Origin of the sequence: Sphingomonas sp. (assembly GCF_035944535.1) — a bacterium.
Taxonomy (GTDB): domain Bacteria; phylum Pseudomonadota; class Alphaproteobacteria; order Sphingomonadales; family Sphingomonadaceae; genus Sphingomonas_B.
In genome coordinates this window covers 168105-225199 of the sequence record NZ_DASZBC010000006.1, presented here as the reverse complement: position 1 = coordinate 225199, position 57095 = coordinate 168105, and the positions used below count along the sequence as shown (strand labels likewise).

Sequence of the window (57095 nt, the reverse complement as noted above, 5' to 3'; positions counted from 1 at the left end):
CACCCATTCCGACCTCTATTCGAACATCTGGCTGAACCAGGGCGAGATCCCGTTCGCGATGCGGGGCCTGCTGGTCGATACCGACCAGGATTCGGTCATCACTTTCCGCGACCTGAACTCGGTCGTGAATGGCGGGTTCGTCACCGACCTGAACCTGAACGGCCGCATCGATGGCGGCGACCTGCTGAAGGACGCCCGCTGGGCGAACGGCGTCGACGAAGCGGGCAACGGCTATGTCGACGACCTGATCGGATGGGATTTCGCGAACGAAGACAATGACCCGTATGACGATCAGGGCCATGGCACCCATGTCGCCGGCACGATCGGGGCGCGGGGCGGCGACGGCATCGGGGTGGCGGGCGTCGCCTGGAACACGCAGATCGTGGCTTTGAAGTTCATGGACTCGACGGGCTCCGGCTATTCCGACGCCGCGGCACGCGCGATTGACTATTTCACGACCGCCAAGAGCAGCAACTACGGCATCGATTTCGCCGCCACCAACAACAGCTGGGGCGGCGGCGGCTATACCCAGCAGCTGCAGGACGCGATCAACCGCGCGGCCAAGGCCGACATCCTGTTCGTCGCCTCTGCCGGAAATGGGGGGTCGGATGGGCTCGGCGACAACAACGACGTGATCGGCTATTACCCCGCCAATTACTCAACCCAGGCGGCAGCGGGCTTCGATGCGGTGATCTCGGTCGCTGCGATCGCCTCCAACGGCACGCTCGCGGGCTTCTCCAATTATGGCGCGGCTACGGTCGACATCGGCGCCCCTGGCGTCGGCATCTATTCGACGCTGAAGGGCGGCGGCTGGGGCTATATGAGCGGCACCTCCATGGCCGCGCCCCATGTTGCTGGCGCGATTGCGCTCTTCTCGGCAGCCAATCCGGGCTACAGCGCCGCACAGATCCGCGCCGAGCTGCTCTCGTCCGGTGCCGCCACGGCGTCGCTCGCCGGCAAGACGGTGACAGGCAAGCGGCTGGACGTGGCGGAGTTCGTAGCCGTCAACGCTCCTGCTCCGAGCCCCACTCCGACGCCTGCCCCCACGCCGACACCCTCACCGTCGCCAACGACGCTTTACGGCACAGTCGGCAATGACACGGTGCGCGGCACTTCGGCAAGCGAGACCATCTACGGCATCGCCGCGTCGGACGCGAAGCTGGGCACCGGCGCGCGCGATTATCTCTACGGCGGAGGCGGTGCCGATGTGTTCGTGCTTGGAGACGCGCGCGGCCTCTTCTACGATGATAAGCTTGCCGCTTCGAACGGCCGCGCCGACTGGGTGATGATCAGGGATTTCGGCGCCGACGACCGCATTCAGCTAAGCGGCGCGGCGTCGAACTATATTCTGCGGACAGAAACCCTCAGCGGCATTGCGGGCACAAGCATCTTCCGCGACGACAATGGCAACCAGAAATATGACAGCTACGACGAGTTCGTAGGCCATGTTTCGGGCTCCGCCGTCGCGCAGGCGCTCACCAAGGATTATCTGGTGTTCAGCGGCGCAACGCCCGTACCCACGCCCTCGCCCACGCCCACGATCTACGGCACTTCCTACAATGACGTGCTGAACGGCACCGCGGCCAGCGAGAAGATCCTTGGTATCGCCAGTGCCGACACAGCGTTGGGAACCGGTACGCGCGACACCGTCTATGGCCGTGGTGGAGCGGACCTCTTTGTGTTGGGCGACGCTCGCGGCCTGTTCTACGATGATCATCTCGCCAACTCCGGCGGACGCGGCGACCATCTACTGATCCGCGACTTCGATACGGATGACAGGATTCAGCTGACCGGCGACATTTCCGATTACATCATCCGGACGGAAACCATCAGCGGCATCACCGGCACCAGCATATTTCTCGACAGCAATGCAGATGCCCGGTGGGATGGCTATGACGAGTTTATCGCTCATGTTGCCGGGCCGACTGCGCCAGCCTTGCTGACGCCTGACTATTTCGTCTTTGTCTAACGCGACGCGAGGACGCTATTCGGCGCTTGCCTGGCCGATAGCGTCCTCGAGCGCCTGGCGGATGTCGTCGAGACCATAGGGCTTGGTGACGGTCGGCGACTTAGCAAAGCGGGGTGGATGTTCGCTATCGCCATAGCCGGTGGCGAAGATGAAGGGGATGCCGCGGGCGGCTAGCGCATCGGCGACTGAGTAGCTGCGCTCGCCGGCGATGTTGACGTCGAGAATAGCTGCCTCGCAGGCGTGGCGGTCGAGAAGGTCCAAAGCCTCGGCGACGCGAAAGGCTGTGCCGCACACGCGGCCGCCCATCGTCTCGACCATGTCCTCCAGGGCGAAGCCGATCACCGGCTCGTCCTCCAGGATGAGAACTGAGCGGCCGTCAAGCACCCTCTGCGCCTTTCGGTAGCGGAGCGACCAGTTCGAAGCGCAGCCCCAATTGCTCGAACGAGAGTTTCGCCTCCCCGCCGAGTTCAGCGGCCAGCCCGCGCTCGATCATGCGGCTGCCAAAGCCGCGGCTTTCCGGTTCTCGCACGGGCGGCCCGCCCTGCTCAGTCCAGGTCAGGCGCAGTCGAGGCGGCTCGCCTTCCGTTTCCCAGCACAGGCGGACGCGGCCGCTCTCGACCGATAGGGCACCATATTTGAGCGCATTGGTGCAGAGCTCGTGGATTGCCATGGCAACCGAGACGGCGGTCTGAGGACGCAGATTGACCGAAGGCCCTTCGATCTCCACCCGCGTCGCCTGAGCACCCAGCGCGGCGAGCACCGACGTTTCGACAATGCGGGCCAGATCGGCCTGCTCCCAGCTCTGCCGGGTGAGGAGATTGTGAGCGGCCGCAAGCGCCGCCAGACGAGCTTCGAATGCGGCGCGGCAGATATCCACCGGCCGTCCGTCGCGGAAACTCTGCTGAGCCAGCGCCTGGACGATCGCCAGCGTGTTCTTCACGCGGTGGTTGAGCTCGCCGACGAGCAGTTTCTGATGCTCTTCCGCGCGCTTGCGCTCGGTGATGTCGATGAATGCCCCGACCGCGCCCTGAAGGCTGCCATCAGGTCCGCGCAATGGCACCGCATTGCCGAGCAGATAAATGGAGCGGCCGTCAGCCAGCTCAACGCGCTCCTCGTGCATCCAGAGTTCCTCGCCCCGCGCGGCACGCTGGACCGGCAAGTCGTTCGGCGAGAGCTCGCGGTCTTCGGCATCGAACACGCGGAACGGCAGGCCGGTGGCCGAGGCGCCGCTTTTGGAAAGATTGGCGCCGGGAGCGATCCCCATCAGGCGGTGGGAGGCGGCATTACCCTCGATGCGCTCGCAGCTCGGATCGGTGGCGATCAATATGGCGGCCGGAGCAGCGTCGAGAACGGCAGCGAAGCGATCGCGGCTGGCGCGCAGCTCCGCTTCCACCTTCTTCAACGGCGTGATGTCCTGCACCAGCGCATACATGCCCAGCACTTCGCCGGAGGGGCTGAAATGAGGCAGGTGCATGACGGCGGTGTCGCGGTGGCCCTGCGGATGCGGGAAGGCGACCTCATATTGCACCGTCTCGCCGGCCAACGCTCTTTCTATCCAAGGCAGGCGCCTCTGGTACATCTCAGGGCTCATGAGGTCGGCGAGCGGCCGGTCCAGCAACTCGCTCAGCGGCCTTCCGAACCACTCCTCATAGGTGCGGTTGAGGAATCGGAAGCGCTTGTCCCGGTCCACATAGGAAATGAGCACCGGCATGGCATTTGAAATGTCGCGCAGCCGTTCTTCCGTCGCTTCCCGCTCCCGAAAGGCGCGTTCCAGGGTCTCGCCGACGGCGTCCACTTCCGGAATGCGCGTGCGCCTGAACGCACCCGCGTCCCCCGCGGCGAATCGATTGGCAGCCAGCGCAAGGCTGGTGATCGCATTGGACAGGCGATTGCCGAGAAACAGGGCCAGGCCGACCGCGAGGATGATCAACGCCGCAGCGACCACCAGTCCGGAGCGGAGCAACGGCCCGCGATAGGTTGCGAGCTGTTCGCGGGGTACGGCGACGATGAAGCTGTACCCTGAGGCCGATCGGCTGAATGAGGCGACGGTCGGGATTCCTTCGAGCGAGACGCTGTCCTTCACGCCTTCGCCGCTTCGGGCCAGCGCGGCGCGCAGGTCCGCGGTCGCCGGCTTGCCGACGAACCGCTCCGGCGCGGCGCTGCGCCATACGACTGTGCCGCTGCTGTCGATGATCGTTGCAAAGCGGGAGCGCGGGATGCGCTGCCGATCCAGGATCCTCTGCAGAAAAGAAGGCTTGAACACGACGGAGAGGTGATGGTCGACCCTTCCGCCCCGCCGCACGGGTACGTCGACGCACAGTATCTGTTTGCTGACAATGCCCTGAGTCAGGTCGCAAATATGCGTCCTGCCCCGGTCCAGCGTCTTAAATGCCTTGATCGGGGGCCTCCCCGTAAGCAGCGGCGCGCCGGCGGGAAGGCGGGTATTGACCAGTTGCTTTCCCCGCCGGTCGCCGATGACGATCCAGGCGTCAGGTCCGGCAAGCAAAGCCCTCGCGCGACGGTCGAATGCCGCATAGTCGCCCCGCTGCAACGCCTCGTCGCCGGCCAGCGCCAGCAGCATCGTCTCGAACTGCCGCAACTGGCCCTCGACCACCTGCGACAGGGCGCGAGTGGTGTCGAGCAGCTGGATCTCGGCGCGCTGCCGCGCCAGCAGATTGATCTCGCGGACGACATAGGCGGCAGCCGCCAGGGTGAGGAGCAGCAGCAGCCCGGTCGCGAGCAGAAAGCGTTGTCGTAACCAACCCACCGGAGCGCCCCTTCGCGGCCGTTCCTAAACATGTTTTCGCGTTCGACAATCGGCCAAGTACGCCCGCTTTTGCTCCCTGCGGCCGATTGGCCTAGAGCGCGGCCATGTCCACGACCTATACGCTCGATACGGCGACCAGCCGCGCCCACCCCACGCCTGCGCCGATGAAGCGGCTGACCGTGCCGGCAGTGCGCGCGCGCAAGGGCGGCGAGCCGCTGGTGATGCTGACGGCCTATACCGTCCGCATGGCACAGCTGCTCGACCCGCATTGCGATATCCTGCTGGTCGGCGACAGCCTGGGCCAGGTGATCTACGGCCTGCCCTCCACCCTGCCTGTCAGTCTTGAGATGATGTGCGCGCATGGCGCCGCCGTGGTCCGGGGCAGCTATCACTCGGTCGTCGTCATCGACATGCCGTTCGGATCATACGAAGCGGCGCCCGAGCTGGCGTTCGAAAGCACCGCGAGGGTAATGAAGGAAACAGGCTGCGCGGGCGTCAAGATGGAAGGCGGCCAGGCGATGGCGGAAACGGTCGAGTTCCTCTCCGCCCGCGGCATACCTGTGATGGGCCATGTCGGCCTGACGCCGCAGTCGGTCAACGCGCTGGGCGGCTATGGCGCGCGGGGCCGGACGAATGCCGAACATGCGAGCATCCTCGACGATGCTCGCGCCATCGCCGAAGCGGGCGCCTTCGCGATCGTGGCGGAAGGGGTGATCGAGCCGCTTGCGAAGGAGATTGCGGCGGCCGTCTCCTGCCCGGTGATCGGCATCGGTGCGTCGGCCGACTGCGACGGCCAGGTGCTGGTCACCGAGGATATGCTCGGGCTTTTCGAACGCACGCCGCGCTTCGTCAAACGCTATGCCGATATGGCCACGCTCGTCAGCGACGCCGCCGCGGCTTATGCGGCCGATGTCCGCTCGCGGTCTTTTCCGTCCGCTGAACAGGTCTACGCGCCGAAGTAGCCGCTTCCGTTCCGGCAAGGCCGCCGCTAAGGTCCGCGCCGCTACCCCCAGGAGATTAGAGTTTGGCCCGTACGCCGCAGACCAACGAAGCATTTCTGCGCGAAGTCGATGAGGAACTGCGGCGCGACGATATGGCCAGGCTCTGGCGCCGCTGGGGCCGCGTTCTCGTCGGCGTCATCGCGGTCGGGCTGATAGCCTTTGGCGGCTGGCTCTGGTGGCGAGACTATCAGGCCAAGCAGGCGGGCGCGGAGGGCGAACGGCTGAATGCCGCGATCGAGCAGTTGTCGCGCAATCAGGTCGATCCGGCGATGCCGGTGCTCAAGGAGCTCGCCGCCTCGTCGCGGCCCGGCTACCGCGCCGTATCGCAACTCGCTTCCGCCGCAATCGCTGCGCAAAAGGGCAATACACAAGGCGCCGTCGCCACCTATGCCGCCGTCGTCAAGGACGAGAAAATCGGTCAGCCCTTTCGCGACCTGGCGCTGATCCGCCAGACCACGACCGAGTTCGACATATTGCCGCCCGACCAGGTCGTCGCCCGTATGCGCCCGCTCGCGCAAAAGGGTCAGCCCTGGTTCGGCAGCGCCGGCGAACTGCTCGCCGTCGCCCAGCTCAAGGCCGGGCGCTCGGCCGAAGCGGGCGCCACCTTTGCCGCGCTGGCCGCCGATCCGGCGGTGGCGCCTTCCATCCGTTCACGCAGCGCTCAGATGGCCAGCGTACTTGGTCTCGACGTTCCCGCTGCTCCTGCCCCGAGTGTTGCCCGATGATCCGTACCGTTCGCGCTTCCCTGTTGCTTGCGGCGATGGTCGCCGTTTCCGGCTGCGGCGTTTTCAAGCCGTCAAAGCCAAAGACCCCGGTGCTCGGCCAGCGCGTGCCCATCCTGGTCAGCGAAACGGGTGCGGAGGTCGACCCGGCTCTGGCCGCGGTCGAAGTGCTGTTGCCGCCTTTAACCGTCAACGAAACCTGGACTCAGCCCGGAGGCAACTCGGCCCATTCGATGGGGCATCTGGGCCTGGGCGCTTCGCCGACCCGCGCCTGGGAGGCTCGGATCGCAGGCAGCACGAACCGTGCCCGCCTCGCCGCTGGGCCTGTAGTCGCTGGCGGCCGCGTTTATGCGGTGGACACCGAAGCGCGGCTGCACGCCTTCGATGCGGCGACCGGCAATCCGGTTTGGACGGCCTTTGTCGGCGATGCGGCGGATGACGATCGCGGCTCCAGCGCCCGGCGCAATGAACGCTCGCTCTTCGGCGGCGGCGTCAGTGTCGAAGGCGACCGACTGTTCGCAACGAACGGTCTGGGCGATGTCGTTGCGTTCAACGCCGCCGACGGTTCAGTCATCTGGCGCAAGCGCCCCGGCAGCCCGCTTCGCGGTGCGCCGACCCTGTCCAACGGCAATGTCTATGTGATGAGCCAGGACAATCAGCTCTACGCGCTCCGTCAAAGCGACGGCAATGTGGAGTGGACCGAGTCCGGCACTCTCGAGGTGTCCGGCGTGTTTGGCGTTGCCGCGCCGGCCGCTGCGCAGGGCACGATCGTCGCCGGCTTTTCGTCGGGCGAGTTGACTGCCTATCGCTACGAAAATGGTCGCCCGGTGTGGCAGGACGCATTGAACCGCACGAGCATCTCGACATCTGTCGGCACCATCTCCGACATCGACGCCGACCCGGTCGTCGATCAGGGCCGTGTCTTCGCGATCGGATCGGGCGGGCGCATGGTAGCGCTGGAACTGGTGACCGGCCAGCGCGTGTGGGAAATCAATGCCGGGGGCATCTCGACGCCGTGGATTGCCGGCGAGTGGCTGTTCGCCGTCACCGACGATGCGCGGCTGCTCGCGGTGGCGCGGTCCAACGGCCGCGTTCGCTGGGCGACACAGCTGAAGCGTTGGCGTAGCGCGAAGAAGAAGCAAGGACCGATCAGCTGGGTTGGACCCATTCTGGCCGGCAACCGCCTGATCGCAGTCTCGAGCGAAGGCGAGATGGTCTATGTGACACCCGGCACCGGAGCGATCGAAGCGACCGTCGATTATGGCCGGCCGGTCAGCCTGGCCCCGGCGGTGGCGAACAACACGCTGTTCCTGCTCGACGATGAAGGCCGGCTGACCGCCTGGCGATAGGCAAGGAAAGGGCCGCGCCCGGCAAAGGCGCGGCCTCTCAACTGTTAGGCACTGAGCTTACTTGCCCGGCTCGCCGTCATTCTCGTCGTTGTCGAGCGCGTTGGCGGTTGCGTTGGCGCCGTTGGCAGCGGCCTCTCCGGTCGCTTCGGCGGCGTTGCCGGTCGCCTCGGCGGCATTGTCCATCGAGTTGCCCGCGGCGTCGAGCGCGTTGTCGACGCTGTTCACGCCCGCTTCGGCGGTGTTCGACACGTCGGTCGCGACCGCATTGGCCGCCTCGGCGGCTTCGTTCTGCGCCTTGTCGGAGCAGGCGGCGAGCGACAGCGCCGCGACCGCGGCGAAGGACAGAGCAATCTTGTTCATTCAGGTCTCTCCTGGTTAGGGCCGCGGCTCTCTAGCGACGCGGTTTATTAGCATCAAGCAACTTCACGGGCAGTTCGTCCCCTCCCCCGCCACCAGATCGAGGCACTTGCCGTCGATTTCGGCCCGCGGGACCGGAAGCGAGATGAGCGAGGCGAGAGTAGGCATGATGTCGACAGTCTCCACGCCAAGCGGCTGCTCGAAGCTCTGCACGCCTTTCCACCAGAAGAGGATCGGCACGCGGCGATCATAGTCCCAGAAGCTGCCATGGGTGGTCACATAGCCGCGGCTCGGATCGGCGACTGGGTTCACCCGCTGCTTCAGCACGACGATCAGATCACCCGACCGGCCGGGCATGTAGGACGCCCGAGCGCGCTCGGCGAGCGACCAGGTTTCGGGAGGCCGGGTCGGCTGCGGCGTGGCGACGATCTCGCTGCCGACCAGCACCTGCTCGACCAAAGGCGACTGGCGGAGCAACGCCGCCGCCCGCTGCAGCACCTTGGCGCGGCGCTTCCGCGGTACCGAGCGCTCGACATAGAGGTCGGCGCCTTGAGCGAGCAGCACCCGTCCCTTGAGCTTCAGTTCGCGACCGATCTGCTCTCCGACCGCCTTCACATCCAGCCGCCCATCGACTCGCTGTGCATCCGGCGCGCCCTGAATGCGGCTGCGTTCCGGCAGGTCGATGCCGCCATGATCGGCGGTCAGCGCCACCGCATAATCGACTCCGCTTCGATCGAGCGTGTCGAAGAAGGCGCCGAGTTCGCGATCGAGCGCGAGCAGGTTGATGCACATCTCAACGCCGGCGGTGCCATAGCTATGGCCGATATAGTCGGTCGCGGACTGGCCGATGGCGATAATATCGGTGGCGGTGCCGCGGCCCAGCTTCATCGAGTCGATCAGGCCAGAGGCGAGCGCCAGAGTCGCCGCGTCGCTTTCGGGCGACGCGCGGAAGCGGCCCATATTGCCGGCCTCGCGGCCGAACCGGTCCGTGCCGACCGTCTTGCCGCCGCCGATCGGCACCGCACGATTACGGGACTCGCAGAGCGCCGGCACCGGCATCGGCTCGCGCGCCTTGGCGAGTTGCGCGGCAAGGCTGGCGCGGAAAGCGGCGACGGCCGCATCCGGCGCAGGCTGACCGGCCATGGTGACGAAGTCGCGGCCGTTCCACCACCAGAGCTGGTCGACCTTGTGCCCGCCCATCATCACCGCGGCACGGTCCTTGACCGATACCGAGACCGAACGAGAGGCGGGGTTCGCCGCTTTCATTCGCTCGCCGAGCGTCGGCACCAGAAGATGCCGAGCCGAGACGGTGTAGTTGCGCGAGGTCGAGCCCGGCACAGTCACGTCTTCGGAGCAATAGACGGTCTTGTCCTCGCGCGCGATAGACTGGTCAAGCCAGTCATTGGCGATGATGCCAGTGCGATAGGGGCGGCTGCCGGTCAGGATCGTCGAATGGCCGGGGCAAGTCTCGGTCGCGGCGTGGCTCTGGTAGCCCGACGGGAACACGACGCCTTCCGACATGCGCTTCAATCCGCCGGTGAAGTGCTGGCGATATTCCGCGAACAGATCGGCGGAGAGCTGGTCGACCGAGATGACGACCAGCAGCTTGGGACGCGGCAGCTGAGCCGAGAGGGGCGCGGCGGCGAGTCCGAGGGTCATCATTGCGGCGGCGAGGCGGAGGATCACGGCGGCTCCTAGAGATTCGTTGGCGGCGTCGGCAGCGGATCGGGCGCCGGCTCGTCGATCGTCTGTGGCACCACCACAGGGGGTGGAGCGGCTTCGGGCGTCGCTTGTGTTGCGGGCGGGTTGCGGCAGAAATCGACGACGCGGCGGATCGCAACCCCGCCGGGGAGGGTCAGCGTCTCCGCTCCCCCGGCAACCGTGATCTGACTTTGCGGCCGCGCCATCGCATTGACGATCGCGTCGTCCAGGCCGGCGCGCGCCTGGACTCGCCCCTGACCGACTTCGCGAGTGCCAAGGCTCGCGCCCGCGCCGCCGGCGGCTAGGCTGAGCGTGCCGCCCGCTCCGGCGCGTTCGAAGACGATCTGCTGGGCGGCGCGGTCGCAGCGGAGCGCGAAGGCGGGAGGCTGGTCGGCCGCTCCATAAAAAGCGGCGCCGTTCACCACCCGCCAAGCCATCGGCGCGCCGACGCCCTCGAGTGCTGCCGAACCGTTATTGCCGATCTCCTCGACACCCGCGACTTTCACTTCTCCGCTGCGCTGCGTGCGGTTGGTGACCGTGCCCGCATCGCAACCGGCGAGAAGCAGGAGCAGTCCAAAGCTATTTCGCGACATAGGCGCGCTGCCCTCCGATCCAGGTTTCGAGCACCTTGATGGCGCGGAGCTGGGCGGGCGTGCTTTCCAGCGGGTCCCCGTCGACCAGCACGAAGTCGGCGCGATAGCCGGGCTGGAGCATGCCGATTCGGTCGTCGGCGAAGCCGGCATAGGCAGCGCCGGTGGTGAAGCCGGCGAGGGCAACCTCGCGGCTGACCCGTTCCTGCGGCTGCCAACCGCCAAAGGGCTGACCGCTTGCATCCTCGCGGCTGATCGCGGCGGCGAGCCCCGGGAAAGGGTTGGAGGACTCCACCGGCACGTCGGAGCCGAAAGCGAGCCTGGCGCCCGCGCGCCGGATCGACTCCCACGCATAGGCACCGGCGAGCCGGTTGGGGCCAAGCCGCGCTTCCGCCATCAGCCGGTCGGACGTCTGGTGCACCGGCTGCATCGACGCGATGATGCCGCTGCGCGCAAGCCGCGGAATGTCGGCGGGGTCGAGCACCTGCACATGCTCGATCCGCCAGCGCCGATCGTCCTTGTAGGAAGGGGCAATCTCCTCGATCGCCGAAATCGCCTGCGCATTGGCACGATCGCCGATCGCGTGGACGGCGACCTGAAGCTTGTCCATCGATGCACGGACGATCAAGTTGCGGATCTTGGCATCGTCCATGAACCCGAGGCCGGTCTCTTTGGGCGCATCGGCATAAGGCTGTTTCAGCCAAGCGCCGCGCGAGCCGAGCGCGCCGTCCGAGTACAGCTTGATGCCGACCATTCGCAGCCGGTCATCATAGAGCCAGGGCGTCGGCCCCGCCCCTGCCACGGTCAGCGCGGGCTCGATGCCTGCTGCATAGGAGATGATCCGCACCTTGAGCACGCCCGCGTCGCCCGCACGGCGGAACACGTTCCAGTCGTCGACCGAAGTTCCCATGTCGGCAATGGCGGTGATGCCGTTCTGCAAGAGGATCGCCTGTGCCTTGGACAGCGCAATGTCCCGCTCACGCGGCTGGGGCGCCGGCACGACCTTTTGGACCAGTTCGGCGGCGGCATCGACGAACACGCCCGCCGGTGCGCCGTTCGGCAGCTTCTCGATCCGGCCGCCGGGCGGCGACACTGTTTGAGCAGTTACCTTCGCGGCGCGGATCGCGGCGGAATTGCCCCAGCTGGCATGGCCGTCGACCCGTTCGAGCCAGACGGGGCGGTCCGGCACCACGGCATCGATGTCGGCCGCCGTCGGGAAGCGGCCCAGCCCCCAGATCTCCTGGTTCCAGCCTGAGCCGATGATCCAGCTGCGTTCAGGATTGGCCTTGGCATAGGCGGCGATCATCGCCTGGGCTTCGGCAAGCGAGCGTGCTGCGGTCAGGTCCAGCGTCATCGCCTTTAGCCCCAGCCCCATGACATGGCCATGAGCGTCAATCAGGCCCGGCATCAGCACCCTGCCCTTGCCGTCATGGCGGAAGTCCAGACCCCGGTCCGGCCGCTTCTCGCCATGCCCAAGGAGCTTCTTCACCTTGCCGTCGCTGCCGATCAGCAGCCCGGTGAAACGTTCGACCTCACCCGATTTGGTGAGCGTCAAGCCATTCACATTGTCGATCAGCGCATCGGCATAAGCAGGCGCGGAAACAGGAAGCAGAACCGCACAAAGGTGACGAAGGTAACGGGGCGTTACGCATGCAAGATGTGCAGGTTGTGCGGATCGAATGGATTGGGCGGCCCCATCGAAGAGGAGCCGGCGAAACATGGATCGGGTGATCATCCGTCCAGCATAGCTGCAAGGCGCGGCAATAGGACAGAGATTTGCTGCTATGCCGCGTCAGGCGCCAATCTGAGACGATGCAGTGCGTGCGCAAGAGCAAGGCAGTCCGCCTGCACCGAAGGACCGATGCCGGCCTCTTGGCCCATGGCGGCGGCAAGCCGGTCCGCCCGCGCGCAGAGTTCCGTCAACACCTCAGCCGGAACGCTGTGGGTGGCCGCCGCGGCTGGCGCCGCAATCGAAGGTGCGCCCTTGCCGCTGATCAGATCGGCGACCACGACCGCATGATCGAAGCGCAGCCCGCACCTTTTGGCATCGCTCCAGACAATGCTGGCGCCGAGGCGATGCTGGCCCCGAACCAGCAGCACGCGCGTGTCCTTTGCGGGAGGAGCATCCACGACGAGAAGCGCTCCGCCCTCTGAGAGATCCCTAACCTGACAGCGGCGGGAAATGCCGGACCAATGCAGCTCGGCGCCCAAAAAGGTGTTCGCTCGCGGCAGGCGGGAGGGAAGAGCGTTGCCCTCAACTGCCGCTGCCGCCGACGACGCAGCCTTTTCGAACTGACCATGATTGATAAACGTCATATCGGCATCCTGCAGAGCATCTGAAGATTAGCGTGTTTAGAAGTGGTTATGGCCTGCTGATCCTCATTCTCTTCACCTGCATACGCCAGCGATTCTACTATCCAGTTAAGGGGCACGTGTACGATCAGAGTAGCTTTTCGAAACGTCGTTATCTGCTCCAACTATTGGCCACTTGGCGCGAGCAATCCAACTTTGCATTGCGTTAACCATGGTCTGCCAGACTCTGCTTGGCAGCAACGGGGGCATCGGGATGGACACGAGCTACGGCAGCGGTTTTCGTGATGCTTATGAGGAAGCAACCGAGACGAACATCTCCGGGCTGGACAGCATTGCCCGCGAACGGCGCATGCATGCTCGCGCTTATGACTATTGGGAGTCGCTGCGCCAAGGCCGTGCCTGCCCGTCCGTTCATGAGCTAGAGCCGGACAAGATCGCCGACTTCGGCACCCATAGCGTGCTGCTCGACTTCAGCCGCTCCACCACCAACCCAGGCGTCACCTTCATCGGACGGGCGCTGCGGGAGGAATGCGGTATTCTGTACGGCATCCGCAATGTCGCCGATGTGCCGGAGCGCTCACTGCTTTCAAGGCTGACCGCAGAGTGCGCGCAAATCCTGGAGCGGAAAACACCGCTCGGTTTCGAGAACGAGTTTCTCAACCACAAGGGCGAATCGACCAGTTTTCGCGGCGTGCTGCTGCCGCTTTCATCCGACGGACAGACCATCGACTTCATCTATGGGGTCATCAACTGGAAAACCGCGCCCGCCGCTGCCGAAGATGCAGTGGACGAGCCGGTTCCGGAACCAGCCCCCGAGGCGCCTGCCTCGGTCGAACTGATCGACTGGCTCGCGCGTGCCCGGAGCAGGGTTGAGCGTGCGCTGAAGGCGGCCAGCGATGCCCGATCGGCGCTGCATACAGCGCTGGGCCTCGCCTATGCCTTCTCCCTGCTGGCTGAGAAGCGAAGGGAGGAGTTCGCCCAACTGCTTTCGCAAGAGGGGCTGACCTTTCAATCCCGCACGCCCATGACGTCCGTGGTGAAGCTCATCTTCGGTGCGGACATCGACCGGACGCGCCTTTGCCAATATGCGGCCGTGCTCAGCCATGCGCGGCACCTCGAACTTGGCTGCGATGATGTGGCGAGCTGGCTCGATGGCTTCGACGGCGGCATCCTTGGCGTGGCCAAGGCCGAACGGGCCCGGCGCGCACCGGCGGTCAGACCCGATCCTGCTGCAAACGCGCGGACGAGGATGAGGGAGGCGACTCCTGAACTCTCATTGGACTACGACTGTGGTGACGAGGAGTTCGTGCTGCTCGTCGCCCGCCGGCTGGAACAGGGACGGCTCGGCATTCTGACAGCGCTGACCGAAAAGGCATTGGTGGACCGCGCGCTACTCAAATCGGCGCGCTAAACGGATCAGGCGTTGGTCGCGGTCAGAAGGCCGTAGAAGATCCCGCCGGCAGACGCCGCGATGCCGTAGAGCAACGGCAGGCGCAGCAGCGCGCCAGTGCGGGTCAGGCGGTAGGCGTCCCGCATCTGTGCATACATGTGCCACAGCGCATAGAGCATCAGCGCCAGCATCAGCACGCCCGAGATCAGGCCGAGGCCGGAGCCCAGCGTATAGACGGCGAACAGCAGCGACATGAACGAGATCGAATAAGTGACGAAGGTCGCGTGATCGTAGAGGCCGTATTCGCGCCGCCATGCGAACAGGAGCCAGACCAAAGGCGTGCTGATCAGGATCAGCGCCCAGGAGAATTTATAGGCATTGGCCTTGAGGCGATAGGAGACGAACTCGCGGTCCTTTTCGATCCGCTCCATCACCGACCGTCCGCCGGCGGCTGCGGCATTCTCCTTGCCGACGTCGCCGGCGATCGCGCTGGCGGCCGCTAGTTCGGCGCGATCGTCTCGTGCTTCCTTGAGCCTTTGCTCGAGCTTGGCGCGGCGGGCGGGCGCGAGGTCCGGGTCGCGGAGATTGCCCTCCGTGACGGCAATCCGAACGTCGAGCTTGGCCACCTGTCGCTGCATCTGACGCGCGCTTTCCTGGGCGCTCTCTGCCGTGTTCTTGGACCCGAAGATCGAGGCCGTGGCGTAGAGCAGGAGCGCACTGAACAGGAACAGGGCGAAGGGAGAGACGAACTTGGCGCGTTCACCGGCGATATAGCGACGCGTGAGGATGCCAGGCCGAAAGGCGAGTTCCGGCAGCGTCCGCCAGATCTTGCCGTCCATATGCAGCACACCGTGCATCAGCTCGTGCCACACCGCGCCGAAGCTGCGGTGAATGTGGGCCGACTGGCCGCAGGCCGCGCAATAGGAACCGGTCAGCTTCTCGCCGCAGTTGAGGCAGGCTCCGCCGTGGACGGCGGCGCCGGCGCGCCCATGGCTCGGCTCCACCGCCGAGGCGAGCATGGCACCCGTGACGATCTCCCCTGCTTCGCCGATCCCGCTCATGGAACGAAGCTAGCACCGGCTAGAGAGCTCGACCAGCGGGTGCAGAGGCAGCAAGCGGATGCCGGTTTCAGATGAAGCTACTTTTGAGAGCTCCACAGAAATCCGTATCGACATCGCCCCGTGCTTGACACGGGGCTCGGCTTTTCTTTGTTGGCCCGCCCTAAGCAATTGATCTCGGAGGCAAGGATCGAGAGGCAGCCAAACCCCGTGTCAAGCACGGGGCGACGTTGCTGGAACGGCAAGAACGCGTTGGTGAGACATGCAGCGCGAACGGCGAACGCCGCCCGTCGATTGAAGGGCGGCGTCCAGTGTCGATAGCGCCTCAGGCGGCCGCCAAGCTAACCTTGCTCGTGCGGCGAGTGCTCCGCAGCGCGCTGCCGGCGAGGCCGAAGCCGGCGATCATCAGTGCCCAGCTGGCCGGTTCCGGTACGGGGGCCGGAGCGATGTCGGTGGAGAGATCGGGTCCGGCGATCAGCTGGTTCTTGGACCAGAGCTTCAGCGTGTTGCGGTCGAAGGAGCCGGCATAGCCCAGGCCCTGATAAAGATGGTAGCCGAACTCCCCGATCTCGAAGGCATAGCCCTGGACCTGAAGGTCGCCGGCGCCGGGCGCGTCGTCCGTGGTCAGGGAAAAGCCGTTGAGCGGATCGTCGATCGGGCCGAAGGCGAGCGGGACCATGCCGTCGAGGAAATCGCCGCGCGAGGTCCAGCGATGGCCGGCCAGTTCGAAGCTGATCTCGTCGGTCATCATGGAGGCAAGGAGGCTGCCCGCCATCCAGCCGGCGGGACCGCCCGACGCTTCGGACTTGGCGAAGGTGAAACGGGCGGTGATCGTGTCGCCGACCTTGATGTCGCCGGTCGCCCCGGGCGCTGTGAAGGCGGTGGCGAAGCTGGACGTCACTGTGCCGGTGATCTCGCCGGTGTAAACTGCGGCATGGGCCGAAACGCTGCTCCCCAGCAGTGCCAGCGCCAAGATGGTCTTACGCATAAACAACCCCCAAAAACATTGGTTGAGTCGCTGATAGGTGGGGGCGGCCCTGCAAAGAAGGCTAATAGAAGGTTAACTCAGGATCGCCGCTATTTGGGGAGGCGACGGACCAATGCGCTGGTGTCCTGGCGGCCGGCGCCCATCGCCTGCACGTCCGCATAGAATTGATCGACCAGACTGGCGACAGGAAGCGTGGCACCGTTGACCCGTGCTTCGTCGATGGCGAGGCCCAGATCCTTGCGCATCCAGTCGATCGCGAAGCCGAAGTCGAACTCGTCGCGCGCCATCGTGTGCCAGCGGTTGAGCATCTGCCAGCTGGCCGCCGCGCCACCCGAGATCGCCTCGAACACCTTGTCGATGTCGAGATCGGCATGCTGTGCGAAACGCAGCGCCTCGCTGACCCCCTGCAGCGCGCCGGCGATGGCGATCTGGTTGCACATCTTGGTGGTCTGACCAGCGCCGGCGGAGCCGATATGGGTGATGCGACCGGCATAGGCCTCCATCAGTGGCCAAGCGGCCTGCACTGCCTTGTCGCGGCCGCCGCACATGATCGACAAAGTGCCGTTCTCCGCTCCCGCCTGACCGCCGGACACGGGCGCGTCGACGCAGAGAATTTCCTTGGATTTTCCCTCGACGGCGAGCTGGCGCGCGATCCTGGCAGAGACGGTAGTGTGATCGATGAAGATGCTGCCCGGCCGCATCGACCTGAAGGCGCCTTCGCGGCCAAGCGTCACTTCCGCCAAATCATCGTCATTGCCGACGCAGGTGATGACCGCATCCTGGTCGCGCGCCGCCTCGACCGGGCTCTCCGCCATGCGCCCGCCATGCGCCGCGACCCAGGCCTCTGCCTTGGCGGCGGTGCGATTATAGACGGTGAGCTCATGGCCCTTGGCGGCGAGGTGACGTGCCATCGGGCCGCCCATGATGCCGATACCGATAAATGCGATGCGGGACATGAAGGCTGCTTAGTGGCAGCGCCCCGCCGTGTCAGCCCTGCCAGCGTGCGACGGCCCGATCATAGGCCTGGCGTTCCTTGTCGAGCGCCTGTTCGAGCCTGGCCTGCTCCGTTGCGTGCCTATCTTCGAGGGCGCGGCGTTCCTTGGCGAGCGCTTCCTCCCGCCGCTTCATTTCGGCGAGTTGCTCCGCCTGCGATGCTTGCGCGTCGGCCAAGGCCTGTTCGGCGGCCTGGAGCTTGGCGCGGCTCGGCGGCGGCGCCTTTGCTTTCGGCTTCGAAGCTGGCTTCGGCTGCTTCGGGTCCGTCGGCAGTGCCTTCAGATGATCTTCGAGCCCGCCGCGCAGCTTGCGGATGACCTCTCCGGGCCGGGCGAGCGGTTCCTTCACCAGCTCGGGGTCGTCCACCTGCTCGGCGACGCCGCGGGCGAAGAGGTTGGCGTCGGCGCCCCAGGCCTTGAGCGCGGCCTTCTGGCTCGGCGCGGCGACATAGGCGTCGTGAAAACCGATCGGGGTGCGATAGACCTTGAGCTTGGCGGCGCGGGGCATGTCAGCCCTGCTCGATTCCCAGAACGGCGAAATAGCCAGGCTCCAGCACGTCGCGTGCTTCCGGATGGTTCTTGAAATAGCGGGCAAATGCGGCGCAGGCGGGGATAACCTTGAGCCCGTCCCGGCGCGCCGCATCCAGTCCGGCTAGGATGAGGGCTCGTGCGACTCCCTTGCCTTCATGTGCCAGCGGGACTTCGGTGTGGGTGAACATCAAGGCGTGGCTAAGCCGGTTGTAAGCGGCGACGGCGAGGCCATCCCCCAGATCGATCTCGAACCGATGCTGTTCCTTATTGTCCCTCACGTCCATCCGCTCTCTCCATCAGCAACAGGCTAGAGGTGCCCCATCGGGGCGGTTCAGGCCAGTTCCGGCTGGCGATCCACTTCCGCAGCAACGCGGTCGGGTGCGACATGTTGGCCGGAGAGCAGCTCAAACTCGCGCGCATCATGGGCGCAGAAGATGCGGACCTCCGCGTCATGTTCCAGCGAGAGCTGGCGGATGCGCTGCTGATTGTTCAAGCGCGCGGTGCGGTCGACTTCCATCATCGCCTGGTAGCCGCGAAGGCCGGGCGGGCAGTCATAGCGCTCCGATCCGATCTCGCCGCGATAGAAATAGGCGTCTGCCGCATAGAAGAGCCAGCCTTTAGGGGTGTCGATGGCGACGCCGCTATGGCCCCAGCTGTGGCCGGCGAGCGGCACCAGCAGGATCTCGGGCGGCAGGCCGTGCAGGTCGCGGACGGCGTCGAAGCCGAACCAGGGTTCGCCGCCGCCCATCGGGTAGAGCCGCCAATTTTCGACCTCGTCCCATTGCTGGGGCTGATAGCGCCGCGTGCCGACAAAGGCGCCGCCGCGCTGTTCGTCCGCCACTTCCTTCTCCCGCGCGGTGATGTGAATCGCGGCATGGGGAAAGTCCTCGATGCCGCCGGCATGGTCGAAATCGAGGTGGCTGATGACGATGTGACGCACGTCCTCAGACTTGAACCCGCGTGCGCGAAGTTGGGCGACCGCGGTCTCCTCCTCGCGCAGCTGAGGGTTGTTCAGCGCTCGAAAAAAAGGCGCGATGCGGCGGCCCGGCATTGCGACATCGCGCGTGCCGAAGCCGGTGTCGATCAGGATCAGGCCTTGGTCGCTCTCGATGGCCAGGCAGTGGCAGACGAGATGCGCGAACGGGCTGTCGCTGGTGCCGTCGAAGATGCGGCCGCCTACGGGACAGCAGGTGCCGCAGTTCAGGTGGTGGATGCGCATGTGTTGGTTCCTCCAGCTCGGGTCGGCCTGAGCTTGTCGAAGGCCTCCCTTGCTCTTGCTCCCATGTAGAAGAGGGGCTTCGACAAGCTCAGCCCGAACCGGCTTTTGGAACCTGACCTCTCAGCTGTTCATGTTCCGCGTGTTCGCCACCTCGAAATCGGCTTTGGGCTCCAGCCGGTGGCGCGTGCGGCGCTCGACGTCTTGTTCGTCGCGGCGGCTTTGGAGCCAGGCGGCGGTGCCTGCAGCGGCGAGCGCGCCGACGAAGAACAGGCCGCCGATCGCGGCGGCGCCGATGCCGCCGCTGCCCTGCTCTTCCTGTGATCTATCGAACGGTTCGGTCTGCTTGCGGTGCATGGCGGCACGCGCCGGGTTCGACATCAGCTTAGCGACATTGCCCTGCAAGCGGGTCTTGAGGCTGCCGGTCACCACCGCATGCTTGTCGGCGAATAGCGCGTCGATGGCTTGCGCGGCGACCTGGGCCGCATCGTCCTTCGACGCCTGGCCCGCCGGAGTATTGTCCATATTGGCGCGGCGGAAGAAGTCGGTCTCCGTCGGTCCGGGCATGAACACGGTGACGCCGATGCCCTTGTCCTTCAGCTCGTTACGTAAAGCCTCGCCAAAGGAGCGGATGAACGCCTTGGACGCGGCATAAACCGCCTCGAACGGCCCCGGCATAATGCCGGCGATGGACGAGGTGAAGAGCAGCCGCCCCTCCCCTCGCCCGGCCATGTCCTTGACGACCAATTTGGCCAGTTGGACCTGGCCGCGGACGTTGAGGTCGATCAGCTCCAGTTCCTGGCCGAGATCGGTTTCGGTGAAATCGCCGCCGCCTGAACCGATGCCGGCATTCGCGCAGAGGATGTCGATTTGCCCCGCGCTCCGGTGCAGCTCGTAGATGCCGGGTTCGGAGGCGAGATCGGCCGCGACTGTGGTCACAGTGACTTCCGGAGCCCGCTCGCGGATCAGCTCCGCGGCCTGCTCTAATTTGTCGGCGTCACGAGCGGTGAGCACCACATCGTGACCGCTTTCGGCGAATTGCCGGGCCAGCTCGAAGCCGATGCCCGACGATCCGCCAGTGACGAGAACGCGCGGCCGATCCTCTGCCATGTCCCTACTCCGCCGGAGTTGCCGCCGCTTCAGACGAGCCGGTGCGCGCGGTCGTCTTCGAGGTGCCGCGGCCGAACAGCGCCGGCCGTTCGTCGGCGGTGGCGCGGAGAGCTGCGTCCTCCAGTGCCTCGGCCTGCTTGGCCTCCGCATCCTTCAGGCGGCGATAAGTCGCCAGTGCCTGCCCGACCACCTGGTCCATATTGTAGTAACGGTAGGTGGCGAGACGGCCGACGAACACAACGTCCGGCTCGGCAAGCGACAGCGCTTCATACTTCTTGAACAGCGCCTGGTTCTCCGGGCGCGGGATCGGATAATAGGGGTCGCCCTCCGCTGACGGATATTCATAGGTGATGCTGGTCTTGGGCGCTTCCTGGCCAGTCAGATACTTATACTCGGTGATCCGGGTATAAGGCACGTCCTGGTTCGGGTAGTTCACCACGGCGACCGGCTGAAATACCTCCTGGTCCAGCGTCTCGTGCTGGAAGCGCAGGGAGCGGTAAGGCAGTTTGCCGTAGCGATAGCCGAAATATTCGTCGATCGGGCCGGTGAAGACGAGCTTGTCGTACGTCACCTCGCGGGCGACATCCTCCCACTCGACACCCAGGCGCAGCTCGATGTTCGGATGATCGAGCATGTTCGCGAACATGGCGGTGAAGCCGTCGAGCGGCATCGCCTGGAAGCTGTCAGTGAAGTAGCGGTCGTCGGTATTGGTTCGCGTCGGCACACGGCTGGTCACCGACTTGTCGAGCTCCGACGGGTCCATGCCCCATTGCTTGCGGGTATAGCCCTGGAAGAAGAGCTGGTAGAGCTCGGTCCCGACCTTGGACACGACCACGTCGGCCGAGGTCTTGATTTCGGCGACCGGCTCGGCGCGGCTTTCCAGAAAGGCTTCCGCCTCTTCATCGGTCTTGAGGTCGAGCCCGTAAAGCATGTTCAGCGTGGTGCGGTTGATCGGCATCGGCACGAGCTTGTCGCGCACATTCGCCAGCACCTTGTGCTCATAGGGCCGCCACTTGGTGAAGCGCGAAAGGTAGGAGAAAATTTCCTCCGAGTTGGTGTGGAAGATGTGCGGGCCGTAGAGGTGGTAGAGAATGCCGTCCTCGTTCGGCAGGTCATAGGCATTGCCGGCAATGTGCGGCCGGCGATCGATCACCAGCACCTTCTTGCCGCCGTCGCGCGCCAGGCGCTCGGCCATAACGGAGCCAGCGAACCCCGCACCGACGACCAGCACGTCATAATGCGGCTTGGTCCGGTCCAAAGGGCGGCTTGCCTCGCGCTCCTCTGCGGCCTCGGCGATCAGCGCCTTCATCTGCGAAGCCGTCTCGTCCCACGACATGGTCGAGAGCACGGCATCGACCGGGCGCAGCCAGTCCCGCTCCGCCTTGAGCCCCAGGGCGCGTTCGCATCCGGCGATGAAATCCTTGACATTACTGGCGATCTGGACGGCATCGAGTTCGCCATAATGGCGGATCACGTCCTTGATCGGAGTTGAGACCACGGGGCGGCCGGCCGCCAGATATTCCGGCGTCTTGGTGGGCGAGATGAAGCGCGTCGCTTCGTTGATCGCGAACGGCATCATCGCCACGTCCCAGCCGGATAGATAAGCGGGCAGCTCCGAGTAGTCCTTGCCGCCCAGATAGGCGATGTTCGGCAGCCGCGGCAGCTCGTCCTCGCTGATCTTCACGACCGGGCCGACCATGACGAAGGTCCAGTCGGGGCGCGCTTCGGCAGCGGCCTTGAGCAGCTCTAGGTCGATGCGCTCGTCGATAACGCCATAGAAGCCGAAGCGCGGATGCGGCAGGCTCGCCTGATCGGCCGGATCGGCCTGCGCCGAGCGCGCCTGGCCGAAATGCTTGACGTCCACGCTGGACGGGAAGGCGTGCACGTTCAGGTGGCGCTCGCGCTTCGCCTCGTAGAGGCTGTAGCCCCCGGTGAAGACGACATCAGCCGTCTTGAGCAGCTCATCCTCCAGCGGAAGCAATTGGGGCGGCGCGAACTTGAAATTTTTCAGCTCGTCCATGCAGTCATAGACGGTGCAGTCCGCCTCCAGATGCCGCGAGAAAGGCAGCATCATGGGCGTGTAATACCAGCGGACAAGCTGACCCGAGCGGGTCGCCATCAGCTCGTCGAGCAGGCGGCGCAGCTGCTTCTGGTGCAAGTCACCATGCTCTGGGTTCAGGTGCGGGACGGCCACGGTGACGCCGGATTTGGCGCAGATCGACAGGTCGAGCGACGGCTCGGCCGCGGCGTCGAACACCGGCTCTTCCCAGATGATGACATGATGGTCGCGGGCAAAGCGGCTCATCAGATGCTGAGGGCGCTGGAACACGAAATTCCACCGCAGGTGCGAAAAGCACAGAAGGGTAGGCTTGGAAGACGTTCCGCCGGAGAAAGCCTGACGCTCGCGGCGACGGTGAGATCCAATGTTCATAGCGCTCCTTCGGTCCGCCAGCATCCCCCGCGGCGCACGCCAGGACGGCGGCGCGCTTCATACGTTCATCGGCTGGCAAGCCGTAAAAGCGCTGGAACAGGGACTTAGTTCCCGCTGCGACGAGCGGTTCGTCGCGGAACCGTAATGTTTTTAACTTGGATCAGTGGGTCAGAACGTCTTCATTATCTCGTCACCCCAAGCTTGGTCCGGGGTCCCAGCTTGCCTTGAGCGAACTCATTGAACGGACGAAAGCCGAACCCCGGCTCAAGTCCGGTGTGACGGAACAAGGGTCGCGGCTGAACCCGCTCAGTCCTTCTTCTTGTCCTTGCCCTTGTCGCGATTGGCGTAGAGCAGGGCCGCGACCAGGGCCGCGGAACCGACGCCGACGCCAACGCCCGCCGCAATCCAGGCGGTGCGGCTGTCATTCCCTTCCGCCTTCTTCTCGCCTTCCTTGGCTTGCTGGGCAGACTTGACGATCTCGTTCACCGGCATCTCCGCATTGCCGCCGGCGGCATCGTCGGCCGGCGCGCTTCCATCCAGTGTTGGCGGGGCGGCAAGGGATTCGTCAAGCTGGGGCACAGTCACTCTCCTCTTGTTCGCCCCAACGAACGGGAAAGCGGCCTGTTTCAGCGGTGCGACAGAACGGTGCCGGGAACGGGTTCAGATTCAATAGCCGGTCAACCCCGGACCACTGCCAGTTCGGGGCGGCCGCCAAGCCAGTAGCAGAGATCGGCGGGGCTGCTTATGTCCCAGAGCACCAGGTCGGCGCGCTTGCCTTGCTCTAATGTGCCGCGGTCGGTGAGGCCCAATGCGCGGGCGGCATTGCGAGTTACGCCGGCGAGCGCCTCTTCCGGCGTCAGACGGAAGAGCGTGCAAGCCATGTTGAGCATCAGCAGCAGCGACCTGGTCGGCGAGGTGCCGGGGTTGCAGTCGGTGGCGATGGCCATCGGCACGCCGGCGCTGCGGAACTGGTCGATTGGCGGCAGCTTCGTCTCGCGCAGGGTATGAAAGGCGCCGGGGAGGAGGACGGCCACGGTTCCCGCCTCAGCTATGGCCTGGACGCCCTGCGGGGAAGTCCACTCGACATGGTCGGCCGAAAGGGCCGCGAACTTCGCCGCAAGTGCTGCGCCGCCGCCGTCGCTCAGCTGATCGGCGTGAAGCTTGACCCGCAAGTTCAGCTGCGTCGCGGTTTCGAACAGACGCGCCGTTTCTTGCGGGGTGAAGCCGATCGTCTCGCAAAAGGCGTCGACGGCATCGACCAGTCCTTCCTCCGCCACGCGCGGCAGCATTTCGTTGCAGACCAGGTCGAGATAGCCGGTCCGGTTGCTCGCGAATTCGGGCGGGAGCGCGTGCGCGCCGAGAAAGGTGGTGCGGACATCGACCGGCAGCTCGCGGCCGAGGCGACGGGCGGCGCGCAGCATCTTCAGCTCGTTCGCCGTGTCGAGGCCGTAGCCGGACTTGATCTCGACGGTGGTGACACCCTCGGCGATCAGCTGGCGCAATCGCGGGGTGGCGCTTTCGACCAGCTCGTCTTCGGAGGCGGCGCGGGTGGCGCGCACCGTCGAGAGGATACCGCCCCCTGCCCGCGCGATCTCCTCGTAAGTCGCGCCGTTCAGCCGCGCCTCGAATTCGTCGATCCTATCGCCGCCAAAGACGATGTGGGTGTGACAGTCGATCAGTCCGGGCGTCATCCAGCGCCCTCCCGCGTCGATCACCTGATCGGCGGAAGCGCCCGGGGGCAGGTCGGATGCGGGTCCGACGATGGCGATGCGCCCGTCGGCCACCGCGAGCGCGCCCCGATCGATCGCGCCATAAGGCGCAGCACCGTCGGTCATGGTGGCGAGCCGGACATTGACCCAGAGCCGATCCCACCGGGCACTCGCCGCCATACTCGCCCTCTTTACGCTCAAGGCGCGGCACCGTAGCTGCGGGCTTCTGTCTAGACAAGGCGAGGCGATGCGACACCTGTTCCTCGACGCGGCGATGCTTCCGGCCGGCTGGGCCAGCAACGTGCGGATCGGCATCGATGAGGGCGCGATCGTCTCGGTCGAGACCATGGCTTCCAAGACCGAACGCGACGAGCGGGTTCGAGGTGTCGCCATTCCGGGCATGGTCAACGCTCATAGCCACGCTTTCCAGCGCGCTTTCGCGGGCCTGGCCGAGCGCCGAGGCGCTGGGGAGGACAGCTTCTGGACCTGGCGCGACGCGATGTATCGGGCGGCGGCCCAGCTCACACCTGATCTGATGCACGCCATCGCCGCCCAGCTCTACGCCGAGATGCTCGCGGCGGGTTATACGAGCGTGGTCGAGTTCCACTATGTGCATCACCAGCCGGACGGACGGCCCTATGAGGACCGTTCCGCCATGGCGCAGGCGCTGATCGCGGCGGCCGACGAGGCGGGGATCGGGCTGACGTTGCTGCCCGTGCTGTACCAGACCAGCGGCTTTGGAGGGCGGGCGGCGCGGGACGATCAGAAGCGATTCCTGAACAGCGTCGACCAGCTCCTCGGCATCATCGAGGAGGCCCGAGGTGCTACGGGTCCCCAGCTCCAGGTCGGACTTGCCCTGCATAGTCTTCGAGCTGTGCCGCCCGAGGCGCTGCGCCAGGCCGTGGGCGCCGTTCGGGACGCCCCGATGCACATCCATGTCGCCGAACAGATCGCTGAAGTGGATGACTGTCTCGCCTGGTCGGGCAGACGGCCGGTGGAGTGGCTGCTCGACGAAGCGCCCGTCGATGAGTGCTGGTGCCTCGTCCATGCGACGCACCTTACCGAGAGCGAGACCGAGCGCCTCGCCCGCTCCGGCGCCACTGTCGCGCTCTGCCCCACGACGGAGGCCAATCTGGGGGACGGCCTTTGCCCAGTCGAAGCGTATCTGCGGTCGGGCGGTACTTTCGCGATCGGATCGGACAGCCATGTGAGCGTCGACCCCTTCGAGGAACTGCGCTGGCTGGAATATGGCCAAAGACTGGTGACGCGCCGGCGGAGTCTAGTGGCCTCTGCTGACGATCCGCACTCCGGCGCACATATGTGGCGGCAGAGCCTTTCAGGCGGTGCCCGGGCCTGCGGCCGGCCGATCGGAGCCATTGCGCCGGGCGCCCGCGCCGACCTGATCATCGTTGATCCTGACCACCCTGCCTTGCTCACCAGTGCGGGCGACGCGATGCTGGACACGTTGGTATTCCACAGTGCCGCCCGGCAGTCGTTGCGGCGCGTGATGTGCGGCGGTGAGTGGGTGGTGACGGAAGGACGACATGTCCGGGCTGAAACCTTCGGTGAAGCCTATGCCAAGGCTGTGCTGCCGCTGCGCCAGGCGCTTGCTTGACTCCACCTGTCTAGACAGCTTACGCCTGCTTTATGGACCAGCCCGCCTATGCGCGCGTGAAGGCGCATATTCTCGACCGCATCGGCACCGGCGCTTGGGCGCCGCAGGATCGGGTGCCGTCCGAGAATGCGCTGGTTCGCGAGTTCGGCGTTGCCCGCATGACTGTGAACCGGGCCGTGCGCGAGCTGGCGCAGGAAGGATATCTGACGCGGGTAAAGGGCGGCGGCACCTATGTCGCGGATCGGCGCTCGCACGGCCACCCCTTGCGGATCCGCAACATCGCCGACGAGATCGCCGAGCGTGGGCACCGGCACAGCGCCGACGTGCTGGACCTGGGGGAGACCGCGGCAGACGAAGATGCCGCGAACGCGTTCGACCTGACTGCAGGCGCACCGCTGTTCCGGTCCATGATCGTGCATTTCGAGAATGACGAGCCGGTGCAGCTGGAGGAGCGGCTGGTAAATCCGTCAGTCGCGCCCGACTATCTGAGCCAGGATTTCGGCGCCCGTCCGCCGTACGAATATCTGATGGCAGTGGCCCCGCTCGCGGAAGCGGAGCATGTCGTGCAGGCGGTGATGCCCCCCGCCCGCGTGCGTCAACTCCTCGGCATGAGCGCGGCCGAGCCCTGCCTGCTGATCCGCCGCCGCACCTGGACCGGCAGCCAAGTCGCCTCCACTGCCAACCTCTATCACCCCGGCAGCCGCTACGAACTGAGCGGCCGCTTCACGCCGCAGGAGACGAACCCGTGACCGCCAATCCGCGCCTGCTCAACAGCCGGGAGGTTCGCGCGCCGCGCGGCACCGAACTCAACACGCTGAGCTGGCAGACTGAAGCGCCGCTGCGGATGCTGATGAACAATCTTGACCCAGACGTGGCCGAAAATCCGGCGGAACTGGTCGTCTATGGCGGGATCGGGCGGGCCGCGCGCGACTGGGCCTGTTTCGACGCGATCGTCGGCACGCTGAAACGTCTGCGCGACGACGAGACCTTGCTCGTCCAGTCGGGCAAGCCCGTTGGCGTGTTCCGCACCCATGCGGACGCGCCCCGCGTGCTGATCGCCAACTCCAATCTGGTGCCGAAATGGGCAAATTGGGATCACTTCCACGAGCTCGATCGCAAGGGGCTGATGATGTACGGCCAGATGACGGCCGGATCGTGGATCTATATCGGCACCCAGGGCATCGTTCAGGGGACTTACGAGGCCTTCGCCGAGGCAGGGCGCAAACATTATGGCGGCGACCTCACCGGCCGCTGGATCCTGACCGCGGGCCTTGGCGGCATGGGCGGCGCACAGCCACTGGCGGCGGTGATGGCAGGCGCGTCGTGCCTGGCGATCGAATGCCAGCCTTCGCGGATCGAGATGCGGCTGAAAACGCGATACTTGGATCGGCAGGCGGCAACCCTCGATGAGGCGCTGGAGATCGTCACCGCGGCAAAGGAGCCCGTGTCGGTGGGCCTGCTCGGCAACGCCGCCGAACTCTATCCCGAGATCGTGCGGCGGGGCATCCGGCCCGACATCGTTACCGACCAGACCTCGGCTCATGACCCGGTCAACGGCTATCTGCCGAAGGGCTGGAGCCTGGAGCACTGGATGCAAGCGCGGGAAGCCGATCCGAAAGCGGTCGAGCGTGCCGCCAAGGCGTCAATGGCGGAGCATGTTCGCGCGATGCTCGACTTCTGGAAAGCAGGCGTGCCGGTCGTCGATTATGGCAATAACATCCGCCAGGTCGCTTTTGACGAGGGCATCGCCGACGCGTTCGACTTTCCGGGCTTCGTCCCCGCCTATATTCGCCCGCTCTTCTGTCGCGGCGTCGGCCCGTTCCGGTGGTGCGCGCTCTCGGGCGATCCGGAAGACATTTACCGCACCGACGCGAAGGTAAAGGAGCTGCTGCCCGACAATGCGCATCTTCACCGGTGGCTCGACATGGCGAAGGAGCGGATCGCGTTCCAGGGACTGCCGGCGCGTATTTGCTGGGTCGGGCTCGGTGACCGGCACCGGCTGGGCCTCGCCTTCAACGAGATGGTGCGCAGCGGCGAGCTGAAGGCGCCGATCGTAATCGGCCGCGACCATCTCGATTCCGGGTCGGTCGCCAGCCCCAATCGCGAGACTGAAGCGATGCGGGACGGCTCCGATGCGGTCTCCGACTGGCCCTTGCTCAATGCGCTGCTCAACACCGCATCGGGTGCGACCTGGGTTTCGCTGCATCATGGCGGCGGCGTCGGCATGGGCTATTCGCAGCATAGCGGCATGGTGATCCTTTGCGACGGCAGCGAAGCGGCGGACCGCAGGCTCGAACGGGTGCTGTGGAACGATCCGGGTACCGGCGTGATGCGCCATGCGGACGCCGGCTATGACGAGGCGATCGCCTGCGCGCGCGAACAGGGGCTCGACCTGCCGATGCTGGGGGCGTGAGCGTGAGCGCGATCGAGCCGGGCCATGTCGAGCTGAGCCTGTTGCGCGCCATCTATCGCGGAGCGGAGCAGGTGAGTCTTCCCGGCCATGTGTGGGAAGAGGTCGATGCTTCCCGAGCAACCATCGAAGCGCGGATCGCGGACGGCGGTACTTACTATGGCATCAACACCGGCTTCGGCCTGCTCGCCAACACCCGCATCGCCAATGACGACCTAGCGGAGCTGCAGAAAAGGCTGGTCCTGAGCCATGCCTGCGGCACCGGCGATCCGCTGGACGACCGGGTGGTGCGGCTGGTGCTCACGCTGAAGGTGATTGGCTTGGCGCGCGGTCATTCGGGCGTCCGGCGCGAGGTGGTCCAGGCGCTGCTGCGGCTGATCGAAACGGAGGTTTACCCGCTCATTCCCGGCCAGGGATCGGTTGGCGCGAGCGGCGATCTCGCGCCTCTGGCGCATATGTCGGCAGCTCTGCTGGGTGTCGGCGAAATGCGGCATCGTGGGCGCGTCATGCCGGCCGCCGAGGGGCTGGCGCTTGCCGGGCTGAAGCCGCTGGTGCTGGAGGCGAAGGAAGGACTGGCGCTGCTCAATGGCACGCAGGTCTCGACCGCGCTGGCGCTTGCTGGACTGTTCGCGGTCGAGGACGTGTTCGCGGCGGGAGTCGTCGCGGGCGCTCTCTCCACCGATGCGCTGAAAGGCAGCGTCGTGCCGCACGATCCGCGCATCCATGCGGCGCGCGGCCAGCCCGGGCAAATGAAGGTCGCGGCAATGCTGCGGCGGCTGCTGACCGGCAGCGCGATCAACGGCAGCCATGCGAATTGCGGCAAGGTGCAGGATCCCTATTCGCTCCGCTGCCAACCGCAGGTGATGGGCGCGTGCCTGGACATCATGCGGTCGGCCTCCGCCACGCTGCAGGTCGAGGCCAATGCGGCGACGGACAATCCGCTGATCTTCGCGGCAGACAATGAGATTCTCTCCGGCGGCAACTTCCATGCGGAGCCGGTCGCGTTCGCGGCCGACATCCTCGCCATGGCCGCATGCGAGATCGGCTCGATCTCCGAGCGGCGCACCGCCATTCTCGTCGACCCGAAAATGAGCGGCCTTCCCGCCTTTCTGGTCGAGGAAAGCGGGCTCAACTCCGGCTTCATGATCGCACAGGTGACGGCGGCCGCGCTGGTTGCCGAGAACAAGCAGCTTGCGCATCCGGCGAGTGTCGACAGCTTGCCGACTTCCGCCAACCAGGAAGACCATGTCTCCATGGCGACGCATGGCGCGCGGCGGCTGAAGCTGATGGCCGGCAATGCGGCGGCAGTGGTCGCGATCGAGCTGCTGGCGGCAGCCCAGGGCGTGGAGTTTCACGCTCCCCTCGCCACCTCCGAGCCGCTGCAGCTGGCCCTGGCGCGCATCCGCGAGGTCGCCCCGCATTATGATCAGGACCGCTATTTCGCCCCGGACATCGCGGGTGTGCGGGCGCTGGTGGAGGCGGGCGTATTTCGGGAGATCGTGCCCAGCCTGCCTTCGGATGGGCGATGATGGAGCCTTTCCGCCTCACCCGCGGCCCGGCGCCGCTGCTGGTCAGCTTTCCGCATGTCGGCACCTATCTGCCGCCTGAAATAGCAGAGCGGCTGACGCCCCAGGCGCGCCGCGTTCCAGACACCGACTGGTTCGTCGATCGGCTCTACGATTTTGTGCACGAGCTTGGCGCCAGCACGATCGTCGCCACCCATTCGCGCTATGTCGTGGACGTGAACCGGCCACCAGACGATGCATCGCTTTATCCAGGTCAGGCCACGACCGGGATCGTGCCTGCGACGCGGTTCGATGGCTCGCCACTCTATCTTTCGGGTGAGGAGCCGTGCCCGCACGAAGTCGAGCGGCGGATCGCTTCGGTGTGGCGCCCCTATCATGAGGCGCTCGCAGGCGAACTCGAGCGGCTGAAAGCCGTGCATGGGCGCGTGTTGTTGTGGGAAGCGCATTCGATCCGCCAGTGCGTACCGCTGCTGTTCGAAGGGTCGCTGCCGGACCTGAACCTGGGCACCAATGATGGCGCTTCAGCGCGGACGGGCCTGGGCGAGCAGCTGCTCGGGATTGCAGCGGGGTCGGGCTATTCGGCGGTGCTTAACGGCCGTTTCAAGGGCGGTTTTATCACCCGCCACTATGGCAGGCCGGAAGAAGGTGTGAACGCGGTTCAGCTCGAGCTGGTCCAGAAGACCTATATGGACGATGCCGAGAAGGAGTTCGACGAGGTGCGCGCGAGCCGGCTCAGGCCGGTGTTGCGGGAGCTGATCGGCTCCGCGCTGCGAGCACCTTGACCTCCAAAAATCAGCTTCGATCATGCCGTGTACATGTACAGCGATGAGAAGAGCGCGGTGAGCGAAGCGGCGAGCGGGATGAAGTTTCTAAGCATGAACACTTGATTAAGCGATTCGCGCGAACCTGCCTGTGAGGTTCGACACAGGCGCGAAATAAAGCGGCGGGCGCGACGAATTCGCAGCTGTGAACGACAAAGTCGTCAGCAGCCCATCAGCGCCAGCACTTCCTTGCGGCTGCGATCGTCGTCGCGGAACACGCCCATCATGCGGCTGGTGGTCATCGCGACGCCGGGCGTGCGGACGCCCCGCGCGGTCATGCAGCTGTGGCTCGCCTCGATCACCACCGCGACGCCCAAGGGCTGGAGATGGTCCCAAATGCAATCGGCCACTTCTGCCGTCAGCCGTTCCTGCACCTGCAGTCGGCGCGCGAAGCCGTGCAGCACGCGGGCAAGCTTGGAAATGCCAACGACGCGGTTCTTCGGCAGATAGGCGATGTGCGCCTTGCCGATGATCGGCGCCATGTGGTGCTCGCAATGCGACTGGAAGGGGATGTCGCGCAACAGCACGATCTCGTCATAGCCGCCCACTTCCTCGAAGGTACGGGAGAGGTGGACGGACGGATCCTCCTGATAGCCCTGGCAATATTCCTTCCAGGCGCGTGCGACCCGAAGCGGAGTGTCGGCAAGGCCCTCGCGGCTGGGGTCGTCGCCTGCCCAGGCGATCAGCGTCTTGATCGCTTCGGCGACGCGCGCCGGCACCGGAATCTTGCCCGGCGTTTCGATCAGATCGCCGTCTTCCAGATGATCGCCCAAGAGCCGCGTCCCCTAATGCCTGCCGCCGCCGATATAAGGCGGCGATCGCGCCACGCAAATGACGCTACGGCAATCGATGCCTGTGCGGCAGATGCGCCACAATCCGCAGAAATCCGTGAGTCTTCGCCCCCTCGCCCATTGACGACCCTGAAAGGATAAGCATGATCCCGCCCCAAAGGACGCAACAAAGCGCCTGCGGTAACAGCCGCGAAGATTAGGGGAGGAAAGTCACATGCGGAAATTCGACCTGCTCGGCGCGACTGCGCTGGCCTTGCTTGCTGCCACGCCCGCTTTTGCTCAGGACACGAGCTCGGGTCCGGCGCAGAGCGGCGGCGCGGTCTCGGGCACGACGCAATCGGCGGACGTCGACACGGGCATTGGCGAGATCGTCGTCACCGCCCAGCGACAGGCCGAGCGCCTGCAGGATGTGCCGATCTCGGTATCGGCCTTCACTGCGGAAGCGCTGGAGTCTCAGCAGATCGAAAATCCACTCGACCTGCAGCTCAGCCTGCCGAACATCACCTACACCAAGACGAACTTCACCGGATCGAGCTTCACCATTCGCGGCATCGGCGATCTCTGCGTCGGCTTCTCCTGCGATACGGCGACCGCCATTCACATCAACGACCAGCCCTCGATCGTCCGCCTGTTCGAAGCCGAGTTCTTCGATCTCGAGCGAATCGAAGTGCTGCGCGGACCGCAAGGCACGCTCTTCGGCCGCAACGCGACCTCGGGCGTCGTCAACTTCATCACAGCGCGCCCGAACCTGGCCAAGTTCAGCGGCGCCGCGAGCCTCGAATACGGCAATTACGACTCCATCAAGGTCAACGGCATGGTCAACGTGCCGATCGGCGACACCTTCGGCGCTCGGGTCGCCGGCTATTACCTGAAGCGCGACGGCTATACCCAAAACCTCTTTACCAACCAGCGGGTGGACGATCGCGAGCTCTACGCGGTGCGCGGCACGCTGCGCTGGGAGCCCAGTGAGAACACGACGCTGGACCTGATCGGCTATTATTTCCGTGAAAAAGACAACCGCAACCGCATCCAGAAGCAGCTTTGCAACCGCGACCCAACTGGCATTCTGGGCTGCGCGCCCGACCGGCTGGAGAACGAAGTCGTCAACGGCAATGCGACGCTGGCGGGCATCCTCACGTCGCGCGAGTTCATTAGCGTGGGCGTAAGCCCGGCGCTCGCGCCGTTCGGCTTGGGCAGCATCTATGGGCCCGACCTCTTCGCCAACGCAGTCAATCCGGCCAGCGTGCGCCAGATCAGCAGCGATTTCACGCCGACCTACTATGCCCGGGACTGGCTGGTGCAGGCCCGGCTTGAACAGGCCATCGGCGAGAACCTGAACCTGACGGTCACCGGCGGTTACCAGGATTCCAAGATCGACTCGCGCACCGACTATAATCTCGCGGTGCCAGCCGACATCACCACCAACCCCGGCGCTGCGGCCTTCCGCGCTTTCCCGCTTTTTGCGGGCGCGGCCTCCCGGCTGTTTCAAGGCGCCAATATCTGCACCTCGGAAGCGAACACCCAATACAGCGGCGTCTACGGCGGAAATGTCTTTACCTGCGCCCCGCGGAGCACGGATTATGACCGCTCGCGCGGCCACAACCGCGGCTGGTCGGTCGAAGGGCAGCTTTCGACCGATTTCGATGGCCGGTTCAACTTCCTGGTCGGCGGCATATATCTCGATACGAAGGTCGACGGCGATTATTTCGTCAACTCGGGCGGGCTTGATTACGCCTCTGGTCTGATCGGCAGCGCCCAGACTGGCGGGATGGGCTATTCCGCTTCGCCCTTTTTCAACAGCGAAACCAATCTGTTTCGCCTCAAAAGCTACGGCATTTTCGGCGAAGCTTATGTCGACTTGACCGAGAAGCTGAAGCTGACCCTCGGCGCTCGCTATTCGAACGACCGCAAGTTCGTCCGCGACCGCAACCCGCTGCTGAACTTTGCGGTGCCCTTCACCAACACTACTCCGTTCGATCCGCCGCCCGCCACCTATGACGCCAATGCGAGCCTGCCCGGCAACCAAGTGTTCCGTGAAGCGCGGGTGAAGTTCGACGAGATCACCGGCCGCGCCGTGCTGGACTGGAAGCCGTGGGAAGAAACGCTCTTCTACCTCTCCTATTCGCGTGGCTACAAGTCGGGTGGCATCAACCCGCCGTTCAACGCCGCTCTGTTCACGGCGCCGGCGACTTTCCGGCCGGAGATCGTCAACGCGATCGAGATCGGCACCAAGAACACGCTGGCGGGGGGGATGGTCCAGCTCAACGCCAACATGTTCTACTACGACTATAAGGACTTGCAGCTCAGCCGCATCCTCAACCGCACCTCGTTCAACGACAACACCAACGCGTCCATCTACGGCGCCGAAGTGGAGGCGATACTGCGACCGACCCGCGCTCTGCTGATCAATGCGAACGTCAGCTTCCTGCGGACCCGGATCAAGAACCTGCAGCTGGCAGATACGCGCGACCCGTCCGGCGGCCGCTCTGACACGGTCATCATCAAGGACCTGACAAACGCATCGAACTGCGTCGTCCAGCCGACCACAGCAGGCAACGCAGCCGGCGCCAACACGCTGGTTGCTGCCTTCAACGGCGCGCTCGGGCTGCGGGCTCCGACGCCAGTGCCGGGCACCAACACCACGGGCGCCTATTCGATCTGCTCGGCTCTGGCCGCGACGATCCAGAACCCGTCGGCGCCGCTCCGCGCCCTGTTCCAGACTCCGACCGGTCCGCTGCCGTTCGTGTTCAACACCAACGCGGCGGGTGCCGCGACCGGTCTCCCGGACGGTGTGCCACTCGATCTTACGGGCAACTCGCTGCCCCAGGCACCGAAGTGGAAGTTTGCCGCCGGCGTCCAGTACACGTTCGACTTCGACAACGGCATGAGTCTCGTCCCGCGCGCGGACCTTACCTATACCGGCGACTTCTTCGCCCGCAGCTTCAACAAGCCGATCGACCGCGTCGAAGGCTATGAAGTGGTGAATGCCCAGGTTCAGCTGAACGGGCCCGACGAACGCTGGTTCGTCCGCGCCTTCGTGCAGAACCTGACCAAGAACAATGCGGTGACCGGCCAATATGTGACCGACCAGTCTTCCGGCCTGTTCACCAACATCTTCACACTGGAACCGCGCCGCTACGGCATCTCCGCCGGCTACAAGTTCTAAGCGGAAACAGACTCGTCAATTTGGGCCCTCGCGACTCCGGTCGCGCGGGCCCTGCTCTTTTCGGAACATGCGGTTCGTCCCAAGCATTCGCGGCCGCATGGAAGAAATTTCGAGCTGGGTCGCGCCCATCGCCACCGCCATCGCCGCCTGCATGACCGCGTCGAACCTCGGCGCTCGGGTCACGGGCTGGGGGTTCATCGTCTTCACCGTCGGTTCGATTGCCTGGACGACCTATGGTGCGGCGACGGGCCAGACCAACCTCGTTTGGCAGAACATCTTCCTGACGCTGGTCAACATGGTTGGCATCTGGCGCTGGCTGGGGCGACAGGCCAAGCTGGACGACGGCGCGCGGGCAGCGTCCGAGCAGAGCGAGGCGGAACCTGTTCCGACCCTATTCCCCGCCTCCACCCTGACGAGCGCAAGGCTTGAGAGCCGGAGCGGCGACACGCTGGGCGCCGCCGTGGACGCGATGATCCGCTGCAATGACGGCAGCATCGCCTATCTGGTCGTCGGCAAGGGCGGCGTCGGCGGGATCGGCGAGACGCTGCACGCCTTACCCTGGCAGGCTGTCAAGCTGGAGCCGGGCCGCATCGTCGCCGACATCGACCCAGCCGCGCTCGAACGGCTCGAGCCGATCGATCCGCGCAACTGGCCCGCTGAGCCGCAGCCGGTCTAGCTCCGGTCAGCCCTGCCGCAGATAGGCTTCCAGATCGTCGCTGCCGCCGATCCGTTCGCCGGCGATGAAGATCTGCGGCGTGGTTTGCACCCCCTGCTCCTCCTCGAACGCGTCAACTTCCTCGCGACTGGCGAGGATATGCTCTTCGATGGCAAAGCCTTCCCGCTCCAGCATCTGCTTGGCGCGTACCCCGAAGGGGCATTCATGATCCGGCAGCACCATGCGGTACAGGATCGCGCTTTTCTCGTCCGTCATGGCTTCTTCCTTATGGCCTGGGTTCCGCGTCAGAGCGCTCGAGAGAGGGCAAGCGTTCCGCGCTACTTGCGTCCGAACAGCTTCTCGAGCTGATCGCGCGTTAGCTTCACCCAGGTCGGGCGGCCGTGGTTGCATTGGCCGCTGTGCGGGGTCGCCTCCATTTCGCGGAGGAGCGCGTTCATTTCCGCGACCGAGAGGGCGCGGCCGGCGCGGACGCTGCCGTGACAGGCCATGGTGGCGGCGACTTCGTCCAGCCTTTCCTTCAGGCTCAGCGCCTGGTCGAAGGCGGCGAGTTCGTCGGCAAGGTCGCGGACAAGCCCATGCACATCGCCCTGGCCCAGCGGCGCGGGCGTGGCACGCACCAGCATCGCGGCAGGGCCGAAGCGTTCGAGATCGAGGCCGAAGGCGGCGAGCTCGGCGGCGCGAGCCTCGAGCCGGTCGCAGGCGGGTTCGTCCAGTTCAATGACCTCGGGGAGCAGCAACGCCTGGGCATGGACGCCGCCATTGGCTGCCGCGCGTTTCATCCGTTCGAGCACGAGCCGCTCATGCGCGGCGTGTTGGTCCACGAGGATCAGACCGTCTTCGGCTTCGGCGACGATATAGGTGTTGGCGACCTGGCCCCGTGCGACGCCGAGGGGAAAGCTGCGATGCTCCGGCGGCGGCCTGTAGGCGGGCTCGGCGTGCGCCTGGGGGGGTGGAGTGAAGAAGGTGCGGTGGTCGTGTACCGAGTCCCCTCCATGCGTCACTCCCGCGAAAGCGGGAGCCCAGCTTCTGCCTTTCAAGGAAGGAGGAGAGATAGCTGGGTCCCCGCTTTCGCGGGGATGACGACGGAAGATTGACGCATCCACCTTGTTAGCACTGGCATGCCCCGCCGCATCGAGCGCTCGCCGCAGTCCCGACACGATCAGCCCCCGCACCAGCTGGGGTTCGCGGAACCGCACTTCCGTCTTCGCGGGATGCACGTTCACATCGACCTCGCTCATCGGCACGTCGAGGAACAGGGCAACGAGCGGGTGACGGTCGCGGGCGAGCAGGTCGGCATAGGCGCCGCGGACAGCGCCGGCGAGCAGACGGTCCTTCACCGGCCGGCCGTTGACGAACAGATATTGATGGTCGGCGACGCCCCGGCTGAAGGTCGGCAGCCCGGCGACGCCGCCCAGCCTTAACCCTTCGCGGACCAGGTCGACGCCGACGCTGTTGGCGGGCAGCTCTCGATCGACCAGCGCCCCGACCCGCTCCGGCTGACTCTGCCCCGGCGGCACCGACAGGCTCGTCCGGCCCTCATGCTCGAGCGAGAAGCCCATATCGGGCCGCGCCATGGCGAGCCGCTTCACCGCATCCAGGCAAGCCGCATACTCCGCCCGTACCGATCGCAGGAATTTGCGCCTGGCCGGCACCCGATCGAACAGCGCTTCGACGCGGACACGGGTGCCCGGCGGCAACGCGGCCGGCCCCTCCTCCACCACTTCGCCATTATCGACGGTCAGCGCCCAGCCATCGGGCGCCCCCTGCCCTGAGCGTGTCAAAGGGCGCACGCGGCTTTCCAGCGTCAGCCGCGCGACGCTGGCGATGGACGGCAGCGCTTCGCCACGGAAGCCCAAGGTCGCCACGGCTTCGATCGCATCGCCGGGCAGCTTGGAGGTAGCGTGGCGTTCGAGCGCCAGCCGCATCTCGTCCGGCGCCATGCCGCAGCCATCGTCGGCGACTTCGATCAACTCGGTGCCGCCGCCGCGCAGCCGCACCTCGATTCGCGTGGCGCCGGCGTCGATCGCATTCTCGACCAGTTCCTTCAGCGCACTGGCCGGTCTTTCCACCACTTCACCGGCTGCGATCCGGTTGACCAGGTGCGAGGGAAGGCGCCGTATTGACATGCGCCTCCGCTCTAGCCCAAGCGGCTCCACCCCGCGACCCGGCGCTCATGAAAAATCAAGATCACTCTGCTTTCATATGAGCCGAGGCCGGGTATAGAGCCTTCACAACCTGTATCAGAGCGGGACAGACATGTTCTTTTCGCGATTCTTCAAGTTCATGTCCCACGACATGGCCATCGACCTCGGGACCGCCAACACGGTGGTCTATCTGCGGGGGCGCGGCATCGTGCTCAACGAGCCGTCGGTGGTCGCGATCGAGACCATCAACGGCGTCCGTAAGGTCAAGGCGGTCGGCGACGACGCCAAGCTGATGATGGGCAAGACGCCCGGTTCGATCGAAGCCATCCGCCCCTTACGCGACGGCGTGATCGCGGACATCGATGTCGCCGAGCAGATGATCAAGCACTTCATCCACAAGGTGCATGGGCAGCGCCGCTTCCCGCGCTGGCCGGAGATCGTGATTTGCGTGCCGTCCGGCTCCACCTCGGTCGAGCGCCGCGCGATCCGCGACGCCGCGTCGAACGCTGGCGCTTCCCAGGTGTGGCTGATCGAGGAGCCGATGGCGGCCGCGATCGGTGCGGACATGCCGGTGACTGAACCGATCGGATCGATGGTCGTCGATATCGGCGGCGGCACGACCGAAGTCGCGGTGCTGTCGCTGCGTGGCCTCGCCTACACCACTTCGGTCCGCGTCGGCGGCGACAAGATGGACGAAGCGATCGCCTCTTATGTCCGCCGCAACCACAATCTGTTGATCGGCGAAGCCACCGCCGAGCGGATCAAGAAGGACATTGGCACCGCTAAGCCGCCCGTCGACGGGATCGGCCGCACGATCCACATCAAGGGGCGGGACCTGGTCAACGGCGTGCCCAAGGAGATCGAGATCAACCAGGGGCAGATCGCCGAGGCATTGTCCGAGCCGGTCGGCACGATCATCGAAGGCGTCCGTATCGCGCTCGAGAACACCGCGCCGGAACTAGCGGCCGACATTGTCGATCAAGGCATCGTCATCACCGGCGGCGGCGCCTTGCTGCAGGGCCTGGACGAAGTGTTGCGCGACGAGACCGGCCTGCCGGTGACCGTCGCCGACGATCCGCTGACCTGCGTCGCGCTGGGCACCGGTCGCGCGCTCGAAGACCCGGTTTACCGGGGCGTGCTGCAGACCGCCTGACCTGAGAGCCCTGGCCCGTGGCGCGCCCTTCCAATCGCCGCCCCGGCTATTCGCGCCGCGCGCAATATGGCCTGTTTTTCGGCTATGTGACAGCGGTGTCGGGCGCCGTGGTGGCGCTGCTGCTGCTGATCCTGTCCACAGTCGATCCGGAAGGGTTTGGCGCGTTCAAGGGCGCGATCACGGATGCGACGCTGCCGATAAGTTCGGCCGGCCGGGCAGTGGTCGGCGGAGTCAGCGACGCAGGCAGCGGCATCGGCTCCTACATTGATGCCGCGGGCAAGGTTAGGCGATTGGAGCGTGAGGCAGCGGCCAATCGCACCAGGCTGATCGAAGCCAAGGCGCTCGCCTTTGAGAATGCGCGTCTGAAAAAGCTGTTGCGCATCGGGGACGCCGAGCCGCGCCCGGTTGCCTCGGGACGGCTGGTCGCTTCAACCGGCGCCAGCATCCGCCGCTATGCGATCCTCAATGCCGGCTATGTGCAGGGCGTACGCGGCGGCATGCCGGTGCGCGGACCCGGCGGGCTGATCGGCCGGGTCGCCAATGCCGGCGCGGTCAGCGCCCGCGTTGGGCTGGTCACGGACGGCGGCACGGTCGTGCCGGTGCGCCGCGTACCCGACGGCTTCCCGGCCATTGCAACGGGCACCGGCGACGGCTTTATCGACATCCGGGCGCTGGGTGCCGAGAATACCAGCTTTAAGCGTGGTGACGTGTTCGTCACTTCGGGCATTGGCGGCGTCTACCCGCCCAATGTGCCGGTCGCGATCATCACCCGCACGACACGGGAGGGCTTCCTCGCCCTCCCGGTCGCCGATCCGGCCAAGGCGGACTTCGCACTGGTGCTGCCCATCTATCAGCCTGAGGTTGAGGCGCAGCGGCGCGCACTGCCGCCTCCGCCGGCGCAATGAGCCGCACCCTTCCCTTCCGCACGGCCCCGCCGGTGCTGAGCGTCAAGGCGCGGGCGGTGCCGATCGTCTCGACGATGCTCGGTTCGGTCATGCCGCTTCTGCTGCCGGTGATCGCTCAGGCGCCGATCGTGCCGCCGTTCGGCTTGCTGGTGCTCCTCGGCTGGCGGCTGCTGCGGCCTGGCTTTTGGGCGATCTGGGCGCCGCTACCGCTGGGACTGTTCGACGATCTGGCGAGCGGCCAGCCGGTCGGCAGCGCGATGCTGAGCTGGACGGTCGCCTTCATGGCGATTGAAGCCTCGGAGCGGACCCTGTTGTGGCGTGACTATGTGCAGGACTGGTTCGTCGCCGCCCTTGCCATCACGGGCTGCATGCTGGCCGGCTCTCTGTTCGCGATGATGGCGGGCGGCGCGGCGCCGATCTCTGGCATCGCGCTGCAGATCCTCGCCGCAATCCTGATCTTCCCCGCCGTCGCCCGGCTCTGCGCGCGGCTCGACGTCTGGCGGCTGAAGTGAAACGTCCCAAGAAGGTCGTCACCGAAGCTTCGCAGCAGTTCACCTTTACCCGGCGCGCCCTGTTCCTTGGCGCGGCGCAAGGGGCCGTCGGCGCGTTGCTCGCCGGACGCATGGCCTGGATTTCCGTCATGGAGAATGAGCGCTATTCGCTCCTCTCCGAGAGCAATCGCGTCAACCTGACGCTGATTCCGCCCCGCCGGGGCTGGATCGTCGACCGCAACGGCAAGCCCATCGCGATCAACCGCACCGATTTTCGCGTCGATCTCATCCCGGACCGCGTCGAGGACAAGGAGCATGTGCTGGGCGTGCTCAGAACGCTGCTCCAGCTCAGCGATGATGAAGTGCAGCGCATCCGGGATGATCTGGAGGAGTCCGCCGGCTTCAAGCCCGTGCAGGTCGCCGAGGATTTGGACTGGGAGAAATTCGCCGCGGTCAGCGTCCGTCTCAATGAACTGCCGGGCGTGTCACCGACGCGCGGCTATTCGCGCTTCTACCCCGATGGCGCCGCAGTCGGGCATCTGATCGGCTATGTGGGCGCTGCATCCGCCAAGCAATATGAGGAGCAGAAGGACCCGCTGCTGATCACGCCTGGTTTCAAGATCGGCAAGGAAGGCGTTGAAAAAGTGCTCGAACCCCGGCTGCGCGGACAGCCGGGCGCCAAGCGGATCGAGGTCACTGCGCGCGGCAAATTGGTTCGCGAACTGACTACCCGCGGCGATGTGCCGGGCAATACGCTCAAGCTAACCATCGATGAGCCGCTCCAGCTCTATGCGGCGCGGCGGCTTGGCCCCAACTCCGGCTCCGCTATCGTCATCGACTGCGAAACCGGCGGCATTCTCTGCATGGCATCGATGCCGTCCTACGATCCCAACAGCTTTTCGGACGGGATCGGACGCGACGAATGGCGGATGCTGTCGGAGGACGAGCGGCGGCCGCTCTACAATAAGGCGCTGCAGGCGATGTATCCGCCGGGCTCCACCTTCAAGCCGATCCACGCGCTGGCGATCCTGGCTGCCGGCATCGGCCCCGAAGAGACCGTCCACTGTCCCGGCGGCTACCGCCTCGGCAACCGCTTCTTCCGCTGTCTGGGCCGCCACGGCACGGTCAACATGACGCGGGCGATCGCGAAGAGCTGCAACACCTATTTCTACGCCATGGGCCGGCGCATCGGCATCGGCCGTATCGCCGAAGCGTCGCGTATCGCCGGCTTGGGTAAGAAATACGACCTTCCGACGCCCTCCCAGAATTACGGCACCGTGCCCGACGCCGAGTGGAAGCAGCGCAAATACAAGCAGCAATGGACCGAGTCCGACACGCTGAATGCCGCAATCGGACAAGGCTATGTGCTGGTGACGCCGCTCCAGCTCGCCGTCGCCGCCGCGCGCATTGCATCGGGGCGGATACTAGAGCCGGAGCTCATCGCGGCCAAGGCGAAGCCCGGCGCGCGCTCGCTGCCGGTGCCCCCCGAGTTCCTCGAAGCGGTGCGCGTGGGCATGACTCAGGTGGTGAATGGCGACGGCACGGCCGGGCGCAGCCGCCTGCCGCTCGAAGGCATCCAGATGGCCGGCAAGACAGGCACGGCGCAGGTGCGCCGGATCGCCGGCGGTCAGCGCGGCGGTCTGGGCGTGCCCTGGAAATATCGCGACCACGGCCTGTTTGTCTTCTTCGCCCCCGCCGACAAGCCGCGCTATGCCGGCGCGGTGGTGGTCGAGCATGGCATGTCCGGGTCTGGCGCGGCGGCGCCGGTCGCGCGCGACATGATGACCTTCATGTTTGATCAGAAAAAAGCCATGGAAACGTTGGAAAGCATGGAAAAAGGCTGGGGCGGAGACATTGCGACCCGCATGGCGAAGGAAGCCGCGGCCTATTCCGCCGCGAAGCAGCCGCAAGCGCCGCCGGTGCCGACATCCGCTGCCTCCCCTTCCGCTAGCCCGGCGCCAGTTGCGACTGGGGTAAACGCCACCGCCGCGCAGGCGCCCGAATGAAGCAGGGCATCGTTCCAGCGCCGCTGCTGGCGCTTCCCTGGGTGCCGATCCTGCTCGCCGGCGCGATCGCCGGCTTCGGGCTGATCGTGCTTTACTCGGCCGCCGGCGGTTCGCCGACGCCCTGGGCGCTCAACCACGGTATCCGCTTCGGCACCTTCCTGCTGATGGCGCTGGCTTTGTCGAGGGTGAGCGAACGCAACTGGGAGTTGGCGGCCTTCCCGCTCTACGCGGTCATCCTCTTGCTGCTGGTCGCGGTGGAAATGCTCGGCGCGGTCCGGGGCGGCAGCCAGCGCTGGCTCGACCTCGGCTTCATCCGCCTCCAGCCTTCGGAACTGATGAAGGTGGCGATCGTGTTGACCATGGCTCGCTTCTACGCGCTGCTCCCGGCGAGCCAGTTGCGGACCTTCACCGCGCTTTGGCCCGCCGCGATCCTGATCGGACTGCCCGCTGCGTTCGTGATGCTGCAGCCCGACCTCGGCACTGCTCTGATGATCACCGGCGGCGGGCTGACGGTCGTATTCCTAGCAGGCCTCCCGCTGCGCCTGTTCGTCGGGGCGGGGCTCGCGCTCGCCGCGGCAGGGCCGATCGTGTTCAGCCTCATGCACGAATATCAGCGCAATCGCGTGCTGATCTTCCTCGATCCGGAAAGCGATCCGCTCGGCAAGGGCTATCATATCAGCCAATCGAAAATCGCGATCGGATCGGGCGGGCTGTGGGGCAAGGGCTATCTGCAGGGCACGCAGAGCCGGCTCGACTATCTACCCGAGCGCCATACCGACTTCGTCTTCGCGACGATGGCCGAGGAATGGGGCCTGGCCGGCGGGCTGTTCCTGATCTTCTGCTTTTTCCTGCTGATCCGCTGGGCGATGCAGGTGGCGCATCGGGCGCGGACCAAGTTCGGGCGGCTGACGGCGGCGGGGCTCGCCACCACCATCTTCTTCTATGTCGGCATCAACCTGATGATGGTGATGGGCCTGGCGCCGGTGGTCGGCATCCCCCTCCCGCTTGTCAGCTATGGCGGGTCGGCGGTGATGACGGTCATGATCTGCTTGGGGATATTGATGTCGATCGACCGCGACAGCCGCCGCGGCCGCCGCGCACCGCTCTAGCGTCCGGCACCCGACTTCAGCACGCCGCGCCGGAACAGCCGGGCTGCGACGGTGATCGTCAGCGCCAGCCAGAGCAGCTGCCAAGCAAAGGCAAGTGCGTGCTGCCAGGCCGGGACGCCGATCGCTGCGCGCGCCGCCATCGCGAAGGGCGAGCTGAACGGAAAGACGGCGGCCGTCACCCCGATGGTGGAGTGCGGAGCATTGGCGCCCGCGCTTGCCAGCGCGAACATCGCGACCTGGAAGATGGTGACGGGCAGCGACAGCATCTGGATCTCGCGCATCGTCCCGGCCTGCGCGCCCACGCCCAGGAACACGGCGCCGAGCAGCAGGAAGGACAACACGAAATAGCCGAGGAACAGCGCCGCGAAAGCCGGCAGTCCGATAGCGGGGGCGATGGCATCGAGTTGCTCGGCACCGCCGAGCGACGATGCGGCGGCGAGACCCACGGTGCTCCAGAAAGCAGAGAAGACCAGCGCCACGCCGAGCAAACCGAGCAATTTGCCAAGGAAGACTGCTTCCAGCGGCACGGCGGCAGCCAATATTTCGATGACCTTGTTGTTGCGCTCTTCAGCCAATGTGCTGATCGCCTGGCTAGCAAGGACCAGCGACAGCAGGAACATCAGGAACACTGCCCCGAATGCTGTGCCTTGGTGATCTCGTGCGGCGGTTGGTGGCGCGGCCGCCGACGCACGAACCTGAGGCTGCTCGCCCGTGGCTGCAGAGGCGAGCAGACGCAAATAAGTTGCGTCGCGTGATGCGGCGGGGATGTGCACCACGGAGCGGTCGCCGGGCGGGCCGAACAGTACGGCCGAAGCTTCGCCCCGACGCAGCTCGCCATGCGCCTCTTCGACAGGGACGCCGCGTGGTGAGCGGAAGTCGACTGGCGGTGGGCCGGGATCGGCCCCGACGACGCTGCGCAACTCGCGCTCGGCCGCTCTCAGGCGCGCCAGTTCGTCGGGCGCGGCCAGGACCAGCACGCTTTGGCGCTGCCCTTCGATTGCCTGCACGGCGCCCAGGCTGCCGATCGTCGCCACCGCGAACATGAAAAGCGGCGCGAGCAGGAAGATCAGAAAGGTCGGCGTGAGGGTGATGGCGGTGAAGTCCCGCCGCGCGATCACCAGCGCCTGGCGCAGCAGCCGGGTCAAGCCTCGGCCTCCCGCACTAGCTTCACGAAGACATCATGTAGCGCCGGCCGCTCGACCGACAGGCTGGCGACGCCGTGCCCGGAAGCGATCAGACGCTCCAGCACCGGTTCGATGCCGTCGGGCGGCACGTCGAACGCATAAGCCTTCCCCACTCGCGCTGCGTCTTGGGGAAGAAGCTGAGACACGCCGGCGCCCTCCTGTCGCGGGATGAGCTGGGCTCGCATCGGCAGCAGGGCACGCGCCTCGTCTACGCTGCCCTCGAATCGACGCTGCCCGCGAGCGATAATCGCAAGTCGGTCACACAGCCGCTGCGCATGCGCCATTACGTGCGTTGAAAAGAGAATAGTGGCGCCGCGGTCACGCTCGGCGAGGATCAACCCTTCCAACTTCTCCTGATGACCGGGTCGAGCCCGGAAAAGGGCTCGTCCAGCACGAGCAGATCGGGCCGGTGGACCATGGAGCCCAGCAGCTGCACCAGCTGCGCCATGCCTTTGGACAGGTTCCGGATCGGCTCCCGCGCCGCGCCGGCAAGGCCTGCTTCCTCCAGCATTGCCTCCCCCCGGCGGCGGCCTTCCGCCCATTCCAGACCGCGTAAGGCGCCCATGAAGGCGATCGCCTCGCGCGCCTTCATCGTTGGATAGAGGCCGCGTTCCTCGGGCAGATAGCCGATGCGCTGGCTGACCTCGCGCGGGCGCTCGGCGCCGAGCACGCGCCGCTTGCCTGCATCGGGATCGATGATCCCCATCAGGATGCGCAGGCTGGTCGTCTTGCCGGCACCGTTCGGCCCCAGCACGCCATAGATGCTGCCGCGCGGCACCATTAGGTCGAGTCCGGCGACGGCTTCCTTGCGTCCGAAACTCTTGCGCAGGCCCTTCGCGGTCACCACCGGATCGTTCATGGCGTGGCGGTAGCGGTCCCGCGGCGCGCTTGCTAGCAACAGCATGGTGGATAGCGGATTGACCATTCGGACGGCAGCCGAGCGGGACGTGCAGCAGGTGCTCGACCTCGTGCAGCGGACCTATCGCGGCGACAGCGCCCGCGGTGGCTGGACCCATGAAGCGGACCTGCTCGGCGGCCAGCGGACCGATGCGGCTGCGCTGGCCGACATTATCGCCGATCCAGCACAGCGCCTGCTGCTCGCCGAGGTGAACGGGAGATTGGTCGGCTGTGTGCAGATCACCGACAAAGGCGGCGGCACCACCTATCTCGGGCTTCTGACGGTCGACCCCGACCGCCAGGCGGCAGGTCTCGGCCGGCGTCTCCTTGCCGAGGCGGAGAGGAGCGCCGCCACCCTGTTCGGCGCCACGCGCATGGAGATGACGGTCATTCGCCAGCGCGCCGAGCTGATCGCCTATTATGAGCGGCGCGGCTATGCCCTCACCGGCGAGGAGCGTCCCTTTCCTCTCGACGATCCCCGCTTCGGCCTACCGCAGCGGCGCGACCTCGCCTTTGTGGTCCTCGAAAAGCCGCTCAGCCGATCCTGAACCCCATTTGATGGGCCGTTCGGAAGTAGGCGATCATGGCCTGGCTCGCCTCGTCCGATAGCTCGATAAAGATGCGCCGGCCGTCCTCCGGATCCTGACGGCGAACGAACAGGCCGTGCTCGGTCAGCGTCCGAATCCAGCGCAGAGCGGTGGTCGCCGGCACGGCCGCGGCGATGCAGAGACTCGAGACCGCGACGCGGCTATGCTCCAGGCGCGCCGCGAGCAGGTCCAGCAGCATGTCCCACGCTGGGTCCGCGAAGAAATCTTTCGGGAAGAATTGGTCCCGCAGTCGCCTGATTCGGATCAGCCCGCGGACCATCTCGGCGTCGATCTCCGTCCCTTCCCCTTCGCCGCGAGCGGGCGGGACGAAGTGCACGGTCTTCGCCGACGTCGACAGCTCGGCAAGGGCGCTGGCGATCCGCGCCACTTCCTCGCTTAGCCGGCGGAGCCGTTCGTCGTCAGCCTCGACGCCATGGTCGTGCAATCGATGTTTGCGCTCGGCGACGGCAAAGGCAAGCGCGCCGGTTCGGGACTCGACTGTGGCATCGCACAGCAGCTGCACCTTGGGCTCGTCGATCCGGGCCGCGACCACATCGATCAGCTCGCCCGGAAGCGATATGATCGGCGCCGCGCTCCCGTCGCGTGCCGCATGATTCGCCCACTCGAGCAGCCGGTCGAGCTGCGGCGTGTCTTCGGAAAGCTCGATCAGCACCGAGTCTACCGACGCCTGGCGGCTGAGCCGCTCATGGGCATCGGCGATGCGTTCGCTGCCGATCACTCGCGCGCCGACGCTTTTCGCGGCAGCCAGTGCGGCCGTGCGGTGTTTCCTCCGAGTCGGCAAAGATCAATACGGAGGGTCCGTCCCCCCACTCAATTTCTGCGCCCGTCACCTTTTGTTCACCCTTTTACCCCGGCACTTGCATGCCTTCATTATGGGGCAAAGTCAGCCTCCCGACGCTCCAAAACGGAGATTTTTGCTGCGGAAATCAGGCGCGATCCGCTCCGCCTCCTGCTGCAGCCGCAGGATGGTCTCGGCCAGAGCGGCCGTCTGTTCGCCCACTGGGGCTCCGTTCAGAAGCTGATGCGCTTCGTCGAGCACGGTGCGGAGCAGGCGCACCAGCGCTTCGCTCCTGGCATCGATGTCAACTGTGGGTTGCACGCACAATGAGCAAGCTCCTCGCTCTCCCCTATGTGGCAGCCCGCATTGACGATGCGAGGGCGGCCGAGCCGGAGAATTATCCATTTTGGATGAAGCTTCGCTGCGAAGACCGCGGTTCCATGGCGCGAGCCTTGTGCGTCAGGCGCTTAGCAGGGGGTCGCAATGAGCCGTTTCGGGTGAGTCTGATCCGCTATCTGTTCAATGGATCGACTTGACGATTTCCTCGACCATCTTTTTGGCGTCGGCGAGGAGCATCATCGTGTTGTCGCGGTAGAAGAGCTCATTATCGACGCCCGCGTAGCCCACGCCGCCCATCGACCGCTTGATGAACAGCACGGTCTTGGCCTTCTCCACGTCGAGCACGGGCATGCCGTAGATGGGCGAGCTCTTGTCGGTTTTTGCGGCTGGATTGGTCACGTCATTGGCGCCGATCACGAACGCGACGTCGGCTTGAGCAAACTCGGAGTTGATGTCCTCTAGCTCGAACACCTCGTCATAGGGCACGTTCGCTTCGGCGAGCAGCACGTTCATGTGTCCCGGCATGCGCCCCGCGACCGGGTGGATCGCGTATTTGACGGTGACGCCCTTCTCCTTGAGCTTGTCGCCCATTTCCCGGAGCACATGCTGGGCCTGGGCGACCGCCATGCCATAGCCGGGAACGATGACGACAAGCTCGGCCTGTTCCATCAGGAAGGCAGCGTCTTCCGCCGAGCCCCGCTTCCATGGCCGGTCGATGGCCGCCGCACCGCCGCTCGTGTCGGCGACCGCGCCGAAGCCTCCTGCGATGACGCTGATGAAGCTGCGATTCATCGCCCGGCACATGATGTAGCTGAGGATCGCGCCCGAGCTGCCGACCAGCGCCCCGGTGATGATCATCGCCGTGTTGCCGAGCGTGAAGCCCATGGCCGCCGCTGCCCAGCCCGAATAGCTGTTCAGCATCGACACGACGACAGGCATGTCCGCTCCGCCGATTGGGATGATCAGCAGGAAGCCGATCAGGAACGATAGGCCGGTGATCGTCCAGAAAATCCACGGGCTCTGGTCGCCGACGAAATAGGCGATCAGGCCGACGATCGCGGCCAGTGTGCCGAGATTGATGACATGACGGCCCGGGAGCAGGATCGGCGCGCCGGACATGTTGCCGTTCAACTTCAGGAAGGCGATCACGGAGCCTGAGAAGGTGATCGCGCCGATGGCGACGCCCAGCGCCATTTCAATCCGGCTGACCGGGAAGATGTTGACGATGTTCGGTCCAGCAATCGGCGTGATGACGTTGGCGATGCCGAACGCCTGCGGGTTGAGGAAGGCCGCCGCTGCGACCAGCACCGCCGCCAAGCCGACCAGCGAGTGAAAGGCGGCGACGAGCTGGGGCATCGCCGTCATCGCGATCCGCCGGGCCATGACCAGGCCGATCGCGCCGCCGATCGCTATGGCCACGGCGATCTCGATCAGCCCGGCTTCGTTATGCTCCCAAAGCGTGGTGCCGACGGCAAGCGCCATGCCGGCCATGCCGAAGCGGTTGCCCCGCCGCGACGAAGCGGGGCTGGACAGCCCTCGCAAGGCCAGGATGAAACAGACACCCGCGACCAGATAGGCGAGTGCCACCCAGGGATTCAGTTCCGCGACTTCATGCATGCCCTATTTGGTCCCCCAGCCGTCAGTGCGAGCGCAGCGAAGCAATCCAGCAAAGCCGGATGTCTCCCGGATTGCTTCGTCGCTGCGCTCCTCGCAATGACGAAGCAAAGGCATCAGCGGTCCTTTTTCTTGTACATGGCGAGCATCCGCTCGGTGACGGCGAAGCCGCCGAAGATGTTGACACTGGCCAGGGCGACCGCGACCAGTCCCAACCACTTCGCCTCGGCGCCGAACGCCGATGCGGCTGCGATCAGCGCCCCGACGATGATCACCGATGAAATCGCGTTGGTCACCGCCATCAAGGGCGTGTGCAGCGCCGGCGTCACCGACCAGACGACATAATAGCCGACGAAACAGGCAAGGACGAAGATCGAGAGAATGGCGATGAAGGTCATGCGTTATCCTATGCAGCCAGTTTCTTCGGCTCTGGAATGGAACGGCCCATCTCCCGAGCTGCTTCGATCCAACAAGCGATGGCGTCGTAGCCGTTGCGGAGCGCTTCTTCAGGCGTGTCCCCGTCTGATCGGCAGCCCGGCAACTCCGGAGCGATTGCCGCAAACCCGCCGCCGTCAGCCTCGCTCAGCGGCATGATGTCGACTTCATAATCCTGCGGTCTCATGGTCCGGCCTCGCGCACATGATCCACAAACTTGACCAGCTCACGAATATAGATCGGCTTTATCGGCCGACGAGCTGGTATGGTGAGGATCATTGTCATGCTCGCATGCTTCACCTTTAAATGCGAGCCTCAGCCTGGCGGGGTGAAATCAATGCCGAACGCCTTGCAGACAGCCGCAACATCTTCGATCCGCCAGTCTCGCGGGTTGGAACGCATTCGGGAAAGCAGCTTCTCCGCGCCACTCACCTAGTCCTCACCCTAACAGCCTTGCATTCACCACCTGACCATCCTTCGTCAGGCGGATGGCGTCGCCAATTTCCTCGTCGAGGACGGGGCCGCCTTTTTCCTTGTCCCAGAAGGCGCTGAGAAAGTTGAACAGGTTGCGGGCGAAGAGCGCGCTGGCGTCCGCGGCCAGGCGGCTGGGAACGTTGCGGTGGCCGACGATCTTGACGCCGTGACGCTCGACGACTTGGCCGGCGACCGCGCCCTCGACATTTCCACCCTGCTCTACCGCTAGGTCGACGATGACGCTGCCCGCCTTCATCGTCGCAACCTGCGCATCGGAGATCAGGCGCGGCGCCGGGCGGCCGGGAATCAGCGCCGTCGTGATGACGATGTCCTGCTTGGCGATGTGGCTAGAAACGAGTTCGGCCTGCGCCGCCTTATACTCGTCGGACATCTCGGTCGCGTAGCCGCCCGAGCCCTCGCCTTCGATGCCCTTCACATTTTCGACGAAGATCGGCTTGGCGCCCAGGGAGAGGATTTGCTCCTTGGTCGCGGAACGCACATCGGTGGCGGAGACCTGCGCTCCCAGTCGCCGCGCAGTTGCGATCGCTTGCAGGCCGGCGACGCCGACGCCCATCACGAACACCTTAGCGGCCGAGACGGTGCCCGCCGCCGTCATCATCATCGGGAAGGCGCGGCCATATTCGGCCGCCGCGTCCAGCACCGCCTTGTATCCGGCGAGGTTCGACTGGGACGACAATATGTCCATCGACTGCGCGCGCGTGATGCGCGGCATGAACTCCATCGCCAGCGCCTCGAAGCCCGCTGCCGCATAAGCGTCGATTCGCGCCCGCTCGCCGAATGGGTTCAGGCCTGCCACCAGCCAGGCACCCGGCTTCGCGCCCGCGAGGCTTTCCGGAGCCGGTCCTTGTACGCCGAGGATGATGTCGGCGCCGGCGAGTACTTCGCCCCGGCTGCCAACCGCTGCACCGGCCGCGCGATACTCCTCGTCAGATACGGAGGCGGTCGCGCCCGCGCCGCTTTCCACCGAGACTTCGGCACCGAGGCCGGCGAACTTCCTGACGGTCTCGGGCGTCGCTGAAACGCGCCGCTCGCCGTCCGCTGATTCCTTGAGGACGGCGAGTTTCATGATGAACTCAGCCGGCGATCAGAAAAACGACGATGATCGCAACGACGGCTGTCGCCGCCGTTCCCCACTTCAAGAGTGCGGTGAACCCCGAATAGGTCTGTTGATGTGCCTTGAGATCGCCGTTTTGCGCCATTGAACCCTGCATCCGTGAAAGCCCCGGCGCCGTATCTATCGAGCAGTCGGGGCAGTCTCAAGAGACAAGGTGTGTCGCTTAACATCACTTTTACGCCACCTGGCCTAAGCCTCTCGCCCCGAGGAGCGCGAGTGAGGGATATGGCCAAGGCGAATGCCAAGTTGCTGATGCTGGTCGACGACGAGCCTGCCCAGAAAAGGCTGGTCGGCGCGATCGCAGCCCGCGCGGGCTGGCGGACCATCTTTGCCGACGATGCCGAAGCGGCCCGTGACGTGCTGGAGACTGAACAGGGCCTGCTCCTCGATGCCGTGCTGATCGACCAATATGGTCAGGGCGATACGGCGGTTGAGCTGATCGAGACGCTCCATGCCCGCCGCCCTGCTCTCCCCGTGCTGCTGCTGACCGCCAACGGCTCGATCGAACTCGCCGTTCGGGCGATGCGCGCGGGCGCATCCGACTATCTGATCAAGCCGATTGCGCCGGAAAGGCTGCTCGGCGCACTAGACGCGGCGGTGTCGAGCCGGATCAATGTCGGCGAGCTCCGGCCGTTGGCCGAGAAGATTAAGGCGGTGCTCGGCTTCGACGAGATCGTCGGCTCGGCGCCGCAATTCCGCTCGGCGCTCGCGATCGCAGCCAAGGCGGCGCGCTCGCGCGTGCCGGTGCTGATCGAGGGCGAGCCGGGCGTCGGCAAGGAACTGATCGCCGAGGCGATCCACGCCGCCTCCCCGCGCGCCAAAAAACCATGGGTCGTCATCAACTGCGGCGCCATCCCGGAGAACTCGGTCGACTCCGAGCTGTTCGGCCATGAGCGCGGCGCCTTTACGGGCGCGTTCGAGCGCAAGGTCGGACGTCTCCAGCAGGCGGATGGCGGGACTGTTCTGCTGAAGAACATCGCAGAACTTCCGCTGGAGACGCAGGCCAAGCTGGTGCGGGTGCTGGAAACCGGCGAGATTCACCCGCTCGGCGCACGCGTGTCCCGCGATATCGATGTGCGGCTGATCGGCGCATCGGGCCGGCCGCTGATCGAGGAAGTCGCGCATGGCCGTTTCCGTGAGGACCTCTATTACCGGCTGAACGTCGTCCATGTCCCCGTACCGCCGCTTCGGGATCGCGCTGGTGACGTGCCCGCCCTGTCGCGGCACATGCTGGCGCGGATCGCGGCCCAACCGGGCCTGCGCGAGCTCGGCATTACCGACGAGGCACTGTCGCTGCTGATGTCGTTCGACTGGCCCGGCAATGTCCGCCAGCTGCAGACGGCGCTGTTCCGCGCCGCCGTGCTGTGCGAGGGCGAGGCGCTGACGTCCGCGGACTTCCCGCAGATCGCGCTGCAGAGCCATTCCAATGTCACGCGACTGCTGGCGCCGGTCGCAGGATCGGGTGTCACGCTGTTCGAAGCGGACGGTCATATCCGCAACCTGGAAGAGATTGAGGCGGACGTGATCCGGTTGGCGATCGGCCATTATCGCGGCCGCATGACCGAAGTCGCGCGCCGCCTCGGCATCGGGCGCTCCACTCTTTACCGCAAGCTCGGCGAACTCGGCATTGGCGACGTGGCTGCCTAGCGGAACGGGTCTGTGACACTTTCGTTACTCTTACGGAGGTGTCACGATGTTCCAGCGTTCTGGCTATCTGATTTCGATGGGCAGCGTGATCCTGCTCGGACTGGTCGCTTGGGACGGGTCCGACAATGACACGATGCGGCTGCTGACGGTGATTGGCGTGCTGACCTCCATCATTGGCATGGCATTCCGCTGGATTTCGTTCGAGCGCGAGGAAAAGCCTAGTGCGACGACAGCGCCTGGTCCCGCAATCCGCGCCAGACCCGAAGCGCCTGCACCGTCTCGCGCACGTCATGAACCCGGACGATCTGCGCACCTGACATGACCCCGGTCAGCGCAAGCGCGATCGAGCCGCCCAGACGCTGATCCGCGGGCGCTTCGTTCGACAAGGCGCCGATCATCCGCTTGCGGCTGGCGCCCAGCATCACTGCGCAGCCGAGCCCCTGGAACAGCGCAAGGCCGTTCAGCAGCGCGAGATTGTCCGCGACTGACTTGCCGAAGCCGATGCCGGGATCGACGATGATCCGCGAGCGGGGCACGCCGGCCGCCTCGACCGCCGTGACTCGCTCGTCCAGCCAGTCAAAGACCTGCAGCAGCGGACCGGGTCCGAGCGTCTTCATATGAAGATCGCGCGGGTCGCCGGCATGCATCAGGATCACCGGACAGCCGGCGCGGACCACCAAATCCAGTGCTCTTTCGTCGTAGAGCAAAGCCGACACGTCGTTCACGATGCCCGCTCCCGCCGCGAGCGCCGCTTCCATCACCGCTGCGTTGCGGGTGTCGACCGAGATCGCGACACCGGCACGGGCCAGCCGTTCGATGACGGGCACGACGCGGGCGATCTCATCACCTTCCCAGACCGGCGCCGCGCCGGGGCGCGTCGATTCTCCGCCGACGTCGATGAAGGCGGCGCCCTCTCCGGCAGCGGCGACGCCTGCGGCGACTGCGGCTTCGGAATCTTGATGTAGACCCCCGTCCGAGAAGCTGTCGGGCGTGACATTGAGGATAACCGCGACCTGCGGCTGATCGAAGCGGATCGTGCGGTCACCGAGCTCGAGCGGGGGACGGGGAGCCGTGAGGCGCTGGACAGTCGGCTGAACCTCGTCCGGAAGCGAGGCGGCGTCGCTTACAGGCACCAGCTGCTTGGAGACGCGGCGCCCGTCCGCAGTCTCGATCAGCTCATAAGAGGAGTGCCAGAGTAAGCCTCCGGCGAGGCGGGCAACTCCACCATCGAAGCCAATCGGCGTGTCTACGAACGCAGTCGGGCGGAGATAGAAGCGTTTCACCTAGCACCCGTTCGGCCTGAGCTTGTCGAAGGCCTTCTTCTTCTTCTGTTCGGTCAAGAAAAGAAAGGGAGGGCTTCGACAAGCTCAGCCCGAACGGGGTTGCGCTTCGTGCTAAGGCTCGTTCGCCAGCAGATATTGCTGCCGGAGGGCATCGATCGGCTTGAGCGCCCCGGCATCCTCATAGTGCCAGAAGGTCCAGCCGTTGCACGAGGGCGCGCCTTGCAGCGTCGCGCCCACCTTGTGGATCGAACCCGCCGCGCCCCGCGCGTCGAGAGATCCGTCGGCGCGAACGACCGCCTGGTAGCGCCGCTTCGAATCCATAAGCACCGCGCCCGGCTGCAGCATGCCGGTCTCCACGAGCACACCGAACGCGACCTTCGGCGCGGCGGCGGGAGACTGCATCGTCTTGAGTGCAGACTCGTCCAGCGGCAGCGCTGCCTCGATCCGCTCGCGCGCCACATCGCAATAGGAAGGCTCGCGCTCGATGCCGATCCAGCGGCGGCCAAGCCGCTTTGCCACCGCGCCCGTCGTGCCGGTGCCGAAGAACGGATCGAGCACCACGTCGCCCGGGTTCGTACAGGCGAGCAGCACACGGTACAGCAGAGCTTCCGGCTTCTGCGTCGGATGCGCCTTGACGCCGCCGCGCTTCAGCCGCTCGGCACCCGAGCAGATCGGGAACAGCCAGTCCGAGCGCATCTGCAGCTCGTCATTGAGCGTCTTCATCGCGCGATAGTTGAAAGTGTAACGGGCCGTCTCGCTCTTCGCCGCCCAGATCAGCGTCTCATGCGCGTTGGTGAAGCGGGTGCCCTTGAAGTTCGGCATCGGGTTCGACTTGCGCCAGACGATGTCGTTCAGGATCCAGAGCCCCAGATCCTGCACCGCCGCGCCGACGCGGAAGATGTTGTGATAGCTGCCGATCACCCAGAGCGTGCCGCTGTCCTTGAGCACGCGGCGCGCCTCGCTCAGCCAGGCGCGGGTGAATTCGTCATAGGCGGCGAAGGTGTCGAATTTATCCCAGTCATTGTCGACGGCATCGACTCGACCGCCCTCGGGCCGGAACAGGTCGCCACCAAGCTGGAGATTATAGGGCGGGTCGGCGAAGATCATGTCGACCGACTTGTCAGGCAGGCCGCGCATCGCCTCGACGCAATCGTCCATCAGGATGCGGTCAAGCGGCAGCGTGGCCGATTGGGGCGCGGCGCGCCGTTCAACCTTGGTCAGAACCCCCATCCGGCCTTGCGCCCCCTGCTCACTTATCTACAGCCAGAGTGAGTCCAGCGGAGTCTGCGGTCAAGCAGTTCATTTCGGGCACAAAATGGAACGGAAGGAGTCCGCCTGAGCGGGACACAAGATGATGAGTCTTGGTCCGTGAACGAGACTCAACAGATTGTGGTGTGGCGGGAAAGACTCACAAAGGGAGCAAAGCTTGGGCGACGGGCGCGAAGCTGCGGCGGTGGAGCGGCGTCGGGCCGAGCCGATTGAGCGCTTCGCGATGAGTCGGGCAGCCATAGCCCTTGTTAGACGCCCAGCCATAGCCTGGATGCTCGGCATCGGCGGCGATCATCAGCTGGTCGCGATGATGCTTGGCGATCACCGAAGCGGCGGCGATCGACAGGCACAAGGCATCGCCACCCACGACCGTGGTGCATGGGTGATCCCAGCGCGGTTTCGCGTTGCCGTCGATCAGCACCATGCCGGGCGCGATGCCGAGCGCCTCCACCGCGCGCGTCATCGCCAGCATCGTCGCCCAAAAGATGTTGATTTGGTCGATCTCCTCGACCGTGGCGACGCCGACGCCGACCAGCGCGATCTTGTGCAGCCTCTTCGACAGTTCGGCGCGGACTTGGGCGGTGAGCTTCTTCGAGTCATCGATGCCGCGCGGGACCCCCTTTTCCGGCAGCACCACCGCGGCGGCGACCACGGGGCCCGCCAACGGACCACGCCCAGCCTCGTCCACGCCGACGAGCGGCGCCGGGTGATTGAGTTCGAGCTTGCGGGATGGTCTGGGCATATACACTCGGTTTGGGCTGAGCTTGTCGAAGCCCTCCCTTTCCTTACGATCCCAAAGAAGAAGAAGGGAGGCCTTCGACAGGCTCAGGCCGAACCAAATTGGGGATAAGTGGGCCAATCAGCCCTCCAGTTCCTCGAACGGGTTCCAGCCGAGCGTGTGGCCGATTGGGCCATGCCCCTGCCCCAGCCCGGGAGCGGACAGGATGGCGATACGCACGAAGCGCACGGCTTGCTCGAAGGCGTCCTTGATTGGCATTCCGCTGGCCAACCCGGTCGCCAATGCGCTCGCCAATGTGCAGCCGGTACCATGCGTATCGTCGGTGTCGAAGCGCTTGCCTACCAGCCGCGCAACTTCTTGACCGTTCGGCGCGAGCACACGGTCTACGACATAGGCGCCCTCGGCATGACCGCCCTTGGCGAGCAAGTGACAGCCATGCGACAGCACCGACTCCTCGCCGCCGAGCGCGTCCAGCTCGGGCAGGTTGGGCGTGACTACTGACGCAATCCGCATCAGCTTTTCGAACGCGGCGATCGTTGCCGCATCGGCCAGGGTCGAGCCGCTGGTCGCGACCATCACCGGGTCGAACACGATGGGAATGTCGAGCCCGGAAAGCCGTTCCGCTACTGCCTCGGCAGTCTCGGGCGTGCCGATCATGCCGATCTTGATCGCGTCCGCGCCGAGGTCGTCCAGGACGCTGTCGATCTGCGCGACGACCATCTCGGCCGGCACCGGATGCACCGCCTGAACACCCACCGTGTTCTGGGCAGTGATGGCAGTGATCGCGGTCATCGCGTGGCCGCCGAGCATCGTCACCGTCTTGATGTCGGCTTGAATGCCGGCGCCGCCGCCGCTGTCGGAACCGGCGATGATCAGGACGCGCGGGATCACCCCTTGAACTTGCGCGTAGTGCTCGCCGGATGCTTTGTCAGCGCCGCGCCGACGCGGATCGGGCGGTCGGTCAACTCGCCGCCGCAGTTCGGGCAGCGATCGTCCAGTGCTTCGGTGCACTCGGCGCAGAAGGTGCATTCGAACGAGCAGATGAAGGCGCCATGCTGGTCGGCTGCCAGGTCGGTGCCGCAGCGCTCGCAATCGGGTCGCATTTCAAGCATCACGCCGCCTCCGCCACTGCCGCGCAGATTCGCTCAACCACTGCCTTAACCTGCCCCTCGTCGTCCCCCTCCGCCATTACCCTGATGAGCGGTTCGGTGCCGGACGGCCGGATGACCAGACGCCCGCGACCGTTCAGTTCCGCCTCCGCATCTGCGATCGTTGCCTTGACCCGATTATCATCCAGCGGCTTGCCGCCGGAGAAGCGGACATTCTTAAGCAGTTGCGGCACCGGATCGAAGACGTGCAGTAGCTCGCTAGCGCGGCGTCCCGACTGGACCAGCTCGGCGAGGATCTGGAGCCCTGCCATCAGCCCGTCGCCCGTGGTCGCGTGATCGGACAGGATGATGTGCCCAGACTGTTCGCCGCCGACATTGAACCCGCGCTCGCGCATGCATTCGAGCACATAGCGGTCGCCGACCTTGGTGCGCTGAAGCGTCAGGCCGTCCGCCTGCAGCCGCCGTTCAAGACCCAGGTTGGACATGACGGTCGCGACCAGGCCACCGCCCTTCAACAGGCCCCGGCGCGCCCAACTAGTCGCGATCAGACCCATCAGCTGGTCGCCATCGACCAGCC

53 protein-coding genes and 1 pseudogene (2 of these 54 cut by a window edge) are annotated in these 57095 nt (G+C 65.6%); 19 read left to right on the top strand and 35 right to left on the bottom strand.

The features are described 5' to 3' along the window. Positions 1-1969, top strand: the 3' portion of a protein-coding gene (locus VGT77_RS05975; protein WP_327460556.1) for a S8 family serine peptidase. 302 nt of this gene lie to the left of the window's left edge; the window shows 1969 of its 2271 coding nt (coding positions 303-2271); its start codon lies beyond the left edge, outside the window; its stop codon occupies positions 1967-1969. A 15-nt stretch (positions 1970-1984) separates the two neighbouring features. On the opposite strand, the gene VGT77_RS05970 is transcribed toward VGT77_RS05975, so the two are convergent. Together VGT77_RS05970 and VGT77_RS05965 are read right to left on the bottom strand one after the other, a co-directional pair. After that, entirely contained in the window at positions 1985-2353 is a 369-nt protein-coding gene (locus VGT77_RS05970) for a response regulator (RefSeq protein WP_327460555.1), read from the bottom strand. Further along, the gene (locus VGT77_RS05965) at positions 2346-4736 is read right to left on the bottom strand and encodes a sensor histidine kinase (RefSeq protein ID WP_327460553.1); all 2391 of its coding nucleotides are present in this window, start codon (positions 4734-4736) and stop codon (positions 2346-2348) included. Before VGT77_RS05965 ends, VGT77_RS05970 begins: the two co-directional genes overlap by 8 nt. 104 nt (positions 4737-4840) lie before the next feature. On the opposite strand from VGT77_RS05965, the gene panB reads away from it, so the two are divergent. From panB to VGT77_RS05950, 3 genes are all read left to right on the top strand, one after another. Further along, positions 4841-5698, top strand: coding sequence for a 3-methyl-2-oxobutanoate hydroxymethyltransferase (panB, locus tag VGT77_RS05960; RefSeq protein ID WP_327460551.1), 858 nt, complete (start codon positions 4841-4843; stop codon positions 5696-5698). 62 nt (positions 5699-5760) lie between these two features. Then, positions 5761-6462, top strand: a complete 702-nt coding sequence (locus VGT77_RS05955) for a tetratricopeptide repeat protein (RefSeq protein WP_327460549.1) — start codon at positions 5761-5763, stop codon at positions 6460-6462. Further along, on the top strand, positions 6459-7808 hold the full coding sequence (locus tag VGT77_RS05950; RefSeq protein WP_327460547.1) for a PQQ-binding-like beta-propeller repeat protein: 1350 nt from the start codon (positions 6459-6461) through the stop codon (positions 7806-7808). Before VGT77_RS05955 ends, VGT77_RS05950 begins: the two co-directional genes overlap by 4 nt. 57 nt (positions 7809-7865) lie before the next feature. Here VGT77_RS05950 and VGT77_RS05945 read toward each other — a convergent pair whose 3' ends face one another. The 5 genes from VGT77_RS05945 to VGT77_RS05925 form a co-directional block, all read right to left on the bottom strand. Next, positions 7866-8168: a hypothetical protein gene (locus VGT77_RS05945; protein WP_327460545.1), complete on the bottom strand. Its 303-nt coding sequence runs from the start codon at positions 8166-8168 to the stop codon at positions 7866-7868. Positions 8169-8231: 63 nt separating this feature from the next. Further along, positions 8232-9827: an alkaline phosphatase family protein gene (locus tag VGT77_RS05940; protein ID WP_414713362.1), complete on the bottom strand. Its 1596-nt coding sequence runs from the start codon at positions 9825-9827 to the stop codon at positions 8232-8234. Positions 9828-9859: 32 nt separating this feature from the next. Beyond that, positions 9860-10459, bottom strand: a complete 600-nt coding sequence (locus VGT77_RS05935; RefSeq protein ID WP_327460541.1) for a hypothetical protein — start codon at positions 10457-10459, stop codon at positions 9860-9862. Further along, positions 10446-12020 carry an amidohydrolase gene (locus tag VGT77_RS05930; RefSeq protein WP_327460539.1) on the bottom strand — a complete coding sequence of 525 codons (1575 nt, stop codon included), beginning with the start codon at positions 12018-12020 and terminating at the stop codon, positions 10446-10448. Before VGT77_RS05930 ends, VGT77_RS05935 begins: the two co-directional genes overlap by 14 nt. Positions 12021-12238: 218 nt before the next feature. Then, positions 12239-12772: a PilZ domain-containing protein gene (locus tag VGT77_RS05925; protein ID WP_327460537.1), complete on the bottom strand. Its 534-nt coding sequence runs from the start codon at positions 12770-12772 to the stop codon at positions 12239-12241. A gap of 208 nt (positions 12773-12980) precedes the next feature. Here VGT77_RS05925 and VGT77_RS05920 point away from each other — a divergent pair, with 208 nt between their 5' ends. Continuing rightward, positions 12981-14180, top strand: coding sequence for a hypothetical protein (locus VGT77_RS05920; RefSeq protein ID WP_327460535.1), 1200 nt, complete (start codon positions 12981-12983; stop codon positions 14178-14180). Positions 14181-14185: 5 nt separating this feature from the next. Here VGT77_RS05920 and VGT77_RS05915 read toward each other — a convergent pair whose 3' ends face one another. From VGT77_RS05915 to hutI, 10 genes are all read right to left on the bottom strand, one after another. Then, on the bottom strand, positions 14186-15220 hold the full coding sequence (locus VGT77_RS05915; protein WP_327460533.1) for a DUF3667 domain-containing protein: 1035 nt from the start codon (positions 15218-15220) through the stop codon (positions 14186-14188). 322 nt (positions 15221-15542) lie between these two features. Next, complete coding sequence (locus VGT77_RS05910) at positions 15543-16205, bottom strand: PEPxxWA-CTERM sorting domain-containing protein (protein WP_327460531.1); 663 nt, start codon at positions 16203-16205, stop codon at positions 15543-15545. An 89-nt stretch (positions 16206-16294) separates the two neighbouring features. Beyond that, positions 16295-17161 (bottom strand): NAD(P)-dependent oxidoreductase, encoded by an 867-nt coding sequence (locus VGT77_RS05905; protein ID WP_327460529.1) that lies wholly within the window; start codon positions 17159-17161, stop codon positions 16295-16297. 31 nt (positions 17162-17192) lie between these two features. Further along, positions 17193-17705 (bottom strand): hypothetical protein, encoded by a 513-nt coding sequence (locus tag VGT77_RS05900; RefSeq protein ID WP_327460527.1) that lies wholly within the window; start codon positions 17703-17705, stop codon positions 17193-17195. Position 17706: 1 nt separating this feature from the next. Next, positions 17707-18012 (bottom strand): GNAT family N-acetyltransferase, encoded by a 306-nt coding sequence (locus VGT77_RS05895; RefSeq protein ID WP_327460525.1) that lies wholly within the window; start codon positions 18010-18012, stop codon positions 17707-17709. Positions 18013-18059: 47 nt separating this feature from the next. Then, positions 18060-18947, bottom strand: coding sequence for an MBL fold metallo-hydrolase (locus VGT77_RS05890; protein ID WP_327460523.1), 888 nt, complete (start codon positions 18945-18947; stop codon positions 18060-18062). Between the two features lie 120 nt (positions 18948-19067). Then, positions 19068-20054: an SDR family NAD(P)-dependent oxidoreductase gene (locus VGT77_RS05885; protein WP_327460521.1), complete on the bottom strand. Its 987-nt coding sequence runs from the start codon at positions 20052-20054 to the stop codon at positions 19068-19070. Positions 20055-20058: 4 nt separating this feature from the next. Next, the gene (gene glf / locus VGT77_RS05880; RefSeq protein WP_327460519.1) at positions 20059-22383 is read right to left on the bottom strand and encodes a UDP-galactopyranose mutase; all 2325 of its coding nucleotides are present in this window, start codon (positions 22381-22383) and stop codon (positions 20059-20061) included. A gap of 408 nt (positions 22384-22791) precedes the next feature. Beyond that, positions 22792-23064: a hypothetical protein gene (locus VGT77_RS05875; RefSeq protein ID WP_327460517.1), complete on the bottom strand. Its 273-nt coding sequence runs from the start codon at positions 23062-23064 to the stop codon at positions 22792-22794. A 98-nt stretch (positions 23065-23162) separates the two neighbouring features. Then, positions 23163-24374, bottom strand: coding sequence for an imidazolonepropionase (gene hutI, locus VGT77_RS05870; protein WP_327460515.1), 1212 nt, complete (start codon positions 24372-24374; stop codon positions 23163-23165). 67 nt (positions 24375-24441) lie between these two features. Between hutI and VGT77_RS05865 the strand changes: the two genes are divergently transcribed. From VGT77_RS05865 to hutG, 5 genes are read left to right on the top strand one after another with little or no spacing between them, the layout of a single operon-like run. Beyond that, entirely contained in the window at positions 24442-25809 is a 1368-nt protein-coding gene (locus VGT77_RS05865) for a formimidoylglutamate deiminase (protein ID WP_327460513.1), read from the top strand. A gap of 32 nt (positions 25810-25841) precedes the next feature. After that, a complete protein-coding gene (gene hutC / locus VGT77_RS05860) occupies positions 25842-26558 on the top strand; it encodes a histidine utilization repressor (protein WP_327460511.1) in 717 nt (238 codons plus the stop codon). After that, entirely contained in the window at positions 26555-28222 is a 1668-nt protein-coding gene (gene hutU / locus VGT77_RS05855) for a urocanate hydratase (protein ID WP_327460509.1), read from the top strand. Before hutC ends, hutU begins: the two co-directional genes overlap by 4 nt. After that, positions 28219-29748, top strand: a complete 1530-nt coding sequence (gene hutH, locus VGT77_RS05850) for a histidine ammonia-lyase (RefSeq protein WP_327460507.1) — start codon at positions 28219-28221, stop codon at positions 29746-29748. Before hutU ends, hutH begins: the two co-directional genes overlap by 4 nt. Then, the gene (gene hutG, locus VGT77_RS05845) at positions 29745-30527 is read left to right on the top strand and encodes an N-formylglutamate deformylase (RefSeq protein WP_327460505.1); all 783 of its coding nucleotides are present in this window, start codon (positions 29745-29747) and stop codon (positions 30525-30527) included. Before hutH ends, hutG begins: the two co-directional genes overlap by 4 nt. Positions 30528-30727: 200 nt before the next feature. Here hutG and folE read toward each other — a convergent pair whose 3' ends face one another. Continuing rightward, positions 30728-31339: a GTP cyclohydrolase I FolE gene (gene folE / locus VGT77_RS05840; RefSeq protein ID WP_327460503.1), complete on the bottom strand. Its 612-nt coding sequence runs from the start codon at positions 31337-31339 to the stop codon at positions 30728-30730. Positions 31340-31571: 232 nt separating this feature from the next. On the opposite strand from folE, the gene VGT77_RS05835 reads away from it, so the two are divergent. After that, positions 31572-34523, top strand: a complete 2952-nt coding sequence (locus VGT77_RS05835) for a TonB-dependent receptor (RefSeq protein WP_327460501.1) — start codon at positions 31572-31574, stop codon at positions 34521-34523. A gap of 97 nt (positions 34524-34620) precedes the next feature. Beyond that, positions 34621-35199, top strand: a complete 579-nt coding sequence (locus VGT77_RS05830; protein ID WP_327460499.1) for a PRC-barrel domain-containing protein — start codon at positions 34621-34623, stop codon at positions 35197-35199. 6 nt (positions 35200-35205) lie between these two features. Here VGT77_RS05830 and VGT77_RS05825 read toward each other — a convergent pair whose 3' ends face one another. Together VGT77_RS05825 and mutL are read right to left on the bottom strand one after the other, a co-directional pair. Then, a complete protein-coding gene (locus VGT77_RS05825; protein ID WP_327460497.1) occupies positions 35206-35454 on the bottom strand; it encodes a glutaredoxin domain-containing protein in 249 nt (82 codons plus the stop codon). 62 nt (positions 35455-35516) lie between these two features. Next, complete coding sequence (mutL, locus tag VGT77_RS05820) at positions 35517-37325, bottom strand: DNA mismatch repair endonuclease MutL (RefSeq protein WP_327460495.1); 1809 nt, start codon at positions 37323-37325, stop codon at positions 35517-35519. 130 nt (positions 37326-37455) lie between these two features. Here mutL and VGT77_RS05815 point away from each other — a divergent pair, with 130 nt between their 5' ends. From VGT77_RS05815 to rodA, 5 genes are read left to right on the top strand one after another with little or no spacing between them, the layout of a single operon-like run. Beyond that, a complete protein-coding gene (locus VGT77_RS05815) occupies positions 37456-38496 on the top strand; it encodes a rod shape-determining protein (RefSeq protein ID WP_327460493.1) in 1041 nt (346 codons plus the stop codon). Between the two features lie 17 nt (positions 38497-38513). Beyond that, positions 38514-39401 carry a rod shape-determining protein MreC gene (gene mreC / locus VGT77_RS05810; protein WP_327460491.1) on the top strand — a complete coding sequence of 296 codons (888 nt, stop codon included), beginning with the start codon at positions 38514-38516 and terminating at the stop codon, positions 39399-39401. After that, positions 39398-39913: a rod shape-determining protein MreD gene (locus VGT77_RS05805; RefSeq protein ID WP_327460489.1), complete on the top strand. Its 516-nt coding sequence runs from the start codon at positions 39398-39400 to the stop codon at positions 39911-39913. Before mreC ends, VGT77_RS05805 begins: the two co-directional genes overlap by 4 nt. After that, positions 39910-41898 (top strand): penicillin-binding protein 2, encoded by a 1989-nt coding sequence (gene mrdA, locus VGT77_RS05800; RefSeq protein ID WP_327460487.1) that lies wholly within the window; start codon positions 39910-39912, stop codon positions 41896-41898. The genes VGT77_RS05805 and mrdA overlap by 4 nt, the downstream gene beginning before the upstream one ends. Next, positions 41895-43007, top strand: coding sequence for a rod shape-determining protein RodA (gene rodA / locus VGT77_RS05795; RefSeq protein ID WP_327460485.1), 1113 nt, complete (start codon positions 41895-41897; stop codon positions 43005-43007). Before mrdA ends, rodA begins: the two co-directional genes overlap by 4 nt. Here rodA and VGT77_RS05790 read toward each other — a convergent pair. Then, entirely contained in the window at positions 43004-44152 is a 1149-nt protein-coding gene (locus VGT77_RS05790; protein ID WP_327460483.1) for an ABC transporter permease, read from the bottom strand. The genes rodA and VGT77_RS05790 overlap by 4 nt on opposite strands. Next, a pseudogene (locus tag VGT77_RS05785) lies at positions 44149-45050 on the bottom strand (ABC transporter ATP-binding protein). The gene VGT77_RS05790 and the pseudogene VGT77_RS05785 overlap by 4 nt, the downstream one beginning before the upstream one ends. A 58-nt stretch (positions 45051-45108) precedes the next feature. On the opposite strand from VGT77_RS05785, the gene VGT77_RS05780 reads away from it, so the two are divergent. Continuing rightward, complete coding sequence (locus VGT77_RS05780) at positions 45109-45636, top strand: GNAT family N-acetyltransferase (RefSeq protein WP_327460481.1); 528 nt, start codon at positions 45109-45111, stop codon at positions 45634-45636. Here the strand turns inward: VGT77_RS05780 and VGT77_RS05775 are convergent. The 7 genes from VGT77_RS05775 to VGT77_RS05745 form a co-directional block, all read right to left on the bottom strand. Then, positions 45623-46414, bottom strand: a complete 792-nt coding sequence (locus tag VGT77_RS05775) for a winged helix DNA-binding protein (protein WP_327460479.1) — start codon at positions 46412-46414, stop codon at positions 45623-45625. The genes VGT77_RS05780 and VGT77_RS05775 overlap by 14 nt on opposite strands. Positions 46415-46579: 165 nt before the next feature. Next, on the bottom strand, positions 46580-46795 hold the full coding sequence (locus VGT77_RS05770; RefSeq protein ID WP_327460477.1) for a hypothetical protein: 216 nt from the start codon (positions 46793-46795) through the stop codon (positions 46580-46582). A gap of 198 nt (positions 46796-46993) precedes the next feature. Further along, the gene (locus VGT77_RS05765; protein ID WP_327460475.1) at positions 46994-48430 is read right to left on the bottom strand and encodes an NAD(P)(+) transhydrogenase (Re/Si-specific) subunit beta; all 1437 of its coding nucleotides are present in this window, start codon (positions 48428-48430) and stop codon (positions 46994-46996) included. Positions 48431-48543: 113 nt separating this feature from the next. Next, entirely contained in the window at positions 48544-48825 is a 282-nt protein-coding gene (locus tag VGT77_RS05760) for an NAD(P) transhydrogenase subunit alpha (RefSeq protein WP_327460473.1), read from the bottom strand. An 8-nt stretch (positions 48826-48833) separates the two neighbouring features. Further along, on the bottom strand, positions 48834-49049 hold the full coding sequence (locus tag VGT77_RS05755; protein WP_327460472.1) for a type II toxin-antitoxin system HicB family antitoxin: 216 nt from the start codon (positions 49047-49049) through the stop codon (positions 48834-48836). Between the two features lie 252 nt (positions 49050-49301). After that, complete coding sequence (locus VGT77_RS05750; RefSeq protein ID WP_327460470.1) at positions 49302-50423, bottom strand: NAD(P) transhydrogenase subunit alpha; 1122 nt, start codon at positions 50421-50423, stop codon at positions 49302-49304. Positions 50424-50430: 7 nt separating this feature from the next. Next, the gene (locus VGT77_RS05745; protein WP_414713358.1) at positions 50431-50568 is read right to left on the bottom strand and encodes an aa3-type cytochrome c oxidase subunit IV; all 138 of its coding nucleotides are present in this window, start codon (positions 50566-50568) and stop codon (positions 50431-50433) included. Between the two features lie 128 nt (positions 50569-50696). Here VGT77_RS05745 and VGT77_RS05740 point away from each other — a divergent pair, with 128 nt between their 5' ends. Continuing rightward, the gene (locus tag VGT77_RS05740) at positions 50697-52118 is read left to right on the top strand and encodes a sigma-54 dependent transcriptional regulator (protein WP_327460466.1); all 1422 of its coding nucleotides are present in this window, start codon (positions 50697-50699) and stop codon (positions 52116-52118) included. Between the two features lie 218 nt (positions 52119-52336). Here the strand turns inward: VGT77_RS05740 and folP are convergent, their stop codons facing one another. From folP to glmM, 6 genes are all read right to left on the bottom strand, one after another. Then, on the bottom strand, positions 52337-53401 hold the full coding sequence (gene folP, locus VGT77_RS05735; protein ID WP_327460464.1) for a dihydropteroate synthase: 1065 nt from the start codon (positions 53399-53401) through the stop codon (positions 52337-52339). Between the two features lie 111 nt (positions 53402-53512). Continuing rightward, the gene (locus VGT77_RS05730) at positions 53513-54631 is read right to left on the bottom strand and encodes a site-specific DNA-methyltransferase (protein WP_327460462.1); all 1119 of its coding nucleotides are present in this window, start codon (positions 54629-54631) and stop codon (positions 53513-53515) included. Between the two features lie 178 nt (positions 54632-54809). Continuing rightward, complete coding sequence (locus VGT77_RS05725) at positions 54810-55412, bottom strand: ribonuclease HII (RefSeq protein WP_327460460.1); 603 nt, start codon at positions 55410-55412, stop codon at positions 54810-54812. A gap of 117 nt (positions 55413-55529) precedes the next feature. Next, positions 55530-56300 (bottom strand): bifunctional hydroxymethylpyrimidine kinase/phosphomethylpyrimidine kinase, encoded by a 771-nt coding sequence (gene thiD / locus VGT77_RS05720; protein WP_327460458.1) that lies wholly within the window; start codon positions 56298-56300, stop codon positions 55530-55532. Continuing rightward, on the bottom strand, positions 56297-56521 hold the full coding sequence (locus VGT77_RS05715; RefSeq protein ID WP_327460457.1) for a DUF1272 domain-containing protein: 225 nt from the start codon (positions 56519-56521) through the stop codon (positions 56297-56299). Before VGT77_RS05715 ends, thiD begins: the two co-directional genes overlap by 4 nt. Further along, positions 56521-57095: the end of a phosphoglucosamine mutase gene (gene glmM, locus VGT77_RS05710; RefSeq protein WP_327460455.1), read on the bottom strand. The gene runs 763 nt beyond the window's last position; the window shows 575 of its 1338 coding nt (coding positions 764-1338); the start codon falls outside the window, past its right edge; its stop codon occupies positions 56521-56523. Before glmM ends, VGT77_RS05715 begins: the two co-directional genes overlap by 1 nt.

Coding starts and splice junctions, on each gene's coding strand:
- panB (WP_327460551.1), top strand. CDS start 4,841: ATGTCCACGACCTATACGCTCGATACGGCGACCAGCCGCGCCCACCCC.
- VGT77_RS05950 (WP_327460547.1), top strand. CDS start 6,459: ATGATCCGTACCGTTCGCGCTTCCCTGTTGCTTGCGGCGATGGTCGCC.
- VGT77_RS05945 (WP_327460545.1), bottom strand. CDS start 8,168: ATGAACAAGATTGCTCTGTCCTTCGCCGCGGTCGCGGCGCTGTCGCTC.
- VGT77_RS05940 (WP_414713362.1), bottom strand. CDS start 9,827: ATGATGACCCTCGGACTCGCCGCCGCGCCCCTCTCGGCTCAGCTGCCG.
- VGT77_RS05935 (WP_327460541.1), bottom strand. CDS start 10,459: ATGTCGCGAAATAGCTTTGGACTGCTCCTGCTTCTCGCCGGTTGCGAT.
- VGT77_RS05925 (WP_327460537.1), bottom strand. CDS start 12,772: ATGACGTTTATCAATCATGGTCAGTTCGAAAAGGCTGCGTCGTCGGCG.
- VGT77_RS05920 (WP_327460535.1), top strand. CDS start 12,981: ATGGTCTGCCAGACTCTGCTTGGCAGCAACGGGGGCATCGGGATGGAC.
- VGT77_RS05915 (WP_327460533.1), bottom strand. CDS start 15,220: ATGAGCGGGATCGGCGAAGCAGGGGAGATCGTCACGGGTGCCATGCTC.
- VGT77_RS05910 (WP_327460531.1), bottom strand. CDS start 16,205: ATGCGTAAGACCATCTTGGCGCTGGCACTGCTGGGGAGCAGCGTTTCG.
- VGT77_RS05905 (WP_327460529.1), bottom strand. CDS start 17,161: ATGTCCCGCATCGCATTTATCGGTATCGGCATCATGGGCGGCCCGATG.
- VGT77_RS05900 (WP_327460527.1), bottom strand. CDS start 17,705: ATGCCCCGCGCCGCCAAGCTCAAGGTCTATCGCACCCCGATCGGTTTT.
- VGT77_RS05895 (WP_327460525.1), bottom strand. CDS start 18,012: ATGGACGTGAGGGACAATAAGGAACAGCATCGGTTCGAGATCGATCTG.
- VGT77_RS05890 (WP_327460523.1), bottom strand. CDS start 18,947: ATGCGCATCCACCACCTGAACTGCGGCACCTGCTGTCCCGTAGGCGGC.
- VGT77_RS05885 (WP_327460521.1), bottom strand. CDS start 20,054: ATGGCAGAGGATCGGCCGCGCGTTCTCGTCACTGGCGGATCGTCGGGC.
- hutI (WP_327460515.1), bottom strand. CDS start 24,374: ATGGCGGCGAGTGCCCGGTGGGATCGGCTCTGGGTCAATGTCCGGCTC.
- VGT77_RS05865 (WP_327460513.1), top strand. CDS start 24,442: ATGCGACACCTGTTCCTCGACGCGGCGATGCTTCCGGCCGGCTGGGCC.
- hutC (WP_327460511.1), top strand. CDS start 25,842: ATGGACCAGCCCGCCTATGCGCGCGTGAAGGCGCATATTCTCGACCGC.
- hutG (WP_327460505.1), top strand. CDS start 29,745: ATGATGGAGCCTTTCCGCCTCACCCGCGGCCCGGCGCCGCTGCTGGTC.
- VGT77_RS05835 (WP_327460501.1), top strand. CDS start 31,572: ATGCGGAAATTCGACCTGCTCGGCGCGACTGCGCTGGCCTTGCTTGCT.
- VGT77_RS05830 (WP_327460499.1), top strand. CDS start 34,621: ATGGAAGAAATTTCGAGCTGGGTCGCGCCCATCGCCACCGCCATCGCC.
- VGT77_RS05825 (WP_327460497.1), bottom strand. CDS start 35,454: ATGACGGACGAGAAAAGCGCGATCCTGTACCGCATGGTGCTGCCGGAT.
- mutL (WP_327460495.1), bottom strand. CDS start 37,325: ATGTCAATACGGCGCCTTCCCTCGCACCTGGTCAACCGGATCGCAGCC.
- VGT77_RS05815 (WP_327460493.1), top strand. CDS start 37,456: ATGTTCTTTTCGCGATTCTTCAAGTTCATGTCCCACGACATGGCCATC.
- VGT77_RS05805 (WP_327460489.1), top strand. CDS start 39,398: ATGAGCCGCACCCTTCCCTTCCGCACGGCCCCGCCGGTGCTGAGCGTC.
- rodA (WP_327460485.1), top strand. CDS start 41,895: ATGAAGCAGGGCATCGTTCCAGCGCCGCTGCTGGCGCTTCCCTGGGTG.
- VGT77_RS05765 (WP_327460475.1), bottom strand. CDS start 48,430: ATGCATGAAGTCGCGGAACTGAATCCCTGGGTGGCACTCGCCTATCTG.
- VGT77_RS05760 (WP_327460473.1), bottom strand. CDS start 48,825: ATGACCTTCATCGCCATTCTCTCGATCTTCGTCCTTGCCTGTTTCGTC.
- VGT77_RS05755 (WP_327460472.1), bottom strand. CDS start 49,049: ATGAGACCGCAGGATTATGAAGTCGACATCATGCCGCTGAGCGAGGCT.
- VGT77_RS05750 (WP_327460470.1), bottom strand. CDS start 50,423: ATGAAACTCGCCGTCCTCAAGGAATCAGCGGACGGCGAGCGGCGCGTT.
- VGT77_RS05745 (WP_414713358.1), bottom strand. CDS start 50,568: ATGCAGGGTTCAATGGCGCAAAACGGCGATCTCAAGGCACATCAACAG.
- VGT77_RS05740 (WP_327460466.1), top strand. CDS start 50,697: ATGGCCAAGGCGAATGCCAAGTTGCTGATGCTGGTCGACGACGAGCCT.
- VGT77_RS05730 (WP_327460462.1), bottom strand. CDS start 54,631: ATGGGGGTTCTGACCAAGGTTGAACGGCGCGCCGCGCCCCAATCGGCC.
- VGT77_RS05725 (WP_327460460.1), bottom strand. CDS start 55,412: ATGCCCAGACCATCCCGCAAGCTCGAACTCAATCACCCGGCGCCGCTC.
- VGT77_RS05715 (WP_327460457.1), bottom strand. CDS start 56,521: ATGCTTGAAATGCGACCCGATTGCGAGCGCTGCGGCACCGACCTGGCA.